Source organism: Bacteroidota bacterium, assembly GCA_036522515.1.
GTDB lineage: Bacteria > Bacteroidota > Ignavibacteria > UBA10030 > SZUA-254 > VBOC01.
Genome location: DATDFQ010000029.1, coordinates 1 through 54236, shown reverse-complemented (window position 1 = coordinate 54236; position 54236 = coordinate 1). Strand labels below are relative to the sequence as shown.

The following is a 54236-nucleotide window of genomic DNA, read 5'->3' as shown; positions in this document are numbered from 1 at the left end:
TATAATATCGTATCTATAGCAGGATGGCACAATCCTATATCTCCAAATCCAAGTACCTCGAGGGGCTCCAGTGTCACAAGCTGATCTGGTTCCGCTACAACGCCAAGGATCAGATCCCTCCGATCGACGCTTCCACGCAAGCGATCTTTGACCAGGGCCACCTCGTCGGATCCTACGCGAAGAAACTCTTTCCGGACGGAATCGAGATCAAGGCGAAGCCCTGGCAGTTCGACATGATCGAGAAACTTTCGATGTCGGCTCTCGCCCGCAGGGTGCCCCTCTTCGAAGCCGGTCTCGCGTACCAGGGCGCCTTCGCCCGCTTCGATATCCTGAATCCCGCCGGGGAGGACGAGTGGGACCTCGTCGAAGTGAAGAGCTCGACCGAAGTCAAGGAGGTCAATTACAACGATGTCTCGATACAGTACTATATTTGTGCCGGAGCGGGGCTCAAGATTCGCAAGTGCGTCGTGTATTACATCAACAACCAATACGTCCGCAAGGGAGAGATCGACCCCAAACAACTGTTTGCTTCTTCCGATGTAACTGCGGAAGCGCTGGCCCGGCAGGCGGATGTGCCGCGAAATCTCGCCGAGATCCGGGCGGTGATCGGTCAGAAGGCACAGCCCGACATCCCGATCGGCCCCTGGTGCGACGACCCGTATGAGTGTATTCTCAAAGACCATTGCTGGGGTTTTCTCCCCGAGCATAGCGTCTTCACACTGAATCGATCCCGCAAGGGATTCGAATGGTTCAACGCCGGAATCCTGAAGCTCAAGGATATCCCTATCGACGCGAGCCTGACACCGCCTCAACAGATTCAAATGCAGGCGCTCCTCTCCGGGAAAACCCATGTGGATCGCGCGGAGATCAAATCGTTCCTCGATACGCTCCGCTACCCCCTCTATTTTCTGGACTTCGAGACGATCAATACCGCGATCCCTCTGTACGACGGTCTTCGCCCGTACCAGAAACTCCCGTTTCAGTACTCTCTTCACGTCCAAAAGTCACCGGGGGACCCTCCGGTGCATTATGGATTTCTTGCCGACGGTGCATCGGACCCGCGTCCGACGATCCTGGGCAACCTGAAGAATCTTCTGGGTGAGACCGGATCCATCGTCGCATACAATTCGTCGTTCGAGAAGGGGGTGCTTCGGGAGGCTTCCGAAGTATTTACCGAATTTGCTCCATGGTATGCGGCTCTGGAGGAACGTATTGTCGACCTTTTGATCCCGTTCCGGACGTTCTCCTACTACAACCCGGAGCAGGAGGGCTCCGCCTCCCTCAAGGCCGTCCTCCCGAGTCTCACCGGGAAAGGCTACGAGGGAATGCCGATCGCTGATGGGGGTGCAGCTTCAAGGGAATATCTGCGGGTCACATACACGGCTGTCGCCGATGGCGACCGTGCATCGATCCGGAAGCAGCTCGAGGATTACTGCGGGTACGATACGATTGCGATGATCTCGGTTCTGAACGAGCTGGGCAAGTTGGTGAACGCGACCTGAAGGTCGCGCCTACCGACCATGATGCGGTATCGGTAGCCGCAAGCTTCAGCTTGCGGGATTCAGATCTGCACGATGACAATGGACACTATCATCACCATAAACGACCGGCTGGAGATTCCGTACTCGGAATTGAGCTTCAGATTTGCGCGGAGCGGGGGGCACGGCGGTCAGAACGTGAACAAGGTCGAAACGAAGGTCGAGCTGCTGTTCGATGTGGGGCGCTCGCCGAGCCTTTCCGAGGCTCAGCGCCGGCACATCATGACAAGGTTACAATCCCGTATAGACTCTGACGGGGTATTGAAGATCGTGGAACAGGATTCCCGCAGCCAGTGGCGAAACCGCGTGGAGGCGATGGAACGGTTCAAGGAATTGATCGGCGCAGCACTGAAACCGGTGAAGAAGAGAGTTCCCACGAAGATTCCCAGGCAGGACAGAGAGAAACGTCTCGAAGCGAAGAAACGGCGGGGAAGGCTGAAGCAACTTCGGAAATACGTAGAATAGAATTTAACGCAGCCTAAAGGCTGCGGCTACCAACCTCCTTCTCCATCCCTTTGAGCTTCTCCAGGAACTCCTCCGCTTCCCTCCCTTTTAATCCCTTCGTTTCGAGGTATTCAGCCGTCAGGCAGGAGGTATCGACCTTTCCCAGAAGCACATCAAGCTCCAGCCGGGAGAATCTTCCTGCTTTCAGGACGTAATCCTCGAACGCTTCCCATGCCACGGGCACGATTTTCTTCGTGATCTCAGCTACCGCCTCACCGTAAATCCGGATTTCATACTGCGCGTGCGCATCCATCCGGAGATGAAGAAAGTGGAACAGGTTGTGAAGATCGATCTTCCAGTACCACTCCGTATAGAGTGAAAGGGGAAGATGGATCCGTGCGAGCTCCCGCGCGATATCGTCCTCAAGCATCTTCGAATACTGCCCGTACGTTTTACCCTGGGCGGAAACGAGAATCTCGAGCACCTTCTCGCGAAGCTCCGCCGGGACCTCGTCGCCGCGTCCCTGCTTGTTCCGCCGGCTCTGCCGGTGGATCGCAACCGGCTCCGGAATATAGAACTCATCCTTCATCACTGAATACCGGCCGGAATACTCGTTGACATTCGCGGTCCTGTGCCTGATCCACTGGCGCGCCACAAAGATCGGAAGCTTGATGTGGAATTTCAGCTCGACCATCTCGAAGGGAGTGGTGTGCATGTGGCGCATCAGGTACCGGATCAATCCCCGGTCTTCGTTGACGCTCTTCGTCCCCTTCCCGTAGGAGACGCGGGCCGCCTGCACGATCGATTCGTCTCCGCCCATATAGTCGACGAGGCGGACAAAGCCCGCGTTGAGGCATTTGAACTCCTTGTCCATGATCTGTTCAGCGAGCGGATTGGTTACATGACCCATCTGTTGTGCCGGTGCGAAGTGTGATGATGAATGTACGTATATCATGAGAAAAAGTCCACGACTCTTTCTTCAGTTGTGTCGTGTTTTCATCTTTTACCGTCATCCCGGCATGTTTCAGGTCGGGATCTTTCTAAAAGAGTTGGAAGATGCTGACCTAAAGCATGTCAGCATGACGAGGTGGGGAGATAGACGGCCAAAAAGAGGCACCGCCCTTCCATAGGGTTCGTTGTATTTCCATCCAAGTTTCGCTATCTTTTCGTCATGATTAAGGTGGCGGTCGGCATTATCCTCCAGAACGGATCGACATCCCATTCCCGCCGCGTACTCCTCTGCCAGCGGACTCAAACCGCCAGATATGCGCTCAAGTGGGAGTTCCCGGGGGGCAAACTCGAGAATAACGAGCCCCTAGAAGAGTGCCTGCGGCGGGAGCTGCGCGAGGAACTGGGCATCGCCGCTGAGATCGGAACCCTTTTCCATCACCAGCAGGCGGTCTACCCCGACAGCGGCTCCTATCACGTCTTTTACTATCTCGTCAAGGGCTTCTCCGGAGAGATTGTCAACAAAGTCTTCGCGCGGTGGCAGTGGGTTCCACTGACGGAGCTCGAGCAGTATGACATTCTCGAGGGCAACCGGGACGTAGTCCGAAAATTGGCCGATCACTTTGGCCCCGCGTAGCCCAAAAAGCGTTTCCCCGGTCCGGCGTCGAATCTTGCAATGGTACCGTCGGAACGGCCGGAGTTTTCTCTGGCGGCGCACGACCGACCCCTACACGATCCTCGTCTCGGAAATCATGCTGCAGCAGACGCAGGCTGCCCGTGTCGAGGAAAAACTGCCGGGATTTTTGAAGTACTATCCGACGCTCGGCGCGCTCGCAAAGTCCACTACGGGAGATGTGATTCGCGCATGGCGCGGGATGGGTTATAACAATCGGGCCGTCCGCCTCCGCGATCTTGCGCGTGAAGTCGTCGATGATCACCGGGGCCGGTTGCCGGAGGATCCTGAACAACTCGACCTGCTTCCGGGAATCGGCCGGTATACGGCTCACGCGGTGGCCTGTTTTGCATTCCGAAAGAGTGTTCCTGTCGTGGATGTGAATATACACCGCCTGTTCTCACGTCTCTTCTGGCGGATGAAGGATTCGTCGGAGCGGAAAGACCCGGAGGCCGTCTGGGACCTCGCAGGGCGAATCATACCCCGGGATGCCTGGTCCTGGAACCAGTCGGTTATGGAGCTCGGATCGACAATCTGCACTGCGGGAAAGCCCGGATGCGCCCGCTGCCCTGTGAGGGAGTATTGCTCATCCGCCCATCTGGAAGTAGCACCTCTCCGGCGGGCAAAAGTTCATGTGGGAAAGCCCGAGCCGTCGTACAATGGAATTCCACGGCGGCTCTGGCGGGGCAGAATGGTCGAGGCGTTGCGCAATACAAACGGGGGGCGGTCAATGTCCCTCCATGAACTGGGAAAAGCAATTAAACCCGATTTCGCTCCGCAGGAAGTTGGCTGGTTGACAGAACTGGTCGACCGGCTCACGGAAGACGGAATCGTTCTGGCCGTCCGGTCACCGGGCAATTTGAGAGTCTCACTGTCGAACGAATGAAAAAGCGCCCCACTAAATCTTCCCCCGACGAACTTCGGGGAATGTTCGCAACACGGCGATCTGCGATCCGGAGCCGGCTTGCCGATTTCGCGAACGTACCCCGGCACGAGTATTTCTACGAACTCGTCTATTGCCTCCTCACTCCCCAATCGAGCGCGGTGAATGCGGGAAGAGCGGTGCTGGCGCTTCGGGAATCCGACCTTCAAAACCGTGCGTTCGACCCGGAGCCGCTTCTCCACCGGGAAGACTATTATATCCGCTTTCACAAGACCAAGGCGAAAAGCCTTCTCGAGATCAGAGAGAAGTACGGGATCGTGGCACAGCATCTCTCGAACGGGAGTACGAGCGTCGAACTCCGGGAATGGCTCGTGAAGAATGTGCGGGGCATGGGATGGAAAGAGGCTTCGCATTTTTTGCGGAACGTGGGGCACCGTGATTTGGCGATCCTCGACCGGCATATCCTGAAAAACCTCGTCCGATTCGGGGTGATCCGCCGCATTCCCGTCAGTCTCACGCCCAAGAGATACAAGGCGATAGAGAAACGGTTCCTGGCCTTTGCGCGCGACATCGAAATCTCAATGGATGAATTGGATCTCCTTTTCTGGAGCATGGAAACGGGAGAAATATTAAAATGACAACGGACCATCGATGAATGCGCTCGTGATCGGATCGGGAAGGATGGGCAGCGCTCTCGCACACGACCTTGCCAGGTCCGGGGGCGTGGAGCGGGTGATACTCGCCGACATCAACCTGGAGCGCGCGAGAGAGGTTGCCGGGAGAATCGGCAAGAATGTCGAACCCGTTCAGCTCGACACACGGTCGCCCGACCGGGTCGTCGAAACGATGAAACGAGTCGCGGTCGCCGTCGGAGCGACGAGCTACGGGCACAATGTCGGCCTTACCGAAGCCGCAATCCGGGCCGGCATCCATTTCTGCGACCTCGGCGGAAATATGGATGTGGTCTATCGACAGATGGCGCTCGATAAGGAAGCGAAGGCTGCCGGCGTGTGCATCATCCCGAATTGCGGTCTTGCACCCGGAATGGCGTGCGTCATCGCAGCCGGGGGCGCGGCCCGTTTCAGCTCCGTCGACGAGATCCATATACGAGTCGGAGGGTTGCCCCTTCACCCCCGTCCCCCGCTCAACTACCAGCTCGTCTTCTCCCCCGAGGGGTTGATCAACGAGTATATCGAGCCGGCGGAGGTCCTCCGGGACGGGCAACTCAAGAGCGTCGACTCGATGCTCGACCTCGAAGAGTTGGAGTTTCCGGCGCCGTTCGGCAAGCTGGAAGCGTTCAACACCTCGGGCGGCATCTCAACGCTGACCAGGATGTTTGCCGGGAAGGCGAAGCATCTCGATTACAAGACCATCCGGTACACGGGGCATTGCGAAAAGTTCAAGCTGCTTCTCGACCTCGGGTTTGCGAGTTCGGAGCCGATCATGGCGGGGCCCAATTTCCGGACAGCCCGCGAGATGTTCGAAGAGATGCTCCGGCGCAGGCTTCCCTCCAACGGTCCGGATGTGGTCCTCACGCGCGTGACGATCAAGGGATCGATGGGCAAGGAGCGGAAGGCACTTGCGTATGAGATGGTAGATTATTATGATGAAAAGGAGAAAATGACGTCGATGATGCGGACGACCGCATTCCCGACTTCGATCATCGCGCAAATGGCGGCCGGAGGGACAATCACGGCGCGGGGCGTTCAGCCGCCCGAACAGTGCGTACCGCTCGAGCCCTTTCTCAAAGAGCTGAGAGCGCGGAATATCGTGATCGCAGAGTCCCTTTCCTGATGAAGAGCCACAGTTGATTGTTGAACTTTTGACGAGAAGTCGCCGGAGCAACCTATGAAACGCCCGTTATCAGTCACCATCGTTACGAAAGACCCCGCGACTCAGCGCGAAATTCATAACCGCTTTGATGTCGAGACGTCGTTTCCGCGTCTGAGGTTGTGTGTGATCTTCCTCAGGGCGTTCTTCTCGACGCTTGGATGAAGAGGACCGCAGCCTGAAGGCTGCGGCTACCGCCTGTCATCCTGAGCGCAGCGAAGGATCTGGCGAGTCGAACTAGAAGATCCTTCGGTCGCTACGCTCCCTCAGGATGACAAACAAATTAAAGACCAACAACACGAATAACCCGAGTTAAAGTCTATGGCAGACACCAGCTCATTCGACATCGTCTCGATCGTCGACCTGCAGGAAGTCGACAATGCCCTTAACCAGGCGCGCAAGGAAATCATTCAACGGTACGACTTCAAGGGCTCCAAGTCCTCCCTCGAGCTCAAACCGAAGGAGTTTGAGATCGTCCTGATCTCCGACGACGATTTCAGGATGAAGGCGGTGGTCGACATCCTTCAGTCGAAATTCGTGAAACGCGGCGTCCCCCTCAAGGCGTTGACGTACGGGGAGATCGAGCCCGCGGCCGGTGGGACCGTCAGGCGGGTGATCAAGCTGCAAAACGGGATCGAAAAAGAAAACGCAAAGTTGATCCTCAAGATGATCAAGGATTCGAAATTGAAGGTCCAGGCGCAGATCATGGATGCGCAGGTGCGCGTGAGCGGTAAAAGCAAGGACGACCTCCAGGCGATCATGGCGCTTGTACGCGCGGCAAACCTCTCGTTCGCCGTCCAGTTTCAGAATTACCGGTAGCGATGCCGACCTGCCGGCGGCTGTGCCTCCTTCTTCTCCTGATCGTCCCTCTTCTCTCCCGGGCCCAGGAATCGGTCCCCGTGATTTTCAATCAGGCGCCCGCCCGGAATACGAGGATCGCAGCCATCACCACCGGCCAGACACTCTATTGCTCCGTCGGCGATCTTGCGAGGGCGTTCGAGCTCAGGTCCATCTTTAACGCGGAGACGGGACGCCTCGAACTGAGCGCAAAGCAATTTACGATCGTCCTGACCCCCGACAACCCCTTCATCACGATCCTCGACGAAAAGCGCAACGCAAACCTGCTGCAACTTCAAAAGAACGTCCTCCAGCCCGCGGGCGCGTTCTATGTGCCGATCGCCGAGTTCATCCCGGTCTTCGACGACATCATGCGTGAGAATGTGACCTTCAACCCATCTCGCCGGGAAATCGACGTCGGCCGGCTTGTGAGGATTTCACCCTTCGACATCTCCTCGGTCTCATTCGAACAGAAATCGAACGGGGATCTCATCCGGCTCCAGTGTTCGAAGAGGCTTCCGAACGCCGAAACCTGGTGCAAACCGATCGGCAGCGACACGTGGGTTTATGTGACCCTTGCCGACGGGCGGGCGGACGTCGCCTCCATCGAAGGCTTCCGGCCGAACGGGATTCTTAAGAAGGTGCTCGTGTTTCAATCTCCGACCTCTGTCCAGCTGACGTTCAAGCTGAAGGGAGAAATAAAGAGCGCCGAGCTGATCCCCGCGGAGGGGAGCGACGACCTTCTGATCGCCCTCCACCGCCCGACCGAAGAGGAGATCGCAGCGCGGAAGACACGGGACGTCGGGGGTAATCTCCAGCGCGAGCGGAACCGCTGGAAGCTCGACGTGCTCGTCATCGATGCCGGGCACGGAGGGGAAGACCCCGGCGCGCTCGGGGTGAGCCGCGTGAAGGAAAAGGATATCACGCTGGCAGTCGCGCTGAAACTCGGGCGTCTCATCGAGCGGAACCTGCGGGATGTACGCGTGGTCTACACCCGCACGACGGATCATTTTGTCGAGCTGGACCGGAGGGGGCAGATCGCGAACCAGGCGGGCGGGAAGCTCTTCATCAGCATCCATTGCAACTCGATGGCCCGAAAGCCAAGTCCGACGAACGGGTTCGAGATCTACCTGCTCCGGCCCGGAAAAACCGAGAATGCGCTCCGGATCGCCGAGCGCGAAAACGCGGTGGTCAAGTACGAACAGGGATACGAGCAGAGATATCAGAAGCTGACCGAGGAGAATTTCATTCTGCTCACGATGGCCCAGAGCGCCTACGTCAAGTACAGCGAGCAGTTTGCGGATATCCTTCACCACGAGATGGGGAAGGGAACAGGCCTCGACAATAACGGCGTCAAGCAGGCGGGCTTCTACGTCCTTGTGGGCGCTTCGATGCCGAACGTGCTGGTCGAAACCGCGTACCTCTCCAACAGGCACGACGAAAAGATCCTGAACAGCGACAAGGGGCAGCAGCGCATCGCGGAGTCGATCTTCAACGCCGTCAAGCGGTACAAGCGCGAGTATGAAAAGTCTCTGGAAGAGGGGAAGGACCCCGGGGCGGATCCCCAATAAGAGACCCCCATGCTGAAGAATTACCGCATATCGACCAAGCTCCTCTTCACGATCCTCCCCCTCCTTTTTCTCGCAGTGGGCACGAGCGCCTTCCTCAATAATCTCTACCAGGAACGCGACATGCTCGAGCAGGCGCAGGCCTCCGCGCAGACCTACGCCGAACTGATCCGCAAATCGCTCGTCGAACAGATGGTGACCCGCGAACGGATCGACGACGAATATCTTCAGCGGCTCAGCAGCGGGGGCGACCTGGACAGCCTTCATATTTGCTTCATGACCGACAGCCTCCACCTCCGGGAGATGTATCAGTCGGAAGAGCGCACCGAGCGCTTGCGGAAGAGAGAGATGCAGGCCCGGGCGCACTCTCAGGAGGAGGTCTGCGGCATCAACGAGACCGTCTACCGCCGCGAGGGCGACTCGTTCAGCGCCCTCGTCCCGTTCAAAGCGGTGGCCCGCTGCCAGCAATGTCATGCCGTGCAGCAGGGCCACGTGCTGGGCGTCGCGGCGATGAATATATCTCTCACGCGGATCACACAATCGATTCAGAGAAACTGGATCCGCTCCTTCGGGGTGTTCCTCGCTTTCACGGTTGTCGGAATCATCCTCAGCCTCCTTATCTACCGCCTCTTGATCGCACGGAGACTGAAGACGCTTGTCGAGGCCACAAAATCGATCGGAAGCGGCAATCTTGAGCGAAGCCTGTCGGACAACACCTCGAGCGACGAGCTGGGCGAATTGAGCACCGCATTCGATACCATGCGGCTGCGCTTGAAGAAAACCCAGGACGATCTGATTCACTCGGAGCGATTATCGACCATCGGGCAGATGGCGAGTTCGATCGTGCACGATTTCCGGACTCCGATGAGCACGATCAACCTCGCGATCGAATCGCTGGAGCACGGCAAGGGGTTCACACCCGAGAAGACACAGCTCTGGTACCGGATGATTCATGACGCCATCCGGAAAATGGTCACCATGGCGCAGGAATTGCTGGATTTCTCGCGCGGCGAGACTCATCTGAACAAGTCTGACACGCCGGTGGGGGATTTCGTCACACTGCTCGTCGACAGCGTGAAGGTGAACCTTGAACACGCCCGGGTCCGGCTGCACGTCAGGAACAATTGCTCCGGCAACGCCACGTTCGATGCGGAAAGACTCCACCGGGCTCTGGTGAATATCATCAACAACGCCCAGGATGCGATGCCGCAAGGGGGAGAGTTGCACCTGACCGTCGATCGTCACGACGGCACGATCAGGTTCACGATCACCGATAGCGGCAACGGCATCCCGCCCGAGATTCGCGACAGGATGTTTGAAGCGTTTGTGACCGCGGGAAAAAAGAAGGGGACGGGTCTCGGCCTGGCGATCACAAAACGGATCGTCGATCAGCACGGGGGGACTATAGAGGTTCAGAGCGAACCGGGGAAGGGCACCACCTTCGTGGTGTCGATACCGGGATGAAGATTATTCCAATCTCAGGAAAGGTTCTTCCATGACCCGACTGATCCTGTCGATACTGGCCGCATTCATCATTACCGCGGCGTTGTCAACCGGTGTCGATTTTGCGTTGGAAGCGGCCAAGATCTTTCCGCCGTACGGCGAACCCTTCACCGATACGGGGCTGGTGCTCCTGGCGAGCGCCTATCGCGCCGTGTTTCAAATATTCGGCGCCTATGTGGCAGCGATGATCGCGAGAGACAACGCGAAGAAATCTGTCTGGATCATCGGAATTCTTGGAACAATTTTCTGGCTTGCAGGTACGATTCTCAAGCCTCAGGCGGGACCGATCTGGTATGGAATACTCGGCGCTGCGCTGTCGCTTCCGACGACATTAACGGGGGGAAAGCTGTATGAAATTCGAACGAAGCGAACTTCGACGGCAGCGCCCAATTCGCGGGAGATTACCTCATAACTGCCATCTTTTTCACTTGTACATTTCTCCCTGCTATTAACCTGTAGAAGTACACACCGCTTGGCAATCCCGACGCGTTAAACGTCACCCGATAATGACCGGGCGACTGCACGTCACTCACCAGCATCCCGGCCTGTCTTCCGAGCAGATCATAAATGATCAGAGAGACCCGCGATCTCTCGCCGATCTCGTAGCCGATAAGAGTCGAAGGGTTGAACGGATTCGGATAATTTTGACCCAGGGCGAAATCCAAAGGCTTCAGAGTTTCATCGACTCCGGAAACACCCGCGAGCAGATTGTCATACCAAACATCGTCGATTGGAAAATTGAGGCTCCTCAACAACGGGCGCAAATCCTTGTCGAACGCATAGGACAACGCCGCTCCCATCAGAGTCGCGCGGAACGAGTCGGCCGCGGCCGTACTCTCCTGAGGAGCATACGCTTCCGACATCGACGTGTCAAACCGGCCCAGGAAACTCGTCAGGCGCTTCAGCGGTCCCCGGTAGCCGACTCCGAGCGATTCCGCCTGGGCACAGAATTCGTATGCGATCGTCATGAACGTTCCATAAGTTTCATCCGCCGGAGTCGCAGGATTGTTCCAGCTCGCAAATTTCCGGCCGCCTCCCAGATAATCCTCATATCCCTTCCGGACAACTCCAATCGATGAAATCAAACTCTGCTTGATATCGAACACGAGGTCGTTGCTCAATCCGTAAGCTTCGTATCCGTTCACGATCTCAAACCCGCAGCTGTGCTGAAATATCTGAGCCATGCTTTCCGAATAGATCGCGTTTGCGTTGCCGTCTATCTTCCCCCCGAAGAAATAGTTGCCGGGAAAGTTCAGAGTGAAATTGTGCCCCATCTCGTGAAAGAGGGAGGAATAATCCGGCGCCCCCGAGAGCATAGCATCCCCTGCTCCCAGGGCCACCGGGGTGGAGTACCAAATTGAGTATGCCCCTCCGGCGGATGGATCCCGTAGAACGTCCTGGTGGAAATCTCCGTCCGGAAGAAAGACATTGTCATTTATCAGGTCCATCTCAATGCTCGCAGCCGCTGATAAGACATACTCAAGCGACGGCCTTGGAATGGTTACGAAGAAACTGTCCCCGAAAAACGTAAGCGCGCTCGAGAAGCCATAGCCTTCCATCCGGCTCACGAGAGTCACCTGACTTGATGGAACATGCACTTCCGTCAGGCCGGGGAGCGCGACGGGGATGATCACCGGTGGAACAAATCGGGCCAGGCATTGGGCTGAGTCCGTGTTTCCCGTGGAATAGTGCGCAACAACCGTGACGATATGGTTGGCAGATCTCACCGCGTACGTGTGCACCTGGGGAAAAAATCCGGATGTCACCGTCCCGTCTCCCCATTTCCAGGTGAACGGCGTGCGTGGTCCCTGCAGATCGACTCCATTTACCCGTACCTGGCCTGTGACCGTGTCCACCGACTCCACCGAAACCGAGAGCGTATGAAGGGCGCCAAACAGATAGGGGCTATAATTGAACGAGGCGGGTTGACACCGTCCGGAAGATTGCCAGAGCAAGAGGAGGATGAAAACCGCACCCGCCGTGCCGACCCACCGTTTCAATCGCCGGTCCTGGGGCTGGAACAGAGGGCGATCAGATCGTGCAGTTGTGCGGATGCGAGACACATGCATGTGTCTGCGGCCCCATAGTAGATCTTGACTTCCTGATTCTTTTCAAGAATCATCCCTGTGGGGAACACGACGTTGTTCCTGTATCCTTCCGTCGTCTCGTAGAGGGCTTCCGGAGCGAGAAGCGGCTTCTTGCTCATGCCGACCACCTTCCGGGGATCAGCCAGATCCAGCAACATCACGCCCGCGGAATACCTCTTCTTCCATGTGAGCTCGAATCCGTCTCTCCCCCGCGTCGCGTCAAAGTCGCTCGCGTGAAAAACGGTCAGCCAGCCTTTCGAGGTCTTGACCGGCGGCGGTCCGGCGCCGAGCTTCTGATTTGAGAAGGGGACGTCCTCGACACCCAGGAGAAGTTCAGGATTTCCCCAGTAGACCAGATCGGGCGAATCGGATATCCAGATGTCGAACCGCTCCGGATATCCGGGCCTCCCGTAAATGGGAAACGGGCGCTCGAGCCGAACATACTTTCCACCGATCTTTTCCGGGAAGAGGACAAAATTCCTGTTATCCGGAGCGGCTACGGAAAGAACCTCGAACTTTTCAAAGTCGTCCGTCACGGCAATTCCTCCCCGTACCCCGTGCCGGGTATCCATCCCAAAGGTCATGTAACAGCGACCGTCGATGACCGTAAGTCTGGGGTCGTAGGTGTTGATGAACTCTCCTTTTTCCGCCCCGAAGGAACTATCAAAGCACGGCTTCGGCTCAACCTCCCACTCGATGCCGTCTTCGCTATGGGCCAACCCGAGCGAAACTCCCTCCCGGACGGTGTATTCGTCCGTCCGGATATCATTTCGGAAGACCATGACGTAGCGGCCCTTGAATCTGGTTACGCCGGCGTTGAGCACGAGGTCGGATTTGTACGGTACGTCGGCCGCTTTGAGGATCGGATTACTGGCGCATCGCGTGATGACCGGACTTGAGGTGAGCCGCCCGACCTGCGGTTCTTCGAAGAATTTCATCGCTGACCCCTTTTCTTTCCGCTCAGGTTGCGTTCCCGCCGCTCGGGCTCTTCGCTCCTCTGGACAGCTTCCAGAAGAAATAGGCGGGGGCCCCGCTGAGGACGATGACAACGCCGATGCCGGACTCCAGGGGCGCCCGGAAAAGTGTGTTGCCGACAACCGTGGCTGAGAGGAGAATGAAGAGGATCGGCGTGACCGGATATCCCCATACTTTATAAGGGCGGGGTGCATCCGGAAACTTCTTACGAAGGACGAAGATGCAATAGATGGCGATGCCAAGGAAGAGCCAATCCATGAAGACGACATAATTCATGATCTGCGCGAAGGTATCGCTGACGAGGACTATGACGGAAGCCCAGACGGCCTGCAATCCCAGTGAAACTGCGGGGGTCTTGTATTTGGGGTGGACCTTCGACAACGACTGAAAAAAGAGTCCGTCGTGGGACATCGCATAGTAGACACGGGGGGACACCATGATGATGGCGTTCGTTATCCCGAAAGAGGAGAGCATGACGAGCACCGAGACCATCGCTCCCCCCATCCGGCCCACGAGTTTTACCATGGTGTCCGAGGCGACAAACTTGGATGCCGCCATAGAGCCGACAGAGAGGACATTCACATACACGTAGTTCGTAAGGACATAAATGAGAACAACGATAATCGTTCCGATCAAAAGTGCAAGAGGGAGATTTCTTCTGGGGTTCTTGATCTCGCCGGCGACAAATCCGACGTTATACCAGCCGCCGTAGGTAAAAAGCGCAGAGACAAGGGCAAGGAGAAAGGTGCTCACAAAGGTCAGATCGACAGGAGCGTTGCCGCCGGTGAGCGGAAGAAAATTTTCGGTGTTCGCCGGGCTGAGTATCAGCCCTACTGCAATCAGCGCAAACAGCGCAATGATTTTGAACGCGGTGAAAAGGTTGAGGACGATGCTGCCGGGTTTGATCCCGATATAATTCACATACGTCAGGGTCAGGATCGTGAGTATCGCGATCGCCTTGATGAGCGCGGGCGCCATCGGAACAAAAAAACTGAGATACGTCACAAACGTAATCGCGACGAAGGCGATGGATCCCGAGGCAATCACCAGAAAAATTGTCCACCCGTACAGAAATGCGGCCAGGTTCCCCAGTCCCTCCTTCAAAAAAACGTAATGGCCCCCCGCACGAGGCATCAGAGCGCCCAATTCGCTATACGAAAGGGCGCCCGTAAACATCATCAACCCGCCCACCAGCCATATCAGGAGAACGAGACTTCCGCTATTCGGGAGGAGGGTCGCAGCGATCACCGCGGGAGCGATAAAAATGCCGCTTCCAATCGTATTTCCGACGACCACCATTACGGTGTCCCAGAGACCGAGCTCGCGCTTAAATTCGGTCTCCGTGGAGGTGAAATTATCGAGGATGTTTTGCCTTGATAATCCTGTCGAAGTCGTCTTCATGCCCTCGCCGGAAGCCTGGTTCATATCATTCACCCCCATTCTGATAGTCTTTCAGAATCCCATTTCTGAGCTCGAGCTGCCTTCTCGTCGCTCTCTCCGTCTCGACGACCGATGAATGTATGATCTTTCGCGTGCCAACCGGCAGGCGAAAGACTTTTTCCTTACCGAGCCTTGATACTTTTAATTCCAGGATGTCCCCCGGTTTCATCGTCCTCTCGACGTCGCGAAGCACCTGTTCGGAGGCAAGATCCCGCCCGTCTATGCTCAGGACATGATCGCCCTCGCGCAAGCCGGCTCCATATGCGCTTCCTGTTTTCAGAGGCCCCAGCACCTCGACTTTCCCTGTCAGCGTCCAACTGGGCTTCGTAGCGGTTGTCCACCATAACTTGCATCCGAGGTCGGTAGTGCTAACGCTGTCCACCCGCCATTTCAGGCCCGCGGCCGATAGAAGTGAATCATACGGAAATGACTTGGCCTTTTCGATATACTCGGTGAAAAATGGCCTGATATCCTTCTGGGCAACGGCGCTGCATATCATGCCGATCTGTTTTTCCCCCATCCCGCTCTCCCCTTCCCCGAACCAGACGTTCATGAACCGCATCACGTCGTCGAGTGAACGCCGGTTATCCGTGACGTCTCTTATTTTCAGGTCTATCATCCATCCCGGAAGGAGCCATACGCTCAATCCCTGCTGGACCTTGGGATTCCACACGTTCCAGCTGATATCTTCCCAGCTCAGCCAGCGATGCGCGGGGTTGTTTTCATATAAATCAATGATCTGAGCCAAATCTTTGTAAAAGTCCTCCTTCGTGATAAGTCCGCTCCTGGTAAGCACAACATCGGCGTAGTAAGCCGTGATGCCTTCGGAGAACCATACGGTCCGGGTGTGCACCGGTTTGGAATAATCGTAGACGTCGAACACCTTCGGATGAATCCGTTTTGCGTTCCACACATGGAAGAATTCGTGGGAGGTCGCCACTTTCAGCCAGGAATCATTCTTAAAGAATTCGGCCACCGGAGCGGAGATGGTCGTCGCATTGAGGTGTTCCAACCCGCCGGCGCCCCGCACGGCGGCATGATAGATTATCAGATACCGGTCTATCGGAGAGCCGCCCATGAGCTTGAATTCGGCCCCGACTATCGTTTGCAGCATGCCCGCAAGCTTGTCCATGTCGACGCTGTCGCTTCCCGCCAGAACCACCCCGACCCTGGTGGCATCGACCTGGAAATCTTTCCGTAGAAAATGACCCAGCTGGACGGGGCTGTCCACGAGGACATCGAAATCCGGAACAGTGTATCCATTCCCCTCCGGACCGGGTTTCATCGGCGTCGCAACCGCCCAATCCGCCGGAAAGTTGAATCTCACCGACTGTTCCACATTTCTCATGCCTCTTACTTGCGGAAATAGGGCCGCCCCGTTAAACCACCCGCAGACCGAGTCGAGGTAGGCCTGTGCAAATCCCAGGTTGGCGGCGGGGTCAATCGCCCTCACCCGATATTTAAGAATAACGACCCCCGCATTTTCCGATTCGATTACCCACCGGTTGACCGACACCTTCGTAACTGCCAGTCGGTGGAGTTTCCCGTCTTGAGCGGTCAGGCCTTCGACAAACTGGCCGTAGTTCCAGATCGTCGCATAACCCGGGGTCCATGCCGCCCAGTCCAATTCAGTTTTCTTCGACGGATGGCGAGTGAGACGACATTCCACCTCAAACACCTTCGGGCCGGGCTTCGGGACAGAAACAGTGAACTGAATCCGCGCGGTCTCCTTGCTCAACGCCATTGTGGCACAGACCCCGGCGAGGAGTGACAACCCCAGTTCACGTCCATGACCGGAGAAAATACGACGGAGAGATCCGAAGAGCCCCGCGCGTCCCCTTCCTGGAATGTTCATTTCTGCCCCGGCTCGTTAGTGAGATCGTGCTGAAGGCTCTTATACGCCCCGTCAAACACACCATCATCGACCGGGAAATCCCAGTGACGGAAATCATCACGCAGGTCTTTATGAGCCAACGCGCTGAAGAGCGCGGCGGTCAACGTCGACCGCGAGATGCGCAAATCAGCCGAGTCGTTTGCAACGCGCGAGTCGAGGACGGAAAGCGTCTCATTTTGAGGCCGCATGAGGCGGTAGAACTCTTTGAAGAAACCCCAGCCATGCGCGGCCCGCATTTCCAGAAACATTCCGTCTACGATATCCGGGTTTATCGCATGCAGGTCCGGTTTTAACTTGTACTTTTCCCATTGATCGATAAATCGCTTCCTGGTTTTCTCCCAATCCTTCCGTATGTCGGCCATGGCCTCTTTGGGAATTTCCCCGCTCACAGAATCGGACATGAACTGCTCATAGACAAACATCGCGGGCAGGGACGCCCAGGCTTCATAAAAAAGAATATTGAAAGGCAGAGGTCCCGGCGGCAACCCAACCGTCAGGGGATACAACTGTCTGAACCTTGCCGACGCGTTGCAGAAGTCGTGGCCCAGCTCGTGGAAATAGACAAACCAGGCCGGTTGTTTCCCCCACATTGCGGGCCCGAGATAGATCGGACTCCCTTCGATGGCAGCACCGCCATAGAAGGGATTGAAAATGTAACTCACAGAATCTCCGCAGAGCGGAACGATTCCTGAAAGCTCCTTCTCCAGCCGATAGGCCTCATCGGCGACGAGAATCAGCTTGTTGTCCCTGAGAACCGGCTCGAACGAGGAGGGGTACGTAAATGCAGACCGGTTACCCTTCGCGCTGCTCAGGCCGACAAGCGAGTCGCGGCGGACCTCAAAAGAAGCGAACCCCGAGTCCGGTGCCGCATCAACATAGTTCTTCCCATAGAACACGCGCGCGGACCATTCCAGCGACGACCAGGAGGAGCCCTCAAGCGAGAATCGAACCCACAATTTGTTCTGTGTCAGCTTCCAATCGAACACTCTGGAGGTCTCGCGCGGTGTTTCCGATCCTTCATGGTAGAGATACGTGTTCATACTGAACCAGGGGGAACCGTCCCAATGAGACAAATCGAACCTGATGATTTGCCGGGATGGGAGTTTCCGGCGGTCCATACCTCGTGCAATCCGGGGATCCGGACGCAAGACAAACTCGAACGCGCATGAATCTCCCGCCCGGTGAGGAATTTCCGCGGCGGTCTGCAATTCAAGCGTGAGAAGGGCTCCGCTTTGGCCGATCGATTCGGCGACGACATCCACCCAGGGAGGGAGGGCCGGTGACACATCTCCACGGGTATCCTTCATTAGTTGCGCGTCGCAAACTTCCCACATCAGGGAAAACAGAACTGCGGCTGCGGCGAGGGCTCTCATTCCAACTCACTCAATTCCAGCTTCAGCGAGCGGATCGCGTTGTTCCGGAAGATTCCCCGGAGGATGCGTTCGGCATCATCGCAGGACAACGATCCGATGCCGACTTTCTCGCTCAGAACTTCCACAACGGCTCTCCTGGCCATCAACCAGTGGCCGTGAACGCACTCCGCCCTGTGGGCATCTCCGCCCCACATCAGTTTGTTGTTGGGGACCAGATCGAGCCAGGAATGAAGAAACTGCTTCGTAAGCGTGAATGAGATCCACGGCAACCAGCAGAAATCCAGGAAGACGTTGGGGAAGGCCTTGGCAAGAACTCCGGTCTCATCGGCGAAAGGATATCCCCCGTGAAAGAGCATGAACCGGCATGCGGGGTACCGGAGGAAGACCCGGTTTAATCCCGCCGGGTTGGAATCATTCAACCTCACGGTATTCCAGGCGAGAAGACCGGTGTGGATCTGGATTGGCAGGTCCAATGCTATCGCTTTCCGGACAACAACGTGGAACATGAAATCCTCGACCGTTTTTTGCCTGCGCGGGTCAGGCTCAGCGCGTTGCCCAAATGCCCGTCTCGCATCGGCTTCAGAAACTTCCTCGTAGTCAAACCCCCTGTAGTAAGGAGTGACCGTCTTGAGCGCCACGGCGCCGTTGGTCTTAAACCCTTCAAGCTTTGAACCGACGAAACCCAGATAATCGTCGAAGTCCGTTATCAGGATGCCGTCCATCGAGCGTATCCTTTCCCCTCCGGCTTGAGAAGCCCCATACAGCAGGTAGTCGAATTTTATGGAGGGCAGGAAGAGGGAGGGATTCATGTTGAAACCATCCACGTCGTTTATCGCTTTTTCTATGTGCGTCTGTTCTTTGAGTATCCTTTCGGGCCACAGGGGGTCCTCATAGGCCTTCTTGATCGCCTCGTTAAGACCCCTCCAATTCGTATCGTCAATCGTCTTGATGTCGGTTTTGTAGACGGATCGAAGCCCCTCGACAATTCCTCTGTAGTAACCGGTGTTGACCACATTTGGGAGGTATCTTCTTACAATTTCCCATTTCCGCTCTTCATCGTTCTCCCCGGGATCCCACCCTGAGGGCGGCATCCCTGACGAAACAAGATCCGACCACAAGTAGAACGTGTTCCGGATGATGTCGAACAAATCCGCCTTTGGATATTGTTTGGCGGGAGTCCGTTCCATGTGCTCGTGCGTGTCGAGCAGCGGGAGCGCATCCGCCGCGCTATAGAGTCTCTTTTCTACGTCGTTCATCTGAGTTTTGATTGCACTACCGCTCTGAATCCGTGGAAGGGCATGGGGGGCCCGGGGCGGCACACGCGTGCGATTTGCCGGCCCTCACGGGGTTCTTTGCGGAGCACTCGCGGCTGAAGAGAGATCTGTCCGCCTGGAATGAGGAACCGATCTGCGCACCGGAGGGTTGCGTCAGGAGCCCACCTTGACGACGACTTTAATGGTCTCTTGATGAGAGTCCCTGCAGAGCTTGAGCCCGCGTTCAAGATCCGTGAGAGGTAAAGAGTGCGTAATCATCTCGTTCACTTTGAGCCTGCCCGATGCGACGAGCCCCTCCCCAAATCTAATAAGACGTCTGGAGATGTCAAAACCGGGTTCAAATCCGCGCATCGTGTAATTCTCGTTGCTGAGCCTCCTGATATTCACAGGCTGATCCTCGGTTGGGTGCCCGAACACCTGATAAATCCCGCCGCGCCTCAGAAGAGAGAGTCCCAGGTCGATGGCGTTTCCCTTTTTCCAGCGATGGTTTCCCATCGCATCAATGACAAAATCAACCTGTCCGAGGGTCTTTCTCATCTCTTCGAAGGCTGTTTGCTGGTCCTTCCCCAACAGGTTGAAAACGAAGTCTGCGCCCAGCTCCGACGACTTCCGCAACCTGAAATCAAAGACGTCGACCGCGCCGACAACCGCCGCCCCGAACAGTTTTGCTTCCTGCATGAGCAAGAGCCCCGTCGGCCCCTGTCCGAACACGACAACCACGTCGCCAATTTGCATACCGTTGTTATACATGCACCGGAGGGTGCCTCCGACCACCTCCATGACGGGCGCCGCCTTCTCGTCGAACGTATCGCTGAGTTTGACCGAAGCGAGCTTGTTAATCTTTACGGCGTTATACTCGCCGAATGCCCCGCTCATTTTCACCCAAAACGAGACCCGGTCGCCGAGACTCCACCCGTCGACTTCTTTCCCGATTTCAACGATCGATCCCGAGCATTCATGGCCGAGAACATGCGGATAGGGAGGGCAGGCCTCGGCCGGAAACGTGCCCTGCCAGATATGCACGTCGGTGGCGTTGCAAATCGAAGAATACCCCACCTTCAGAATGACTTCATCGGGGGCGCAGGACGGATCGGGCACGTCCTTGATGTGCAATTCTCCCGGCGATTCAATAATTGCTGCCTTCATTTTTCCGTCCATTCATGTGATTTTGGCTGGTGGGCCTTCACATACTCGAGTGCGTCCCGGAATGTCTCGACCAGAATGTCCGGGGGCACGTGGGGTTCCAAACAGATGTATCCATCGTAGCCGCCGGCCGAAAGCGCTTTGAGAAGGTTCTCAATATTGACGGCTCCCTCGCCCAAGGGGCAGCAAACATAATCTCCCGATTTGTCTTTCCATAAAAAATCATCCGGCGGAACCGGATGAATCCGGGGATCATACTTCATTCCGTTCTTTAAGTGCACATAGCCGATCCGCTCTTTGATCAGATGGTACGCGTACGGATACGCTTCCTCCCCCGCGAAGTAGAAATTGCACGGATCATAGGTAAGCTTGAACAGGGGCGAGCCGACGGCTTTGGCGATATCCAACACCGCCAGAGCCCGTCTTGTCGGATCGGTTCCGGTGACGTCAAACTCGTTCTCCAGGGTGATCCCGATCCCGGCTTTCTCAGCGTCTTCAAGACAGGGAGCGATGTTCGTTTTGTATCGCTGAACCGCCTCCTCCGGGGACCTTGAGGGATTCGCCCCAAAGTAGGTGTTGACCGAAGAGGCCCCCAGCCGCTTTGCGGCGAAGATGCTTTGACTGATGAGCTCCTGGCGCTCTTTTACATCGCCCGGAAGATTCATTTGCGTCCAGGTCGATACCACCACAGCCCGGAGATCCCGGCTCGAGAGTTCCTTCTCGACGAGCGAGAGCTCCTCCAGCTTGAAATTATGCGGCAACCAGAGCTCGAGATTCTTCACCTCAAGTTGATCCGCAACATCGAGGAGCTCCTTGAGGGGTCTGTGAGGAAACTCGGTTCCAGAAATCGCTATCCGGTCTGTCATTGCTTTACGTTCTCGTGTCCCCGTCTCTCTTCGTCTTTATAGGGAGAGAGTAATTTGAAATTGTTCCCGATATCCAAAGTCCTTCATTTGCACCGCGGCAAAACTAAAGCCCACAACCGAGCCCCCCACTGAAGCGTGAACGCTCGCCCCGACGGTCAAACCGTAGATATCGGTATGAAATCTGTACCCCATCATTGCCGAATAGAGATTGAGGTAGGTATATTCACCCGCCAGGTTGTATGTTTCACCGTTGTCGTTGAAGTATTCCAGGTTTCCAAGAACCGTCGCCCGGTGAAATTCGTTTTTCAGGAAATCGTATCCTGCCCCGGCCGAGAAGGAGGTCGGCAGGGAGACCGGTCTCGGGACCAGACCAACCTGCACCGTGGAGGTCTGCCAGTCGGGATATAATTGCTGGAGGGATTGGAGCTGGGCGCCTGAAATCTGTTTGTTCGCCCCGAAGTCCTTGATGACCATGCCGAGATGGAGCCGGTCGTTGTCATAAGCGAGCCCCAGATCGAAGGCCCATCCGTCGCTCACCAGGTCCCAGATTTGCTCATTGACATATTTCGCCGTTATTCCTGCGCTCACCCAATCCGTGATGCGCCTTGCATAGGAAGCGCTCAGGGCAAGGTCCCCGGCTGTGAAGGACCTCCCTGTCCCCTGCGGCTGATCCACCGTCGTTTCGTCCATTTGACCGAGGGCGACAATGTTCGCGCTGAAGCCGGCGAAATTGTTGTCTCCGAGGGGAAGAGAGACCGCAAGAAAATCCTGCTTGATGGAGGCGAACCAGGAATTGTAAAAGAAGAGGGCGCTCCGCTGTTCGTCTTTCGTTATGCCCGCAACATTCCAGAAGACGGCCTCGGGGCCGCTGACGGTGGCTGTCCCTGCGCCTGCTAGGGCCGTCTCGTGTGCTCCCACACCGATTTTCAGGAACTGGAAGCCCGATGTGCCGGCGTTGCTGCTGATCTGGCCCAGCGCCGGTGAAGCGATCGAAAGGAGCGTTGCCAGGGATATGGTGATGGTTCGAGCGCGCATCATCGGATCACCGCAAACCGGCCGGTCGTGGTGCCAAACGGCGAGGTGACATAGTAGACGTACACTCCCGTGGCGATTTTCTGATTGTTTCGAGTCTGGAAATTCCAATAGGCGGTGCCGGCCGACTGGTTTGTAAAGCCGCCCGGATAAGGACTGGAATGTTCTATCGTTTGCAGCAGATCCCCCGCCACGGTATAGATCCTGATCGTACATTCGCTGGGGAGGTTGATAAACTCGATTTTCTGATAATCATTGTCGAGATCCCAGGGAGCGCGCACGAGGTAGGGGTTTGGAACGACCTTGACAACAGAGAGATCGGTTTGATAGTTAACCTTGCTTCCATTCACCGTAAAAGTCACCACGTCCCCCGAATGCGGAGACGAGTAGCCGGAAAAAGCGACGAAAAGAGAATCCCCCGCCTGTATCGTGTGATGCACGTCCTGCACGAATATGAATCCGCCCGGAAGATAGAATTTGAAGCCGTTGGCCGAGGGATCCGGATTGCGTTTGAAACCCGGAGGGCTGTTCGACCACGTCCAGGAGGTATCACCGGTCTGGGGATCGACGGCGGGGGTGCCGACATAATTAGCGACCCCGTAGTCATACCCGAGGGTCCTCAGCGAAAATCCGAGCTGTACCCCCGCCGTCATATCGTAGACGTTCACAATCAGCGGGGTCACAAAATATATCAAGTAGGTGTGCGCCAGGAAGAAGGATGCGAGAGGCGGCTGACGGATGATCGCCGTCTGCGCGGTAAAATAGTCGCCGGTGAAGTCGGTGGCGGCTGTCAACACCGTTTGAGGCCTGGGCGACCTAAAGGATGCGGATTCGATGTCATTTCCCACCAGGACCGGTCCGGTAAACTTGAGCTCCATTCCATTGAAGAAATCCGAGGCGACCGTCGCGGGGGGCTCCGTAATCGGAAAATTCATCGTCGTCGCGACGGTGTCTCCCGTCGAAGCATCCACGACATAGATATTCGGGCCCTGAACTGCCGAAGCCAGATCGATCCGAATATCGGGGGGGCTTCCAAATTCAAGTTTGTAGGGCCCGCTCTTCACTTTGTCAACCACGAGGAAATCTGCGGCCACGGTCAGCCGCAAGCTCCCTGAGTCCCTTGAACTCACGTGATAGTTGCTCAAACCGGGCGTGGTATAATTAGAAGCGGGTGGTTGGGGAACCGCGGCGTTGAAATTCACTCCGAAGATCATGCCTGTCTCCAACGGGGCAACGACCTCATAAGCGATATCACCGTAATGGCCGGGAGGATATTCTCCCCTGGCATACGCAGTGACGCTATAGAATACATTCTTGCCGTCCGTGAGCCCCCGGTCTATGTAGGAATGCGCCAGCCCCGAGTTCCTGCCGATCGGTCTTCCCAGGTCATCGCGATCGACCAGATCCCAGTCGCCCAGAAGCTGGAACGTGCCGTTCACCCCGGACGTACTCTTATAGAGCCGATAGCCCTCGAAGTTATGCGGATCTGTGTTGGGCAACGCAGTGACCGGTTCTACGCTTTGTTCGCTGGAAGCATCCCACGTTACGACCATCTTCCCGTCCTCGGGGAGCAGCGTCAGGTGTGGAAGGCTGGGCGGTTGAGGAAAGAGGAAGTCGTGATGGTAAATGTAAACCGCGTTGGAAGCGACTTTCCTGAGCTGGTTGGGATAGACAGCCGCGGTGCCCTTGAGGGACGCGTCGAAATACCAGTCGGGCTCCGCGAAACATACGGCCATGATGAATTGGACCGAGTCCCCGTAGGCGAGTGTAAACGGACCGTTGCTCATCAACATTCGTTTATCCCCCGGCTCGCCGTCGACGGTATCCCTTTGGCCCGACGCCAGGAGATCGTACCATTGTTCGTCGTTATTGGGGCTGAGTTCGCTCGACCACCGGACGTAGGAATGCAATACCCCCTCGCCGGTTGCGGTGTCTTTGACGGGCCCGTCAAGAAACTGCACGCCCACCAAACCGGGAGGGTACGGCAACGTCAGTTCATAGGCTGAAAGTTGGGCCGCGCTGTAGAGAAAACCAAAGTTCAGATCAGGAAACGCGCCGCAGAAGTCATTCGTCGGATCGCCGATATCGGCATCGATCGCAGTCCCGATGTACGCGTTTTGCCAGGTTTTATGGTCCGGACGGATATTCTTTATCGTGTATTTGAAAAATACAATGTCCTGAACGTCGCGAAAACTGCTGCTCCAGGAATACGTTTGTGTGGTGACGAGCGCGCCCAGAGGAAGCGCTCCTGCGAATTTATGCGACGGGTCGAGGTCGTTACACTGGCTCCACGAATCCATCTGCGAGATCGCTTTCGCAGTACCGTCCGAATTATATCCAAAAGGCCAGGGGGGAAGATTGGGATCGGGATAATCGCTGCTGAGGTAAACCCTCTTCGTAGGGTCCGAATACCCGGGTTCGTTTGGCGGCGCGCCGGGAACCATCTCTGTCTGAATATTTGTGGGATTGTAGCCGATCGCAACCGATTTGACGCTGTCGACCAGCGCTCCGACCCAGACTCCTCCGCCAAAAATATATCCGCACTTTGTCCCTTGCGGCCACCTGGTGCCTCCGGGAACATTGTACGCCGGATCATATCCAAACCGGCCGTCGTTCGTGATCGGCATTTCGTAGCGTCCGTAGATGTACTTCAGGGTGTAGATGTCGATTTGATCCGTAACGGGCTTCTTCTTCGCGCCACCGGAAGCTTCCCGGGACGCCGGAAGAATGGAAGCGATAGCGAGGAGCATTAGCCCCCGGGAAAGCGCGATGTTCAGACGGGCGACCCGGCTCTTGCGGGGATTTTCACCGCCCGGTTTTCTCTCTTGAGGGTTCATTCCAGACTCAATTCGATTCCAAAGAGCGCCCTTCTGGGTAGGGCGTAATTCGGCATGAAACCAAGCATATCCTGCTGGAGCCTTTGGTAGGCGGCAAACCTTTCCTGTGGTGAGAGGATCCCGTCATGATTTGAATCCGCCACTTTTGAATAGAGGGGGCTCGTTGACGGATATGACTCCGGAGAGATGGCGCCGGGCGTGATCAGGTACATCGGACTGTCCGCATTTCCGGATCCCTTGAAAACGGCGAACGGTGTATTCAGGTTGAACACGTTGTAGATGTTTGCGAAGATTCCGATCTTGATTCCGCTCCAGCCGAGAAAGTCCTTGTGGATTCTCATGTCAAAACTGGCCGTGGCCGGGAAGCTCGCGGAGTTGTACTGATCGCTCGTCAGGGTCATGAAAAAAGACGTGAGCGGCGTGTAGGGCGTGCCGCTCTGATAGTTACCCGTCAGATTGATTCCAAACCCGGAAAGCACTTTGCTTCCGAACAAGTCCGGACCTTCCCCGATAGGGACGTTGAAGTCGAGCACCAGATTGACCACATGTCGCCGGTCAAAAGCCATCGGCCTCAAATCCTCCGGATAGAGCGGCTGATAGCCGAGAGACTTCGCAAATGTCGCTGCGGTGATGGGATAGCGGGAGAGTTCCGAGACGTCTGACGAGGTGCCGTTGGCGTACGACAGAGTGTAGTTGAGAGTTCCCGAGACCCAGTCGCCGTACCTCTTCCTCAACGACAGTTCCGCGCCGTAGGAATTTCCGTATTCCTTGTTCTGATCCTGAAAGAACCATCTCAGGTTCGGACCCAGGACTTCCCGGTACCCCTCAAGATAAAACATACTCTTGTTAAATGCGGTGGCATCGAACGCCAGGTCGTCCCTCAACAGCCAGGAGAGCCCCAGTTCGTAAGAGGTGGTCCTCTGGGCGGCGATGTTCGGATTCCCCTGGTTCACGTCGGCCTGGTTGAAATTGTTCCAGAGGTGGCTGAACATGCTCGTCATGGAGGGGCGCGAAAAGAATTGTCCGTAGTTAAACCGCAAGACAATGCGGTCTGTGATCGGGAATGCAATGCCGACCCGCGGGCTCAATTGAGACTCCGGTTCCGAAAAGGCTCTCGCTTGAAGAAATGGATCCGCCTGGGAAGGATCGATCGGGTTTATCCTATACTCCGTCCGGGCGTTGTAGTGATCGTAGCGCAGGCCCAGATTGATGTACATCCCCTGATAGCGCAACTGGTACTGCACATAGGCGGCGGTTGTGATCGGAGTATACCCGGTCCCGAGATCGTTGCCGTCCGTCACCGAGAGTCCGGACCCGCCCGGTGATTTCTCGTAGAAGTCGATCACCGGATAGCTTACCCCGACGCCGTTAAACGTCCCCATGCCGCCTATCACGAACCTGTTGACCCGTTGTTGAACAATTTCGAACCCCGCTTTCAATTCATGGTCAGTCGAAAACTGCGTCGTCAGATCGAAGCGCGCCGATAATTGTCTGTTCTTATCGTGTTCGTAGAAATCGTTGTCGCCGGCATAGACAAAATTCTGGAAATAATCCGCATCGATGGTGTTCAGGATTCCGCCGGGGACCCCGTACGGGTTGTTCACCGAGACGGAGTCTCCGCTCCGCACCGCGAGCACATCCGCCGGTCCCTGGCTGTCCCTCCATTGCCACTTCGAATAAGTGCCGGGGTTCCCGGGAATGTGATAATCGGTATTCAGGAAGGGCGTCCGAAACTTGAAATCCTGCGTCCAGGGCGTTGAAATTCCGATTTGATTGCCCGACCACTGGCTTCTGTCCAACTCACCCTGAATATGATCATAGTCGAGGTAGCCGACCGTCAGCGTGTAAAACGCCTTATCACTCACCGTGTGATCCAGGGAGGCCGCAACATATCTCGCCTTGTCAAATGTCGCTCCCAACCGGTCCAGCTGGTTGGGGTCGGAACCGAACTGCCAGTAGGGGCTGTAATTCTGCGACTGATTCCTGTCGAGCGAGCCCAACAGATGCAGCTCGATGCTGCTCCCGACCGGAACCTTCAGCTTCGCGTTCAGCTTGTAGTTCTGTGCGCCGGCGTGAGGCGCCCTCCCGAGGTTCGTCCCATCCGGAGCGATGACCTCCCTTCTCGTATGGAGATCCTGTGTATTCAGGTAACCGGTCAGGAAAAAGTGCACCGGTTCGATGAGCGGTCCCCCGAAGGTTGCGTCCCAGATGTTCTGGTTGTTGTAGAGCTGCGTTGAGGTCAGGGGTTTGTCGGTCATGTACCGGAGTGAGCCGCCCAGCCTGGGCCCCCCGTCCTTTGTGGTCACATTCATGATCCCGCCCAGCGCATTTCCGTACTCGGCAGAAAAGCCGCCGGTCTGCACGGACACGTCCTGAACGGCATCCTTATTGATGTCTATCATCAGGGTGTTGTTGATGGGATTGGTCACCGGTATTCCGTCGACGATGTACTGTACCTCGGTCGCCCTCGCCCCCCGCACGTAAAACTGCCCGTTGAATGTGGAGACTCCGGGAAGCGTGCTCAGCGTCGACTGAATCGATTCGGTGGGCCGGTTCTTAATGTCCTGCGCCGAGACCGTTACCTGGGAGGCGGAGACATCCTGCCGAATGAGGGGAACCCTTGCGACTTCGACAAGCGTCACCGGTATATCGACGGCGCTTTCTTCAAGGTCGACGTTGATCTCCGACGCATTGTCCTGAACAACCGTCACATTCTTCACCTCGATCCCCGAATAGCCGACATAACTCACCTTGACCGAGTAGACGTTCGGAGGGACTTTGAGGATGACGTATTCTCCCTTGACGTCCGTGAGCGCTCCCAGGTTTGTCCCCTCCACGCGGACGATCGCTCCGACAAGGGGCTCGTGCGATTTCTTGTCCCTCACGAGGCCTCTTATTCTTCCGTAGATGTCGGCGTAGGCAGTATCGCCCAGCGAGACCGCCAATGAGGCAAACAGGAGGATGAGAGTCCAACGTTTCGTCTTAGATCCCATTCGTGTGCTTTTTCGGAGAGATCCCATGGGTTGTGAAAAATGGACTTTGTGGGCGGAGGGAGAGCACCGCCCACATCGTCCGTTCCCCGGAGGCACCGGGAGTTGCCGGCCGGGGAATGTTACTTAATCAGGAGTGATTTCCTCACCGCCGAATAAGGTCCGGCCTGTACCCTGACCATATAGAGCCCGGAGGGATATGCCGATCCGTCCCACGTCGCCCGGTAGGTACCGGCGCCCATCGTTTTGTCGACGAGCGTTTCAACGGACCTGCCAAGGAAATCGTATATCTGAATTTTTACATCGAGCTGTTTCGGCAGGGTAAATGTTATCACAGTGCTGGGATTGAAAGGATTTGGATAGTTCTGACTCACCTCGAACGTCCGGGGTTTGGCGCCCAACACTTCATGAACGCCGGTTGCAAACCCCGCGAACACCGTCTTTGAGTGCGCGTAGACTGAATCATCCGTGGGATAATTCGTAATCGCTTTCAGAGCGGTATAGATATCCCCCCCGGTGATCGCGTCTATGGCTCCCGCCTGTGAACTGGCGATATTCTGATACCAGAACTTGCGTGTGCTGTCCGGTGAGTTGTAGCTCATGCCATCTATCAGGATCGGCTTGACCAGGGCTCCCAGAGCGTCTCCGGCCGTCGTATCCGTCGGCAACAGGATTGTCGCCGGAAAGGAATTCCACATGCTCATCGTCCAGCTCAAATTCGTCCCGACTTTGCTGATAAGGAATCCCGTCATGATCTGGGGATTCAGGTCGAACGCATCTCCCGAGAAGGAAGAATAGGCGGCCTGAGCCTGTGACACCTCGGACGCCGCCGCCGCCTGCAGGTTCGGATCCGTGGATTGAGATCCCAGGTAGGCCGTCAGGAGGTTGAGGTATGCGTTGCCCAGAAGGGCCTTGAAGGTCTGCTGATGGTTTATCGCCCAGAGCAATCCGTGGTTGTAATCGTACGTCGTGTCGAACCACGCCTGAGTCGAACCCGCAATCGGTCTCGCCGTGCCGGGCTGAGTCTGGAACATTATTCTGTAGCCCGCCTTGAGTTCCGATACGGTCTGAAACACCGCGCCCTGAAGCATCGCCCAATAATTCGGGGTCGGAGTCCAGTCGCCGCCCGGTATATACGTCGTGAACGTGTTGTACGGCTTCCCGTTATACGTGAATACGGGGTACTCGGTAAACGGGTTGTAGGTGACGGTATACTTGATGTTCTCACTGATGGGCCCGATCGAGGAGCTGACGATCCCGACGACATTATCCAGTGTTCCGATAATATTGAGCGAATCTGCCGTCGGTTTGTAAGGATGTGGAATCTTCAATTTGCTCGAGACGCCTTGAATTGTGTCAAGGGGTGTCACCGCGCCCGGATTGAAAGAATAGAGCCCCACGCTGTCAACCTGGTCTCCCGGATTATAGGGATCCGTCCAGATATAGCCGGTGAGCCAATAGCCGTTCACATCAAACGAAATATCGGACAAGCCGAGACCTATCAGGCTCATTTTATACTCAAGCGCCGAATCCCCGACCACGCGTGCCGGCGTCGTGGCGGTGAACCGGAAGCTCTGATTGGCATCGTTCCAGAGTCCGAAGACCTCCATCATCCAGGTCCCGATGCCCGCCCAATCATTGAAGGTGAGGTTGGTCTCCGAGCCGACCCGTCCGCCTCCTTGTTGCCCCGTGCCGAAATTGTCGTCGAAATCGATGAAGAACGTATTTCCCGCGTGAATCGCAGGGCGGCTGCTCACAGGTCCGACGAAGTTAATCCGGACGGTCAGGCTGTCCCCATCCTGATAAAAACAAAGTGATTTATAAGCCGCCCATCCCGGAAGGGCCGCCCTGGTTGGATTGGATGGCTGCGGAATGCACGACTCCTGCGCCCGGCCGATTGTGACCGACATGCACAGGGATGCCAAGACGAACAACATATATCGCTTTTCCATGCTGCTTGACCCTTTCGTGGTTTATTCGGTTGATGAATAACGCGTGAAAATTTCTCTGAGTACCGCAGCGCGTTGCAATATGCATGCCACAGACCGCGTTCCGAAAATGTCGTGATTCCCGTTCATATCTCATACGCACCCGGACCGCAGCGCCGGCGATTTCAAAATGAATTTCACTCTTCCAAAAATGAAATTGCCGTGAGGGGAAGCGCGTGTACTTGACATCGTCGCACACCCGCCTTATATTGAAGAGAGCCAGCCAACATTTCATCCGGTACCCTGATCGAACTTTCGTTCCCCTTTTGTGAAAAGAACCGGTAGAGCTATCGCACGCGAGTACCAGTTGGAGGATGCGGGAATCGAGCTGCACATTCCCGGCGGCGAATCGTATGCAACCACCGTATGGGACGCCGATTTTTTCAAGCGGGTGCACGCCCCCGCGCTTCCGGAGGCTCTTGAAGGATTCCTCAGGCAGCTGAACCACTGGTTGCCATCCCGTCACATCGCACTCTATGTGTTGCAACGAGGCCATCTTTCCTTGTTGATCTCGTGCGATGAGGCGGTCCGGTGCGGTTATATTGAGAAGATTCAATACCTGCAACTGCAGGAGGAGTTTCAGAAGGATATCGTCTTCGATTCGGGCCTCGCAATGGAACGTTTTTTTCGAGTTCCGCCGGGCGGGCACGTGACGTTCGCGCCGTTGAGGCTCGAGAACGTCGTCAAGGGAGTCGCGGTCTTTGTTCAGGAGGAGGAGGGCCGGCCTTCTCCGCATGCCATTGATTCGTTGAGCCCGAGCATGACAAGCATCGCCGCGCTTCTCTCCTCGGTGGACTTGCTCGACAGGGAGCAACGGCGCCTCTCCCTTCTGAGCGTCATAAGCAAGATATCCGAACGCGTTGAAATGCTGGTTGAGGAGGGGCGGCTGTATAAGGATATCGTCAATCTCATCCAGAAGTACTTCGGCTATGACCACGTCGCAATTTACACGCTGGAAAAGAACGAAGCGGCCCTGGTCCTGAGGGCAAAGGCGGGCAAATTCAACAAGATAATTCCCCGGGATCAGATTATTCCCCTGGGACAGGGGATCATCAGCTGGGTTGTCAAACACGACAAGACCCTCCTTTCGAACAACGTCCGCAACAACCCCTTTTTCCTGAATTGGACGCCGGACCTGATCACGACCGAGGCAGAACTCTGTGTTCCCGTTCATGTCGATAAACAAATCATCGGCGTCCTGAATATCGAGCACCGGGAATCTCTCTATTTCGACAAGGACGACACCGATTCAATGGAGCTTCTGGCCGACAGGATCGGGATCGCCATTTATAATTCCCGGCTCTACTCAAACCTGCAGAGGAGCAACGCGCATTTGCAGGAGATCGTTTCGTCGATGGGACAGGGTCTGATGGTGGTGAACCTCAAATCAAACATCGATTGGGTCAACGAAACCATGGAGAAGTGGGGTTACGGCGATCTCGTCGGATCCCCGTTCAGCGCCTTGTTCAAGACAGATCCCCAACGGCTCAAGAGCGATCTCATTCAGCGCACGCTCGCCGAAGGCACGATCCATCGCGAGGTCGTCAAGGGCCGTAACGACCGCTATATCGTCGTGATCACCGCACCCGTCCTGGACGGTGTGGGACAGCCGGCCCGGGTCCTTGCGGTCATCGACGATATCACCGCCTCTGTGCAAAGCCAGTCCGAGCTGCAGCGCGCGAAGCAGGAACTCGAGGCGGCACAGCGCCTGAACAGCCTCGGCGAGCTCGCGGCAAGTATCGCTCACGAGATCCGGAACCCGCTGAACGCGATGATCCAGGCTGTGGATATTCTCGAAATCGATCCGGAATTGCCCGGCTCACAGAAGCGGCTGCTGAACGTGCTGAAGGAAGAGAGCAAGAGCCTGAATGAGATTCTCAGTTCCTACCTTTCCCGGGCCCGCTTTAAAGAATCCTATTTTGACCTCTGGGACCTCGAGACAATCGTCAGGCAGGTTGTCTCTCTCCTGAGCATCGACGCCTCGCTGGCAGAGCGCATCAGGTTCATCGTCGACCTGCCGGGATCTCTTCCCCCGCTCAGGCTGGATGCTACTTCCATTAAGCAGCTGTTCCTCAACCTGTTTCTCAATGCGATCGATTCCATCGAGGGGCCGGGAGAAGTGAGAGTCGCCGCCGGCCAGGCGGGCCGGACAATTCGTGTCCAGGTCAGCGATACCGGCTGCGGCATCGCGGCCGGTGTTCTCCCAAAAATCTTCGACCCATTCTTCACGACAAAGGACCGGGGCACGGGGCTGGGACTCGCCGTGGTGAAAAGAATAGTGGAACGCCACGGGTGGGATATTGAAGTGCAAAGCAAACAGCTGGCGGGCACGCAGTTCACGTTGATCGTTCCGAGTAATGCGGGGGTGGCCTGATGGCGAGGATCCTCGTTGCGGACGACCATGAAAACACCTGCATCACGCTGGGAACCATCCTGAGGAATGACGGTCATGAAGTCAAGGCCGTCCGGTCGGGGCGCGCGGCCATACACCAGGTCGAGCACGGGACGTTCGACTTGGTGCTGACAGATTTGAAGCTTGGCGACATCGACGGGATCAGGGTGCTGGGCGTGATCCGCGAAATTTCGCCGGACACTCCTGTGGTGCTGATGACCGCGTTCGGTACGATCGATTCAACGGTCAAGGCGATGAAATTGGGGGCCACCGATTACCTGACCAAACCCATCCAGGGAAACCAGATACTGGCGGTGGTGAACAACATTCTTTCGAGTGCGAACAGATCGGTCCGCAAATCGGGGGACCTGCCGAAATGCGACGAGGACGATAAACTGCCGACCATGATCGGCCAACACCCCTCTATCCTTGCCGTGTCAAGAGTCATCAAAGAAATGTCCCGGGTGGATATCCCCGTGCTCATCCTCGGAGAAAGCGGCACGGGGAAGGAACTGGTCGCCAGATCCATCCACAAGCTGAGCCAGCGGTCGCAAAAGCCCTACGTGGCCATCAACTGTGCAACTCTGCCCGACAACCTGCAGGAGAGCGAGCTTTTTGGGCACGTGAAGGGGGCATTCACCGGAGCGGTGGACAACAAGGTCGGGCTGTTTGAAGAGGCAAACGGCGGCACGATCCTCCTCGATGAGATCGGTGAGATGAATCTGGGAACGCAGGCGAAACTGTTACGCGTGCTCGAGGATGGCGAGGTCCGCCGGGTTGGAGGGAGCGGAATCATTCATGTCGACACCCGGGTGTTATCGAGCACGAACGAGAACTTGTCGAACCTGATCAAAGCAAACAAGTTCCGGGAAGATCTCTACTTCAGGCTCAACGTCATAAGCATCCTGTTGCCGCCGTTGCGGGAGAGAATGAGCGACCTGCCGGAGCTGGTGATGCATTTCATCACGAAATTCGGATCGAAATACCATCGTAACGTCAAAGGGATAACAGCGCAAGCGCTGGAGAGATTGAAGACGTACGACTGGCCGGGCAATATCCGGGAGCTTGAGAACACTCTCAAGGGCGCCGTCATCCTCAGCAAATCGGACAGAATCGACATCGGGGACCTGGGACAGATCGAAAAAAACCATGTCGACCGGGGTGCGTCGCGTTCAATTGTTGACGCGGAGAGAAGGCTTATCCTGCAGACACTTGAAGAGACGAGCTGGAATAATAACCTGGCAGCAATAAAACTGGGGATGAGTCCCACCACCCTTTGGCGAAGGATGAAAAAGTTCGGATTGAAAGACCCGCGCTGAGCTCCCGCTTTTCCGGTTGGCGCCCGGCAGCGCCGGGCTAGGCAATCTCCGGCTCGAGGATACGCGCAGGCTCGACCGGGGCGGGGGCGGCTTTCTTCGAAGGCACTGCGTTCCACAGACTCAGCATGAGCACCGCCCCTATGACGGCGAATCCGATCATGCTCGGCCCCCAGGTTCCCCATCCCCACTTCTCAAGCATCCACCCCATCCCTGATCCGACCGCTGCGCCGCCGACGTATTGCATCCCGTCGAACATGCCCGTGGCGGTGGCAGCCGCGCGTTTCCCGCCGAAATCCATCGACGCGGTACCCGAAAGCATCGAGTGAACCATGCTGATCGCCAGCGAGTTCAGTACGAACGCCGCGATGATCCAGTTGAATCCCGGTGCAATCCAGACGACGGCAAGGCAGATGATCTGAAGGGTGTATCCGATAAACGCGACGGGGGGACGGCGGGACCGGAACAGCCAATCGGAGAGCATGCCGGCGGCAAACGCTCCGGCTATTCCCGCGGCGACAACGATGAAAGCGCCTGTCTGGAACACCGTCGAGTTCAGAGCGAGGTGCTGCGCCTCCTGCATGTAGCGCGGGAACCACTGCTCGAATCCGTGCCTCACGAAACCGGTGCAGAACTCCGCTCCCGCGATGGTGACCGTGATCGGATTCGTGAAGACCTTCTTGAAGAGATACTTAAGGCTGACTTTCTCCGTGTCGCCGCTTGACGCATCTTCGGTATCGAGGACCGGATGGCCCGCCTCTTCCGGCGCGTCACGAACGAACCGGTAGGTCAACAACCCCATCACCAGCATGATTGCGGAGGGGATGAAGAACACCCACTGCCATGGAAGGACCGCGACCGCGACACCGCCGACGACGAAAATGAGCGCCCGTCCTCCCTGAATCATCGACCCGAAGATCGCCGAAAATGTTCCCCTCTCGCGAATGTGAAACCAGCTGGAATTTACCTTGATGAGTGCGAGCGCACTGTAGGATTGAAAGTACGCGTTCAGCGCCCACGCCGTCGCAAAGTACCCAAGAAGGAGAGAGCCTGTTCCAAGCACGCCCAGATATGCGCCGAGCCCGAAAGCGACGTTGAAGACAACGGATCCAAACACTCCGATGAGCATGGCCCGGCGGCCCCCTATCTTATCGGCGATGAATCCGTTAAAAAGCGCTGAGAATCCGTAGACGGTCAATGCGGCTGTGATGATCGTCCCGACCTGAGCTTTGTCCCAGCCGAATGTGTCGGAGAGAGTTTTGTTCGCGAAAGAAAGATTGTACCTGCCCATGTACATTGCCGAGTAGGTCAATCCAAGGGTCAACCAGTTAAGCGCGCGCCGGCGCCGGAAGTCCGGGCTGTGAACCGGGCGGTTACGGGAGACCCGTGATTCGATTCGCATAAACATAGTTGTAATTGCTGAGACGGGACTGCGGAGAGACGAAGACAAAACGTGAAAAAGACCCCCCTAACTTACCAGTTCTCCCTTTCAAAGGCAAGTTATGAAATTGTTAACCTCGATATTGCGGTGTGGCTCGAATTAAGGGTTTTCGGGGGAAGAGCTGTGAACCAGGCGATCGAATTGTCCTATCAGACGTTCGTAAAGCCGAAGCTCTACGATTTGCCTGAGAAAGGGGTGGCGGCATCTGGTTCCAGGACGTAGATGACCCAGGGGGCGATCCTGGTCTCACTTATCCAATTGTATGGTTCAGTTTGCTTCCCCAGTGGCCTGTAGGTGCCGGCCGGCGCCAACCCCGCGAGTTTATATGTTTCGAGGTAGTCCTGATCCGTCCAGATGATGTCCTCAACCGGACGGCGGTCATCCACATCGAGCATCACAACAAATACTTTCTCTCCGGTTTTCGCCGTGCGGTTCCCCGGAAAATCCTTCGTGGAGAACGATGTCCATTCGTTGACATAGATCTCCGGCGAAGAAACCACACTTACGATACGCCCGCTTCGATTGAGCAATCGCTTCAGGGACTTGAACAGCAGAACCTTCCTCTCCATCGTGGGGACATTGTCGAAGGTGAATGCCGGCAATACCAAATCATAGGCGTTTGCCTCAAACCCGTCGAGGTTGCCATCTGTAACAAGGCGATACTCTCCGTCCGGGTCGCGTTTCCGGGCCAGTGTGAGCATCTGTTCTGAAATATCCGCGCCGACAACTTCAAAACCCAAGTGGCGCAAGAATCGTGTAGACCGGCCCGTCCCGCATCCGAAGTCGATTGCCTTCGAACCGCGTATGTGATTCTTAATGATGGCGGGCAGGTCCCTGTACGCCAGGAAGTATGTCCCGGCGAATTCAAGGCGATCGTACGCCTCGGCGCGCACCCTGTCCTCGTAGACATTAGAGAACTCCTGGTTCATTCCGAATAACTCTTCGGTAGAAGAAACACGTAGTCAATATCACTTCGTGAGGATCAGTTTTTTCGCCTCGGTGAACGCCCCCGCCTGCAGCCTGTAAAAGTAGACCCCGCTCGGCGCGTTGCGCGCATCCCACTGCACGCTGTACTCTCCCGGCTGCCGTTCATCGTCGACAAGGGTTGCCACCAATCGGCCAAGTACGTCGTAGATTTTCAATCGCGTGCGCACGGCAGCCTGCCCGCCTGCGGCTATGGAATAGCGAATAACGGTCGTCGGGTTGAAGGGATTGGGATAATTGTTAGCCAGGCTGTATTGCAGCGGTGCGGCGGGATGCTCCTTCACCGCGGTCACCTCCAGCCAAGTGTCGACAACCCTAAAATTATTCGCCCAGCCGCTTCCGTTCCAGGTCTGGAACAAAATCCCGGTGCTGCGTCCGATTGAATCGAATGTGTATGTGAAGAGGGCGCTGTTCACCCATGCGCTGCCGTTCCAGGTCTGGGGAAACTCGCTCGTGAGGTTTCCAAACGCATCGTAGGTGTATGTCTCCTGTGTGTAATTCTCCCATATGCTGTCTATCGACCACACCTGTGACAGAACATTGATTTCGTGCCCGCTCCCGTCATACGTGACGCTATCCTTTGAATCATTGGTCCATTTATTGAAAAAGAACACTTGAATCACGCGGGTGATCATATGCCCGCTCAGATCATAGGTAAAGATCAGATGATCCTCGCCCACCCATCCGGTGCCGTTCCAGGTCTGTGACGAATCATCCACCGGAAGACCGTTCGCGCCATACGAGATGAATTCCTGAAACTGGTTCACCCATGCGGTTCCGTTCCAGCTCTGTGTCAGATTGTTCGTCACATGCCCGTTCGGATCATAGGTGGAACTGAAAAGGACGATATTTACCCATGCGCTTCCGTTCCAGGTCTGCCCCGTTGCGGTTAACTGATTCCCGTTTGCGTCGTAGGTGAAGAGTAACAGAGAGAGATTTGCCCATGCGCTGTCGCTCCAGTGCTGATACGTGTGGCTTGTTTGGTGCCCGTTCACGTCGAAGGTGAAGAGCTCCTGATCGACGTTCACCCAGACGCTGTCGCCCCAGTTCTGAGTCGAATAGCCTGTGCGATGGCCCTGAAGATCGTATGTATATAAAATATCCGAAGAGTTTATCCATGCGCTCCCGCTCCAGGTCTGGAGGACGTAACTGACCGGCAGCCCGTTCACCCAGACGGTGCTGGTCCGCTGGTCGTTGACCCATACGCTTCCGCTATCATTCCAGACCTGATGCAAATGCGCGGTTTCATTTCCATCCGCATCATAGTCCGCGCTGTCTCGCCCGATGTTGGTCCAGACGGTGTCGGTCCACTGTTGACTGAGGAATATGCGGGCGGCGTTCGTGAGTGACTGAACGCGCTCCCGGTGAGCCGGTAGGTTCGCTGGGAGTCCGGTCTTCATCGGAGGAAGAAGATGCTGCCGGGAGGTGTTATCCTTGTTGAAAAATCCGGCGGGAGGTTTCGGAAAGAAATCCCGGATCTTACTCATTTCGCCGGAGAACGCTGGTTGAGAGCGGCCAGGGAGGGGGACTGCGACCAACACCCATGTCATGAAAAGGGTTACAATTCTCATATCGGTTCTCCTGAATGTGTGAATATGATTGGCGTAATCCTCCTTTTTATATCGAAGTCCAGATGTCGGGCTCCTTACTGCACCACCAGCACGGGGATCGACAAGCGGTGTCTGACTTTCGAAACCGTCGCACCGAGGATAAGATCCATCAGCCCGCGGTGGCGGTGGCCTCCCATGACGAGCAAATCTATATGGTGTTCCTCCGCAAGCCGGACAAGTTGCTCCGGCACCCGCCCGAACCCCAGCGCGGGAGTTGATTTGATACCCGCCTTTTCAAGTTGTTTGGCGATTCCTTCAAGTTGCTCCGCATCGTTTCTCGCCTCATCGTCATATGCATCCTTTCCGTATAACTGCCCGCTCACTCCTTCCACAATGTGGAAGAGAAAGAGCTCCGCCTTGTGCTGATGCGCGAGCGTTTGCGCGTGGGAGAGAACCTTCGCGTCGATCGCCCCGTAATCGACCGCGACTCCGATCCGCGAGTACTTTTGCTCCGTCAGCACGACAGGAGCCGCGGCGCGCGGCGCGGCCTTTTTCCTGCGCCACGACTCGGGAACTGAAAGGTAGACGAGCAGCAGGGCACATCCGATTGCAATCGGCACCACCGTGACCCAGATCCAGAACGCATTCGGACCCGCGTCGGCAATCCAGTCTGAAATCGCCCCGAACACAAGTTTGGTGTTCAGGCCGACGATGATGACGGCCGTGATCCAGGCGAGGATCTTAACCCAGGTCTTATTGGTAAATTCGCCCATTCTCCCCTTTTCGCTCGTCATCTGAATCAGGGGTATGACCGCAAACGGGAGCTGAAGGCTGAGGATTACCTGGCTCAGAATGAGCAGGCCGTACGATCCTTCCTCCCCGCGGGTGCCGATCACGACGACGGCCGGGACGATCGCGATGAGCCTTGTGATGAGGCGGCGCAGGATCGGCCGGATCTTAAACCTGAGAAATCCTTCCATCACGATCTGGCCGGCGAGCGTGCCTGTGAGCGTCGAACTCTGGCCGGATGAAATCAGGGCAACCGCAAAGAGCGTGCTCGCGAGGGTTGTTCCCAGCAAGGGTGTGAGAAGCTGATGCGCCTGTTGTATCTGGGTGACGACGACCCCGTTCTTGAAGAACACCGCGGCCGAAACCATCAAAATCGCGGCATTCACAAAGAGCGCCGCATTAAGCGCAACGGCGGTATCGATGAGATTGTACTTGCAGGCGGTCCGCTTGCCTTCGGGCGTTTGACCGACATCGCGGGTTTGAACAAGGGCCGAGTGAAGATAAAGATTGTGCGGCATCACCGTGGCGCCGAGGATGCCGATCGCCACAAACAGGCTGTCGGCGCTCAGGCGGGGCACGAGGCCGGCCGCAGCCTCAGACCAAACGGGATGGGAAAGAAACATCTCAATGGAAAAGCAGATGCCGATGGTCGTGATCAGGATCAGGATGAAGGCTTCCATCTTCCTGATGCCGAGATTCTGGATCACGAGGAACAACATCGTATCGAATCCGGTGATAATCACGCCGTAGAGGAGGGGCACCTTGAAGAGAAGGTTCAGGCCGATCGCGGTGCCGAGAACCTCGGCGAGGTCGCAGGCGGCGATCGCGATTTCGCATAAGACCCAGAGCGCGAATGCGATCGGAGCGGGATACCGGTCGCGGCACGACTGGGCGAGATCCCGCCCCGTTACGATGCCCATCCTCGCGGAGAGCGTCTGGAGGAGGATCGCCATCAGGTTCGACATCAGCAACACCCAGACGAGCTGATATCCGAACCTCGCTCCTCCCTCGAGGTCTGTGGCCCAGTTGCCGGGGTCCATATACCCTACGCTGACCAGATAAGCCGGGCCCGCGAACGCAAACATCTTCCGGACGACTCCGAAGTGGGAAGGGACCGGAACCGACCGGTGAACCTCGGAGAGAGAAACGCTCGATTTGTCAGGGGTGAAGTGCATTACAACCTGGTCGCCGCCTCCCTAATGGACACCGCCCATAAGTTTCCGAATCGGCTTGACAAGAAATGCGAGGATGAGCGCTGCCACACCGGTCGTTCCAAAAATCGTGAGAAAGAGGGTCGGCAGCGGCATCGTTTCAAAGAGCCCGGCCACCTGGCCGCCGATATAATTACCCAGAGCAATCGTGAGGAACCAGATTCCCATCATCTGGCCCGCGATTCGCTGGGGCGCGAGCTTGGTCACGGTACTGAGTCCGACCGGACTGAGGCAGAGTTCCCCGACCGTGTGACAGAGGTAGACCGCCACGAGCCACATCGGGCTGACGCGCGCCTGCTCCGGGCCGGAGAGGTGAGCCCCCCATGAGAGAATGAGATAGCCGAGGCCGACAAAAAAGAGTCCGAGGGCAAACTTTGCAGGGCTCGAAGGCTCCCGCTTGCCGAGCTTGACCCAGATGGCGGCAAAGACTCCCGCAAAGATAACGAGGAAGAGCGAGTTCACCGACTGCAACCAGCTTGATGGGAACGCGAAACCTAAAAAGTGATTGTCCGTCAGGCGGTCCGCGAAGAGATTGAGTGTCGAACCGGCCTGCTCAAATGCGGACCAGAAGAGCACGGTGAACAGAAAGAGAATCGCGACGACAGCAATACGCTTCCGTTCGACGCTCGTCCACTCTCCCTTGACGAAGACCCAGACGAAGTATAGAACCGGCATCAGGAGTATGACCGTTCCCAATGTCTTGCTCAGGCCGGATACCGTAATATTGAGGACCCCGGACATGTTCAGAACCAGAATCAGCGCGATCACGCCAATCAACCCCCCGGCCGCCTTCATGAATTGTAGCTTGTGCCGCGCGTGGTTCTCCGTTTGATGGCTGCCCGGCGGATGCAATCCGGCCTGGCCGAGATACTTCCCGCCCCGCACATACTGAATGAGCCCGAGCGTCATCCCGATACCCGCCGCAGCGAACCCGTAGTGCCAGTCGACCTTTTGCCCCAGATAACCGCAAACGATGGGGGAGATCAGGGCGCCCAGATTTATGCCCACATAGAAGATGGAGAATCCGGCATCACGGCGGGAATCGGTCTCGGAGTAGAGCGCTCCCACCATCGTGCTGATATTCGGTTTGAGAAGTCCCGTTCCGAGGACGATGAGCACGAGGCCCTGGAAGAAAAACCAGTTGCCGTGAAACGCCATGCTGAAATGGCCGAGGGCGATGATAATGCCGCCGAAGAGAACCGCCTTTCGTTGCCCGAGAAACCTGTCGGCAATCCATCCGCCGGGGAGGCCTGTCATGTAGACCATCGCCGTGTACATTCCGTAGATCGAGCCGGCGGTCGGAACGTCAAACTGCAAACCGCCCTTCGTCGCATCCGCAGTCATGTAGAGGATGAGGAGAGCGCGCATGCCATAGTAACTGAACCGTTCCCACATCTCGGTGGCAAAGAGCGTCGCGAGTCCCCGGGGATGGCCGAGAAATGTTTTTTCGCTCGGCGCGATCCCGGCGGCAGCCCGGCTTTCGTCACTCATGGTCTAAACTCTTCCCGGTGTACTTCAATAGTAGCCTAATTATCGTCTTTTAAAGTACTTAAAGGAGTTATGAGAAGCAAGGTTTGTTGTTCATCCGTCTTTTTTTCCGTATCTTGAGTCGCTTTCCGGTTCCAAATTTCAGCTCACTTTTACGATTCCCGAAGGCTCCCGCACATGCTTTCTCGAAATAGCGTCAAGAATGTAAAGTTGCTTGCCTGGGTGGACGAGATCTCGTTCCTCTGCCGTCCTTCGGCGATCCATTGGTGCGATGGCTCCGAGGCAGAATCGGAGGAGCTCTCCAATAAACTCGTCGAGTCGGGGACCTTCATCCGGCTGAACGAGAAGAAACGGCCCAACAGTTTTCTCGCACGTTCGGACAAGAGCGACGTCGCGAGGGTGGAGGACCGGACCTTCATTTGCAGCGTCAGAAAAGACGACGCCGGGCCGACGAACAACTGGGTGAACCCGAAAGAGATGAAGGCGTCTCTGAGCAAGCTCTTCGCCGGTTGCATGCGCGGGCGGACGATGTATGTCATCCCCTTCAGCATGGGACCGCTCGGATCGAACATCTCCTACATCGGGGTGCAAATTACGGATTCTCCCTACGTGGTGGTCAGCACAAAAATCATGACGCGGATGGGGACGAAAGTTCTCGAGGCGCTCGGCGACGGCGACTTTGTCCCGTGCCTCCATTCCGTCGGAATGCCGCTCTCACCGGGAGAAAAGGACGTTCCGTGGCCCTCGAATAAGGAACACAAGTACATCGTCCACTTTCCGGAAGAGCGGACGATCTGGTCGTTCGGCAGCGGCTACGGCGGCAACGCCCTCCTCGGCAAAAAATGCTTCGCCCTGAGGATCGCTTCCACGATGGCCAGAGACGAGGGATGGCTCGCCGAGCACATGCTGATCCTCGGCGTCGAGTCTCCCCAGGGAGAAAAAACGTATGTGGCCGCGGCGTTTCCAAGCGCCTGCGGGAAAACAAATTTTGCGATGCTCATACCGCCGAAGGCATTTGACGGCTGGAAGGTGACGACCGTGGGGGACGACATCGCCTGGATCAAGCCGGGCGAGGACGGCAGACTTTACGCGATAAACCCCGAAGCCGGATATTTCGGCGTGGCCCCGGGAATGTCAGACAAGACGAACCCCAACGCCATGAAGTGCATTCGGGCGAACACTATTTTCACGAACGTGGCGCTGACCCCCGACGGAGACGTCTGGTGGGAGGGGATGACCGAGACCCCGCCGCCCAGGCTCGTAGACTGGCAGGGGGAAGAATGGACCCCCGGCTCGGGCCGTCCGGCCGCGCATCCGAACGCCCGGTTCACAGCTCCGGCCACTCAAAACCCCATCGTAGATTCCGCCTGGGAGGACCCGAAAGGGGTTCCCATCGGCGCATTCGTCTTCGGCGGAAGGAGAAGCGGAGTCCAGCCCCTCGTTCTTCAATCCGCGAATTGGAATTTCGGCGTCTATGCCGCAGCCACCATGGGCTCCGAGACCACTGCGGCCGCGGCCGGAGACCTTGGGAAAGTCCGAAGGGATCCGATGGCGATGCTCCCATTCTGCGGCTACCACATGGCCGACTACTTCAACCACTGGCTCCAGTTCGGACGAAACCTGCCGAACCCGCCCCGGATCTTTACCGTGAACTGGTTCCGAAAAGACGAGAACGGAAAGTTCCTGTGGCCGGGCTTCTCCGAAAACATGCGGATCCTCAAATGGATCGTCGACCGCGCCCGCGGTCACGGGTACGGGATCGAAAGCCCGCTTGGGTGGATGCCGAGATACGAGGATATCTGCTGGAACGGGCTCGAAGAGTTCTCCAGGGAGAAGTTCAACCTCGCCATGTCGGTGAACAGCGAAGACTGGAAGAAGGAGCTCCTCTCGCACGAGGAGTTTTTCTCAAGACTCTATGACAAGCTCCCGAAAGAGTTCATCTTCATGCGTGAATTGACTCTCTCCAGCCTCTGGCGGTCTCCCGTCCACTGGGAACTCGCTTCCGAACGATAGATTCCCACCATGAAGGCGGCACGCTTCCACACATTCGGCGGTCCGGAAGTTCTCCGATATGAAGACGCTCCGGCGCCAACGGCGGGGCCGCGCGACGCACTCATTCAGATGAAGGCTGCCGCGCTCAACCACCTCGATCTCTGGGTGACGAACGGCGCGCGCGAACGGAACATTCCCCTCCCGCACATCCCCGGCTCCGACGGCTCCGGTGTGATTCTCGAGGCGGGAAGCGACGTGGACTGGCTCAAACCGGGAGACCGGGTGCTGATTTGTCCCGGACTTTCATGCGGCCATTGCCAGATGTGCCTCAGCGGGCGCGATAATATTTGCCCCTCATATCGCGTGCTCGGGGTGCGGGAAGACGGCACGTACGCCGAGGTCGTGAAAGTCCCGGCGGTGAACTGCGTGCCCATTCCGGAGGGACTGGATTTCAACGAGGCGGCCGCCATACCGGTTGTTTTTCTGACCGCATGGCATATGCTCGTCACGCTCACCGCGATCAGGCCGGGCGAGACGGTGCTCGTTCATGGCGCCGGAAGCGGAGTCGGCTCCGCCGCCATTCAGGTCGCGGCGCTCTTCGGACCGCGGATTATCGCCACGGCCGGATCTGACGAAAAACTGCGGAGAGGGAAAGAGCTCGGAGCGCACGAACTGATCAACTATCGCAACGTCGATTTCGCCGAGGAGGTCCGGCGGATGACGAACAAGAAGGGCGTCGATATTGTCTTCGAGCATATCGGCGGCGAGGTGTTTGAAAAGAGTATCACCGTGCTTGCGAAGGGGGGCCGGCTCGTCACCTGCGGCGCGACCGGAGAGTTTACCGCAAAGCTCGATATCCGCTACGTCTACGCCCGCCACCAGACGATCTTCGGCTCGTGGATGGGGACGAAGGGTGAATTGATCGAAGTCCTGAAGCTCTTCGAGGGAGGAAAGGACAAACGCCGGCTCCATCCCGTTATCGATCAAGTCTTTCCGCTTGCCAAGGCCGCCGACGCCCAGCGGCGCATGCAGGAGAGAGCCAATAGCGGGAAGATCATATTAGAAATCTGACCCTTGGCGCCCGGTAATGTTTCAGTTTGACGGATTCTCTCTCCACCTCGTCATGCTGACATGCTTCTGGTCAGCATCTTGCAACGCATTTAGGAAGATCCCGACCTAAAACATGTCGGGATGACGAGATAACACGAATATGCGACACGAGCGAATATTGACTCATTGATCTGCCGCGATGGTCTCCTTCTCCGATATCGAATCCGCATACAAGGTCCTGCGTCCCGTCGTCCACAAGACACCGCTTCTCTCTTCGCGCACGTTCAACGACATCTCAGGCAACGAAGTTTACTTCAAAGCCGAGAATTTCCAGCGGGTGGGGGCGTTCAAGTTCAGGGGGGCATACAACAAGATCGCATCGCTGACCGCCGAGCAGAAACGGGCGGGCGTCATCGCCCACTCGTCGGGCAATCATGCACAGGGTGTTGCGCTTGCGTGCAAACTCTTCGGCGTGAAAGCCGTCATCGTGATGCCGCACGATTCCGTCCCCGGAAAAGTCGAGGCGACAAAATCCTACGGCGCCGAGATTGTCTTCTGCGGCAACACAACAGACGACCGGGAGCGCACCACCGACGAACTCATCAAGAAATCAGGCTACACGCTCGTCCATCCGTTCAACGACCCGACGCTCATCGCGGGGCAGGGAACCGCGGCCCTCGAGATTTTTCAGGACATCAAGGAGCTCGATTACCTGGTTGTTCCGGTCGGGGGCGGGGGATTGATCTCCGGATGCTCGATCGCGGCGAAAGCGCTCTTCCCGGGGGTCCGGGTTATCGGAGTGGAGACGAAGGGAGCCGACGATTGTTACCGCTCGTTCCACTCCCGGAAGCTCGTAAAACTTCCGTCCGTCAAGACGATCGCCGACGGGATGCGCACGCTCTCCGTCGGGGAGCTCAATTTCGAGATTATCCTCAAGAATGTGGACGATATGATCACAATCGAGGACGAGGATATCCCCCCGATGATGAGATTCTTCGCCCAGAGGATGAAAATCGTCGTTGAGCCGACCGGGGCGGTCGCACCCGCGGCGGTCATGAAGAGGGCGATCGGGGCGACCGGAAAGAGGGTCTGTGCGATAGTCAGCGGAGGGAACGTGGAGCCGGAGATGTTGAAGCAAGTACTCTGAACCGGCGTGTCATCCTGAGGGAGCGGAGCGACCGAAGGATCTATGCGATTGAGGCCGGAGATCCTTCGCTGCGCTCAGGATGACAATCTGAGTTGACATTTTTTTGCCGAATTACTAAATTTACCTACCTGTTTCTTAACCCTCACCGTAAATCAAAATCATATAAAGGGGACCGCCATGTACCTCATCCGAGATGTAATGCACTGCAAGCCGGGCCAGGTCAAGCCGATGGTCGATAAGTTCAAGGACCTGGCAAAGCTTATGACAAAAATGGGATACGTTTCGTCCATGCGGGTGTCAACAGACCTTTCCGCGGAACGCTACTGGACAGTGGTGGCGGAATCTGAAGTCAAGAACCTCGACGATTTCGGCAAGCAGGCACAAGAGGCGATGACGGATCCAAAATTCCAGAAGATCATGAAGAACTACCACGAGCTCATCGACACAGGACGGCGGGAGATTTTCAGAATCGAAGGATAGTAGGCTGTCCGTGTCATCCTGAGCGGCACGTAGTAACGCGAAGGATCTCCTATCCCGAGGGCGGGAGATCCTTCGCGGAGTTTACACTGAGCGAAGCGGACGTGCTCAGGATGACATTAGGCCTTCTTTAGCGCCTGATGGAAGTCCGCGATCAGGTCTTCCACCCCCTCCACACCAACCGATATCCGGATCATTCCGGGCGTCACACCGTGACTCTTCAGCTCGGCTGCGCTCATGTTGATATGGGAGGAATAGACCGGGATGCTGACCAGAGTTTCAACTCCGCCGAGCGACATCGCGTTGACGGCAACCTTCAGATTGTCGCAGACCCGCACAGCCGCCTTCACTCCACCCTTCACCTCGACCGTCACCATGCCCCCGAACCCCGACATCTGCTTTTTCGCCAGCGTGTGCTGCGGATGGGAGCGCAGTCCCGGATAGAGGACGCGTGAAACTTTCGGGTGTTTCTCCAGAGCGCGCGCAAGCTGCATCGCGTTATCGGTCTGGCGGTTGACCCGGAGGTCGAACGTCTTCAGGCTCCGTTCGAGGAGGAATGCGGCAAACGGATCGGCGCATCCGCCGAGATGCTTGGCCAACCCCTTCACTTTGGCGATGAACCCTCGCCTGCCGACGACCACACCGCCCATGAGATCGGCGTGCCCGCCGAGATATTTCGTGGTACTTTCCACGATCACGTCCGCACCGTACTCGAACGGCCGCTGATTGACAATACTGGCAAACGTATTGTCGATCATGACGGTGATCTTTGTCCGGAATTCTTTCTCAGCCCGGCGCGTCAGCCGAATGGCTTTTTCGAGATCGACCAGGCTCAGGGTGGGGTTCGTCGGGGTCTCTATATAGACGACTTTCGTCCTCGGAGTAATGAGGTAGAGCAAATCGTCGAGAGAGTTCGGCTCGACATAGCTGACTCCGATCTGAAAGGAAGGGAGCGTATCGCGGAAGAACCGGTAACTCCCTCCATAGAGTGCCGGAGTGCTGACCATTTCGTCACCGGACCGGCAAACAGCCATGATCGCCGTTGAAATCGCGGCCATACCCGATGAGAAGAGCGCCGCGGCCTCCGCCCCCTCCATCAGGGCGATCCGGTCTTCGGCTTCGTTCACGGTCGGATTGTGGTACCGGGTATAGACATACACAGTGGGATCCCCCTTCGCATACCGGATCGCGTCGCTGGAATTCTCAAACCGGTAGGTGCTCGTCTGATAGATCGGTGTCGTGACGGGCCCCTTGAATGCGTGGAGATGTTTTCCGTGGATCGCCCTGGTTGCCAGGGAGAGGCGTCCCGCTTTTGATGCTTTCATTGTCTGCCGTTTCATTTGGTGGAAATCAACGCGCGCAGGTTTGGGAGCGCCCGCCGTCGATGCTGAAACTTCCTCCGGTAATCCATCCTGCGCGATCCGAGGCGAGAAAGAGAATCAGGTCTGCAACTTCCTCGGGGGAACCGACGCGTCCGATCGGATGAGTCGTCTTGCTGTGCTCCAGGAATTTTCCGTACGCCTCTTCCGCCATTCCGCTCGTTCGGTGGAGGTTGGTGACGACCACCCCCGGATCGACCGCGTTCATCCGCACGCCCTTCGGACCCAGCTCGAGGGCCGCGCAATGCGTCAGTTGGTCGACGCCCGCTTTGCTGACGCAGTAGGAGAGAACGCCGGGAAACGCCCGGATACCGGTCACGCTCGAGAGATTGACGATGTTGCCCTTACGCTCTATTATAGAGGGGAGGGCAAGCTGAGTAAGCCGGAACAACGACCGGATATTGATATCGAACATCCGGTCCCACTCGTCGAGGGTCGTGGTCTCTATCGTCCCGCTTGCGATGATGCCTGCCGCGTTCACCAGCACGTCGATGCCGCCGAACCGTTCGAGAGTCCGGTTCACGATCCGGCGCCGGTCCTCTTCGTTCGTCACGTCGGCTGCGATCACTTCCACCTGTTCCGGCGGGAAGGATGCGGAAAGAGTTTTCAGTTCCTTTTCCCGTCGCGCGGCAAAGGAAACCTTCGCCCCGCGGGCCGCGGCCATCAGCGCTGTCGCCTTTCCGATGCCGCTCGAGGCGCCTGTGACGACAAAAACTTTGCCGGAAAAATCCTGATCCATTATCAGCCCTTCTGGGAGTGCGTGGTAGATATGATCCGGTTGGCTCTGCGAAATATTGCGGTGAACATCGGTTGGGTCAGTTTCCCGGTGAAGGTGTTTTGCTGGCTCGGATGGTACGACCCGATCAACGTCTGGCGGTCATTGAGTTTGTATTCCGCTCCATGACCGAAGGCGGGCCGCCGCGCAGAAGGGGTCAACCCGAGTTCCCGGAATGCATCGAAGGCCGTGTCGAAAGCGACCTTCCCGAGCGCCACGATCACGCGCACACGCGGAAGGAGGCGGATTTCTTTCAGCAAATATCCCCGGCAGTTTCGCAACTCCGATGGCAGAAGCTTGTTTTGTGGCGGAGCGCACCGCGCCGAGGCGGTGATGTAGCAATCGGTCAGGCGCATTCCGTCATCCCGGGAAATTGAGGCCGGCCGGTCCGCGAAACCCGCCTTATGGAGCGTCGCATAGAGCCAGTCGCCGCTCCGGTCGCCGGTGAACATCCGCCCGGTCCGGTTCCCTCCGTGGGCCGCGGGGGCTAACCCGACGATGAGGAGCCGCGCATTCGGGTCTCCGATGCTCGGGACAGGTTTACCCCAATAGGTCGAATCCTTGAAGCGGGCCACCTTCTCATCGGCGACCGTCTCTCTCCACGCCACGAGCCGCGGGCAAATCCTGCACCGGACGACGGTACGCTGGAGGGCTTGTAGGGCGTTGGCAGCCATTGGGTTCTGGTGGGAGCTCCTTCGGTAGTGCCTCAGTCCGGTCCTATTTCTTCTGAACTCGTCATGCTGACATGCTTCAGGTCAGCATCTTCCAACGTTTTTAGAAAGATCCCGACCTAAAACATGTCGGGATGACGAGCTTGGGGGAAGCCGAGACGCTGCCGATTCCTAGTAGCGCGGAACTTTCCGGTCGACCTTTACGGACCAGGCGTCGATTCCTCCGGTCAGGTTCTTCACGTTCTTGAAGCCTTTCTCGTACAGGAACTCCACGGCTCTCTGGCTGCGGTTTCCGTGGTGGCAATAGACGATGATCTCCTGGTCGGAATCGAGTTCGGTGTAGCGTCTCGGAAGCTGCCCCAGCGGGATGAGGGTTCCTCCGATGTTGACGATTTCCTGTTCCGACGGCTCCCGCACATCGAGGATCATCGGGTGATCTCCCCTGTCGAGCCTCTCTTTCAACTGTTCCGGCGTGATTTGAAGAGCCGCCATGTCGTAGGTCCTTTCGATCGGGGGGTCGGACAGATACCCGAGGTTGTACTGCCGCACTTTTTTGAACCGGGGGGGCTGAACCGGCAGATCGGCCATCACGAAATCGACGAATTCCTGTTTCGACTTCACCTGAAGGGCCGGGTTGTGCCGCCTCTCGAACCCGATCGTGGAGTTCGGCTTCGGGCTCATCGCCTTCCCGCACGAAGAACCGGCGAAGTGCGTCGGATAGATCTCCACGGCGTCGTCGAGCCTCATCAATTTTCCCCAGATGCTGTCGTAGAGAAGCTCCCCGCTTCCGTCGAGATCCGGACGGCCGGTGTCTCCCACGAAGAGCGTGTCGCCGGTGAGCACGAGCCAGGGTTCTTTGCTGCGGGTCGTGTCGCTCACGAGGATACTGATGCTATCGGGGGTATGGCCGGGTGTGTGAAGGATCTTGAGAAGAATATTTCCGACCTTGATCTCCTCGCCATCCTTGATGCCCTTCACCGGGAATTTCGTGACGAGGGACTCATGGAAATAGATCTCGGCCCCGCTCGCTGCGGCAAGCCGTTTTGCGCCGGAGAGATGATCGGCCTGGGCGTGCGTCTCGATGATATGCGTGATCTGCATCCCGTGGCCGGCGGCGTACCGGAGGTAGGGATCGATCTCGTGCTGCGGATCGATCACGGCGCAAACTTGCTTCTGGGTGCAACCTATCAGGTAGGAAAGGCATCCTCCCTGTTCGTGACGGAATTGCTGAAAGATCAAGATCTACCCCGATTTTCCTTTCAGCCGCTGCAGCGCCCGGGAGAGCGCCTCCAGTTCGGCTTCTTCCCGCGTGAGGCCTTCCGTGCGCACGATGGTCGCACCGGGATCAATGTTCGATATATGGCAGTGGTACTGTTCACCGAATTTGTAAGAAGTGATGTTCACTTGAAGGCCTGCCAATTCCTTCTGTTCGACGCGATACTCCTCCGGACTCAACATGATTACGCTCTCCTCTCAGCGGGGGGACTGACAGCGTTCCCCGACTCGGTCGAAACCAGGAATTCAGGATTGGAGCATGGCTGCATAAATCCTTCCTCCTTTCGTAACGATGGTTGAGGGTGTCCAAACCAATTAATAAAGTAAGTTGTTCTGATAAATGCAAGGGACGAGCGTTGCAGGTGGTAGGTGAATTTCAACAACCCATCCGAACACCCGCAGCCTAAAGGCTGCGGCTACCGAGCCCGATGCATCGGTAGGCGCGACCTTCAGGTCGCGTAAGGAGAACCAGGAAGGCCGTTGCATTGACCGCCGTTTTTTTACTATATTAGGAATGTCATTTATGAGAAATTTTTTCGTCCTTTTCGCGCTCACCGCCGCGATCGCCTCTCAGGCGCGCTCCCAGGCGAACCCCTCCGACATGCAATTCCGTCTCGCGGAAAGCTATGAGCAGAGCGGGGATTTCGAGTCGGCCGTGAAGATCTATCAATCGATCTATGCGAAAGACTCGTCGAACATGGTGGTCTTCGAAGCCCTGCGGCGCGATTACATGCAGCTCAAGTGGTACGACAACGCGATCCCGCTCCTCGAGCGGATGATCAAAAAGATGCCCGATAACGTCACGCTGCTGTCGAGTCTCGCATCCGTTTACCTGCTCAGGTCGGACGAGCCCAAGGCCGATGCGATCTGGGAGCGTGCGATCAACGCGGACCCCAAACATGAGGTGACCTACCGGATGGTCGGGAGCTCGATGCTGCAAACCAGACAATTCGAGAGGGCGATAAAAGTTTACAGGCGCGGCCGTGTCGCGTGCGGAGATCCGGCCCTCTTCGCGTCGGACATCGCTTATCTTTACTCCATCACATTAAAGTATCCCGAGGCGACCGCGGAATATCTCGACATGGTCAGGCAAAATCCCGTGCAGCTCGGCTATGTGGAATCCCGCATCGCAACCTATACCGGCCGCCCGGAAGGGCTCGGCGCGGCAACGCTCACCGTCGAGAAGGCGGCAAAGGCGGAACCGGGAAACCTGGCCTTCCAGCAAATGCTCGCCTGGCTCTACATGGAGGGGAAGCATTACGACCAAGCATTCGAGGTCTATAAGGTCATCGACGAGAAGGCGCACGCGGAGGGACACGAGATGTTCGGTTTCGCCACCCGCGCGCTGAACGAGAAGGCCTACGCTGTCGCCGCAAAAGCGTTCACGGGCATCGTGGAGAAATTCCCGAAGTTCGATCAGATGGCGCTCGTGAAGTTCGGTTACGCGCATACGCAGGAGGAGATCCAATCCGAGAGCGATACGCTGAACCTGTTCGGCGGAGTCGATCCGTTCGGCGCGAAGGCGCCGCGCGAATCCGGGGGAAACCCGCTCTACGGCGGAGCGATCGCGGCGTACGAGCAGGTCATCAAGGAATTTCCAACGACGGAGATTGCCGCCCGTTCGATGCTGCGCATCGCGACCTTGAAGCAGGAGAAGTTGTTCGACCTTCCCGGCGCCAGGGCCGAACTCGAAAACCTCTCCTCCCGGTATGCGATGTTCCCCGGGGTCCTCGAGGAGGCCACGCTCCGGCTCGGGGACGTCTACCTGACACAGGGGGAGCTCGATAAGGCGGGAGCCGAGTACCGGATCCTCGCCGGTCAGGGGCTGATCGTCAACCCGCGGCAGGAGACCGCCGCGCTGCGCCTGGCGGAGCTTGATTATTTCCGGACAAAGTTTCAGGATGCGCTCGGCAAGCTCAAAGACCTCACCCGGAACGCCGGCTCCGACGTCACAAACGACGCGCTGAGCCTGCAGATCTTCATCCAGGACAACATTAAGGAGGATTCGCTCTCGTTGAGAGAATACGCGCAGGCGGATCTTCTCAAGCGCCGGCAAAAAATACCCGAGGCGCTCGCTGCATTTGAATCGATCGTGAAGTCCTATCCGAAATCGAATGCCGTCGACGAGGCGCTGATGAGCACCGGCGACCTGCTGACCCGGCTCGAACGCTATGCCGACGCCCTCGCCGTCTATAATCGCCTTCTAAAGGATTTTCCGGAGAGCATCGTGCTCGACAGGACGGTGATGAAGATCGCCGAGGTCTACCGGCTCGGACTGAAGGATCCGGCGAACGCGATTGCGACGTATCAGAAGCTGCTGGAACAGTATCCCAACTCAATTTACGCCGGGCGGGCGCGCAGCAGAATCCGGGAGCTGAGAGGAGATAACATATGAAACGGGTTCGCTGGCCGCTGCTTCTGCCCTTGTTTCTGCTGGCATCGATCGCCTGGGGACAGAAGATTCTCATCCCGATGGACCTGAAGCAAACCGACCACCTCAAGGCGTACGGCATCGCGTACTGGGCCCTCACGAAAAATATTGAGGTCGATTGGCTTCTGAACTACCGCGGAGGCTCGTTCATGCTCGACGGCGTCGAGGCGATCTCGCAGGAGTGCCGCGTGCGCGGGGTGCTCTTCGAACAGATCAGCGGCGCTCAGGCGAGCCAGATCTACTCCGAAGTTCAGGCGGAGAACAACAACATGGATGCGGTGCGCCTGGAAAAGGCGCCGAAGATCGCCGTCTACGTGACGCCCAATCTTCTGCCGTGGGACGACGCGGTCACGCTCGTGATGGAATACGCGGAAATTCCGTACGACAAGGTGTGGGATCCCGAAGTGCTGCAGGATAAGCTCCTCAAGTATGACTGGATCCATCTTCATCACGAGGATTTTACGGGGCAGTACGGGAAGTTCTACGCGAACTATTCGTCCCAGCCCTGGTACGTGGAACAACAGGTCCTCTACGAGAAAAAAGCCAGGGAGCTCGGATTCAGCAAGGTCTCCGAGGTGAAGAAAGCCGTCGTCCGGAAGATCAAGGAGTATATGGCGGCGGGAGGATTCATGTTCGCGATGTGCTCGGCGACCGATACGTATGATATTGCACTTGCCTCCCAAAATACCGACATTTGTGACGTCATGTACGACGGGGATCCCCCCGACCCCGATGCGCAGAAAAAACTCGACTTTTCACAGTGTTTGGCGTTCGAGAACTTCAAACTCGAGATGAACCCGCTCCGGTACGAGTATTCCGACATCGATATTCCGCCGAGCGACATGGTGGCGACGCTGAACCCTGAAACGGATTATTTCACGCTATTTGAATTCTCGGCGAAATACGATCCCGTCCCGACCATGCTGACCCAGGATCACGCGAACATCATCAAGGGTTTTCTCGGGCAGACGACCAATTTCAAGAAGAGCCTCATTAAGAAAAACGTGACGATACTTGCCGAGAAGGAAGGCACCGAGGAGGTGCGGTACATCCACGGGAACCTGGGACGGGGGACCTGGACGTTTTACGGAGGACACGATCCGGAGGACTACCAGCACGCCGTCGGCGATCCGCCCACGGACCTGCGATTGCACAAGAACTCGCCGGGCTACAGGTTGATCCTCAACAATATCCTGTTTCCGGCCGCAAAGAAGAAACAGCAAAAGACCTAGAAACTGTTTGTCGCTCAATCCGTTGCAGTCGTACGCCGGGACCCCGGCCCCCCTTCACTAACTTTTCACATCGATGCGGCTGGCCGTACTATCAGATATCCACTCAAATCTCCAGGGGCTCCAGAAGTCGCTTGAGATCGTCTCGCAAAAAAACGTCGACGCCGTCGTCTGCCTGGGCGATCTGATCGGATACGGGGCGAACCCCAACGAGTGCATCGAGCTCGTGCGGAAAACGACCGAACACATCCTGCTCGGCAATCACGACGAGGCTGCGATCGAGCTCTCCAAAACGGAGTACTTCAATCCGCTCGCGCGCACCGCCGCAGAGTGGACGAGCAAGGAGCTCACGAAGGAACATGTGGAGTTCATCCAGCGGCTTCCCTTCACTCTGGAGCTCGACGGCTCGCTCTTCGTTCATTCCTCGCCGTACGAGCCGGCTGAATGGCATTACATCCTCTCCCCCGCCGACGCGCAGTTCAACTTCTACTACTTCACACAGCCGGTTTGCTTCCT

At 56.8% G+C, this 54236-nt stretch carries 43 protein-coding genes; 20 read left to right on the top strand and 23 right to left on the bottom strand.

The features are described from left to right. Positions 1-23 precede the first annotated feature (23 nt). Positions 24-1502 carry a DUF2779 domain-containing protein gene (locus tag VI215_04850; protein ID HEY6191640.1) on the top strand — a complete coding sequence of 493 codons (1479 nt, stop codon included), beginning with the start codon at positions 24-26 and terminating at the stop codon, positions 1500-1502. Between the two features lie 78 nt (positions 1503-1580). Further along, complete coding sequence (gene arfB / locus VI215_04845; GenBank protein HEY6191639.1) at positions 1581-2003, top strand: alternative ribosome rescue aminoacyl-tRNA hydrolase ArfB; 423 nt, start codon at positions 1581-1583, stop codon at positions 2001-2003. Between the two features lie 13 nt (positions 2004-2016). On the opposite strand, the gene thyX is transcribed toward arfB, so the two are convergent. Beyond that, a complete protein-coding gene (gene thyX / locus VI215_04840) occupies positions 2017-2892 on the bottom strand; it encodes an FAD-dependent thymidylate synthase (GenBank protein ID HEY6191638.1) in 876 nt (291 codons plus the stop codon). A 270-nt stretch (positions 2893-3162) separates the two neighbouring features. Between thyX and VI215_04835 the strand changes: the two genes are divergently transcribed. From VI215_04835 to VI215_04795, 9 genes are all read left to right on the top strand, one after another. Then, positions 3163-3567 carry a (deoxy)nucleoside triphosphate pyrophosphohydrolase gene (locus tag VI215_04835; protein HEY6191637.1) on the top strand — a complete coding sequence of 135 codons (405 nt, stop codon included), beginning with the start codon at positions 3163-3165 and terminating at the stop codon, positions 3565-3567. A 34-nt stretch (positions 3568-3601) separates the two neighbouring features. Continuing rightward, positions 3602-4489 carry an A/G-specific adenine glycosylase gene (locus VI215_04830; protein ID HEY6191636.1) on the top strand — a complete coding sequence of 296 codons (888 nt, stop codon included), beginning with the start codon at positions 3602-3604 and terminating at the stop codon, positions 4487-4489. A 41-nt stretch (positions 4490-4530) separates the two neighbouring features. After that, the gene (locus tag VI215_04825) at positions 4531-5124 is read left to right on the top strand and encodes an N-glycosylase/DNA lyase (protein HEY6191635.1); all 594 of its coding nucleotides are present in this window, start codon (positions 4531-4533) and stop codon (positions 5122-5124) included. 13 nt (positions 5125-5137) lie between these two features. Then, a complete protein-coding gene (locus VI215_04820; GenBank protein HEY6191634.1) occupies positions 5138-6280 on the top strand; it encodes a saccharopine dehydrogenase C-terminal domain-containing protein in 1143 nt (380 codons plus the stop codon). Between the two features lie 54 nt (positions 6281-6334). Then, complete coding sequence (locus VI215_04815; protein ID HEY6191633.1) at positions 6335-6481, top strand: hypothetical protein; 147 nt, start codon at positions 6335-6337, stop codon at positions 6479-6481. Positions 6482-6637: 156 nt separating this feature from the next. Continuing rightward, positions 6638-7135 (top strand): YajQ family cyclic di-GMP-binding protein, encoded by a 498-nt coding sequence (locus tag VI215_04810; protein HEY6191632.1) that lies wholly within the window; start codon positions 6638-6640, stop codon positions 7133-7135. Between the two features lie 2 nt (positions 7136-7137). Further along, positions 7138-8724 carry an N-acetylmuramoyl-L-alanine amidase gene (locus VI215_04805; GenBank protein ID HEY6191631.1) on the top strand — a complete coding sequence of 529 codons (1587 nt, stop codon included), beginning with the start codon at positions 7138-7140 and terminating at the stop codon, positions 8722-8724. A gap of 9 nt (positions 8725-8733) precedes the next feature. Beyond that, positions 8734-10185: a HAMP domain-containing sensor histidine kinase gene (locus VI215_04800; GenBank protein HEY6191630.1), complete on the top strand. Its 1452-nt coding sequence runs from the start codon at positions 8734-8736 to the stop codon at positions 10183-10185. A gap of 31 nt (positions 10186-10216) precedes the next feature. Continuing rightward, the gene (locus VI215_04795; GenBank protein ID HEY6191629.1) at positions 10217-10636 is read left to right on the top strand and encodes a hypothetical protein; all 420 of its coding nucleotides are present in this window, start codon (positions 10217-10219) and stop codon (positions 10634-10636) included. Here the strand turns inward: VI215_04795 and VI215_04790 are convergent. The 12 genes from VI215_04790 to VI215_04735 form a co-directional block, all read right to left on the bottom strand. After that, positions 10626-12224, bottom strand: a complete 1599-nt coding sequence (locus VI215_04790) for a T9SS type A sorting domain-containing protein (GenBank protein HEY6191628.1) — start codon at positions 12222-12224, stop codon at positions 10626-10628. The two genes, VI215_04795 and VI215_04790, sit on opposite strands and share 11 nt — an antisense overlap. Then, on the bottom strand, positions 12221-13249 hold the full coding sequence (locus VI215_04785; protein HEY6191627.1) for a glycoside hydrolase family 130 protein: 1029 nt from the start codon (positions 13247-13249) through the stop codon (positions 12221-12223). Before VI215_04785 ends, VI215_04790 begins: the two co-directional genes overlap by 4 nt. Before the next feature lie 22 nt (positions 13250-13271). Further along, positions 13272-14711, bottom strand: a complete 1440-nt coding sequence (locus VI215_04780) for an amino acid permease (protein ID HEY6191626.1) — start codon at positions 14709-14711, stop codon at positions 13272-13274. A 1-nt stretch (position 14712) separates the two neighbouring features. Further along, positions 14713-16470 carry a PDZ domain-containing protein gene (locus VI215_04775; protein HEY6191625.1) on the bottom strand — a complete coding sequence of 586 codons (1758 nt, stop codon included), beginning with the start codon at positions 16468-16470 and terminating at the stop codon, positions 14713-14715. Between the two features lie 107 nt (positions 16471-16577). Next, positions 16578-17993: a hypothetical protein gene (locus VI215_04770; GenBank protein ID HEY6191624.1), complete on the bottom strand. Its 1416-nt coding sequence runs from the start codon at positions 17991-17993 to the stop codon at positions 16578-16580. Continuing rightward, a complete protein-coding gene (locus VI215_04765) occupies positions 17990-19249 on the bottom strand; it encodes an amidohydrolase family protein (protein ID HEY6191623.1) in 1260 nt (419 codons plus the stop codon). The genes VI215_04770 and VI215_04765 overlap by 4 nt, the downstream gene beginning before the upstream one ends. 171 nt (positions 19250-19420) lie before the next feature. After that, a complete protein-coding gene (locus VI215_04760; protein ID HEY6191622.1) occupies positions 19421-20413 on the bottom strand; it encodes a zinc-binding dehydrogenase in 993 nt (330 codons plus the stop codon). Continuing rightward, positions 20410-21276: a sugar phosphate isomerase/epimerase gene (locus VI215_04755; GenBank protein ID HEY6191621.1), complete on the bottom strand. Its 867-nt coding sequence runs from the start codon at positions 21274-21276 to the stop codon at positions 20410-20412. Before VI215_04755 ends, VI215_04760 begins: the two co-directional genes overlap by 4 nt. Positions 21277-21312: 36 nt before the next feature. Continuing rightward, positions 21313-22314, bottom strand: a complete 1002-nt coding sequence (locus VI215_04750) for a PorV/PorQ family protein (protein HEY6191620.1) — start codon at positions 22312-22314, stop codon at positions 21313-21315. Then, a complete protein-coding gene (locus VI215_04745; GenBank protein HEY6191619.1) occupies positions 22311-25145 on the bottom strand; it encodes a hypothetical protein in 2835 nt (944 codons plus the stop codon). Before VI215_04745 ends, VI215_04750 begins: the two co-directional genes overlap by 4 nt. After that, positions 25142-28138 (bottom strand): TonB-dependent receptor, encoded by a 2997-nt coding sequence (locus tag VI215_04740; protein HEY6191618.1) that lies wholly within the window; start codon positions 28136-28138, stop codon positions 25142-25144. The genes VI215_04745 and VI215_04740 overlap by 4 nt, the downstream gene beginning before the upstream one ends. 119 nt (positions 28139-28257) lie before the next feature. Further along, on the bottom strand, positions 28258-30072 hold the full coding sequence (locus tag VI215_04735; protein HEY6191617.1) for a T9SS type A sorting domain-containing protein: 1815 nt from the start codon (positions 30070-30072) through the stop codon (positions 28258-28260). A gap of 319 nt (positions 30073-30391) precedes the next feature. Here VI215_04735 and VI215_04730 point away from each other — a divergent pair, with 319 nt between their 5' ends. Continuing rightward, the gene (locus tag VI215_04730) at positions 30392-32497 is read left to right on the top strand and encodes an ATP-binding protein (protein HEY6191616.1); all 2106 of its coding nucleotides are present in this window, start codon (positions 30392-30394) and stop codon (positions 32495-32497) included. Then, positions 32497-33834: a sigma-54 dependent transcriptional regulator gene (locus VI215_04725; GenBank protein HEY6191615.1), complete on the top strand. Its 1338-nt coding sequence runs from the start codon at positions 32497-32499 to the stop codon at positions 33832-33834. Before VI215_04730 ends, VI215_04725 begins: the two co-directional genes overlap by 1 nt. A 37-nt stretch (positions 33835-33871) precedes the next feature. On the opposite strand, the gene VI215_04720 is transcribed toward VI215_04725, so the two are convergent. The 5 genes from VI215_04720 to VI215_04700 all read right to left on the bottom strand — a co-directional run bounded on the left by VI215_04720 (position 33872) and on the right by VI215_04700 (position 41297). Beyond that, positions 33872-35239, bottom strand: coding sequence for an MFS transporter (locus tag VI215_04720; GenBank protein ID HEY6191614.1), 1368 nt, complete (start codon positions 35237-35239; stop codon positions 33872-33874). A 206-nt stretch (positions 35240-35445) separates the two neighbouring features. After that, positions 35446-36201, bottom strand: coding sequence for a class I SAM-dependent methyltransferase (locus tag VI215_04715; GenBank protein ID HEY6191613.1), 756 nt, complete (start codon positions 36199-36201; stop codon positions 35446-35448). Between the two features lie 39 nt (positions 36202-36240). Then, complete coding sequence (locus VI215_04710) at positions 36241-37743, bottom strand: T9SS type A sorting domain-containing protein (protein HEY6191612.1); 1503 nt, start codon at positions 37741-37743, stop codon at positions 36241-36243. A gap of 158 nt (positions 37744-37901) precedes the next feature. Next, positions 37902-39770 carry an Nramp family divalent metal transporter gene (locus tag VI215_04705; GenBank protein HEY6191611.1) on the bottom strand — a complete coding sequence of 623 codons (1869 nt, stop codon included), beginning with the start codon at positions 39768-39770 and terminating at the stop codon, positions 37902-37904. A gap of 21 nt (positions 39771-39791) precedes the next feature. Continuing rightward, on the bottom strand, positions 39792-41297 hold the full coding sequence (locus tag VI215_04700; protein ID HEY6191610.1) for a peptide MFS transporter: 1506 nt from the start codon (positions 41295-41297) through the stop codon (positions 39792-39794). A 174-nt stretch (positions 41298-41471) separates the two neighbouring features. Between VI215_04700 and VI215_04695 the strand changes: the two genes are divergently transcribed. The 4 genes from VI215_04695 to VI215_04680 all read left to right on the top strand — a co-directional run bounded on the left by VI215_04695 (position 41472) and on the right by VI215_04680 (position 45963). After that, on the top strand, positions 41472-43307 hold the full coding sequence (locus VI215_04695) for a phosphoenolpyruvate carboxykinase (GTP) (GenBank protein ID HEY6191609.1): 1836 nt from the start codon (positions 41472-41474) through the stop codon (positions 43305-43307). 9 nt (positions 43308-43316) lie between these two features. Then, positions 43317-44357 carry a zinc-binding dehydrogenase gene (locus VI215_04690; GenBank protein ID HEY6191608.1) on the top strand — a complete coding sequence of 347 codons (1041 nt, stop codon included), beginning with the start codon at positions 43317-43319 and terminating at the stop codon, positions 44355-44357. Positions 44358-44535: 178 nt separating this feature from the next. Further along, complete coding sequence (locus VI215_04685; protein HEY6191607.1) at positions 44536-45483, top strand: threonine/serine dehydratase; 948 nt, start codon at positions 44536-44538, stop codon at positions 45481-45483. 177 nt (positions 45484-45660) lie between these two features. Beyond that, positions 45661-45963 carry a hypothetical protein gene (locus VI215_04680; GenBank protein ID HEY6191606.1) on the top strand — a complete coding sequence of 101 codons (303 nt, stop codon included), beginning with the start codon at positions 45661-45663 and terminating at the stop codon, positions 45961-45963. 116 nt (positions 45964-46079) lie between these two features. Here the strand turns inward: VI215_04680 and VI215_04675 are convergent, their stop codons facing one another. The 5 genes from VI215_04675 to VI215_04655 form a co-directional block, all read right to left on the bottom strand. Further along, on the bottom strand, positions 46080-47285 hold the full coding sequence (locus VI215_04675) for an aminotransferase class I/II-fold pyridoxal phosphate-dependent enzyme (GenBank protein HEY6191605.1): 1206 nt from the start codon (positions 47283-47285) through the stop codon (positions 46080-46082). 25 nt (positions 47286-47310) lie between these two features. After that, positions 47311-48078 (bottom strand): glucose 1-dehydrogenase, encoded by a 768-nt coding sequence (locus tag VI215_04670; GenBank protein HEY6191604.1) that lies wholly within the window; start codon positions 48076-48078, stop codon positions 47311-47313. Between the two features lie 2 nt (positions 48079-48080). Further along, entirely contained in the window at positions 48081-48788 is a 708-nt protein-coding gene (locus VI215_04665; protein ID HEY6191603.1) for a uracil-DNA glycosylase, read from the bottom strand. 168 nt (positions 48789-48956) lie between these two features. After that, a complete protein-coding gene (locus tag VI215_04660; GenBank protein ID HEY6191602.1) occupies positions 48957-50024 on the bottom strand; it encodes an MBL fold metallo-hydrolase in 1068 nt (355 codons plus the stop codon). A 3-nt stretch (positions 50025-50027) separates the two neighbouring features. Beyond that, entirely contained in the window at positions 50028-50243 is a 216-nt protein-coding gene (locus tag VI215_04655; GenBank protein HEY6191601.1) for a hypothetical protein, read from the bottom strand. Between the two features lie 340 nt (positions 50244-50583). On the opposite strand from VI215_04655, the gene VI215_04650 reads away from it, so the two are divergent. The 3 genes from VI215_04650 to VI215_04640 all read left to right on the top strand — a co-directional run. Then, the gene (locus VI215_04650) at positions 50584-52455 is read left to right on the top strand and encodes a tetratricopeptide repeat protein (protein ID HEY6191600.1); all 1872 of its coding nucleotides are present in this window, start codon (positions 50584-50586) and stop codon (positions 52453-52455) included. After that, a complete protein-coding gene (locus VI215_04645) occupies positions 52452-53723 on the top strand; it encodes an asparagine synthetase B (protein ID HEY6191599.1) in 1272 nt (423 codons plus the stop codon). Before VI215_04650 ends, VI215_04645 begins: the two co-directional genes overlap by 4 nt. A 73-nt stretch (positions 53724-53796) precedes the next feature. Continuing rightward, positions 53797-54236: metallophosphoesterase family protein (locus VI215_04640; GenBank protein HEY6191598.1), on the top strand; the 440-nt coding region annotated here is incomplete at its 3' end.

Excerpts from the sequence above, each read along its gene's own strand:
- VI215_04815 (HEY6191633.1), top strand. The coding sequence starts at position 6,335 with ATGAAACGCCCGTTATCAGTCACCATCGTTACGAAAGACCCCGCGACT.
- VI215_04825 (HEY6191635.1), top strand. The coding sequence starts at position 4,531 with ATGTTCGCAACACGGCGATCTGCGATCCGGAGCCGGCTTGCCGATTTC.
- thyX (HEY6191638.1), bottom strand. The coding sequence starts at position 2,892 with ATGGGTCATGTAACCAATCCGCTCGCTGAACAGATCATGGACAAGGAG.
- VI215_04710 (HEY6191612.1), bottom strand. The coding sequence starts at position 37,743 with ATGAGTAAGATCCGGGATTTCTTTCCGAAACCTCCCGCCGGATTTTTC.
- VI215_04725 (HEY6191615.1), top strand. The coding sequence starts at position 32,497 with ATGGCGAGGATCCTCGTTGCGGACGACCATGAAAACACCTGCATCACG.
- VI215_04655 (HEY6191601.1), bottom strand. The coding sequence starts at position 50,243 with ATGTTGAGTCCGGAGGAGTATCGCGTCGAACAGAAGGAATTGGCAGGC.
- VI215_04775 (HEY6191625.1), bottom strand. The coding sequence starts at position 16,470 with ATGGCGTTGAGCAAGGAGACCGCGCGGATTCAGTTCACTGTTTCTGTC.
- VI215_04785 (HEY6191627.1), bottom strand. The coding sequence starts at position 13,249 with ATGAAATTCTTCGAAGAACCGCAGGTCGGGCGGCTCACCTCAAGTCCG.
- VI215_04690 (HEY6191608.1), top strand. The coding sequence starts at position 43,317 with ATGAAGGCGGCACGCTTCCACACATTCGGCGGTCCGGAAGTTCTCCGA.
- VI215_04675 (HEY6191605.1), bottom strand. The coding sequence starts at position 47,285 with ATGAAAGCATCAAAAGCGGGACGCCTCTCCCTGGCAACCAGGGCGATC.
- VI215_04805 (HEY6191631.1), top strand. The coding sequence starts at position 7,138 with ATGCCGACCTGCCGGCGGCTGTGCCTCCTTCTTCTCCTGATCGTCCCT.
- VI215_04765 (HEY6191623.1), bottom strand. The coding sequence starts at position 19,249 with ATGAACGACGTAGAAAAGAGACTCTATAGCGCGGCGGATGCGCTCCCG.
- VI215_04715 (HEY6191613.1), bottom strand. The coding sequence starts at position 36,201 with ATGAACCAGGAGTTCTCTAATGTCTACGAGGACAGGGTGCGCGCCGAG.
- VI215_04680 (HEY6191606.1), top strand. The coding sequence starts at position 45,661 with ATGTACCTCATCCGAGATGTAATGCACTGCAAGCCGGGCCAGGTCAAG.
- VI215_04645 (HEY6191599.1), top strand. The coding sequence starts at position 52,452 with ATGAAACGGGTTCGCTGGCCGCTGCTTCTGCCCTTGTTTCTGCTGGCA.
- VI215_04735 (HEY6191617.1), bottom strand. The coding sequence starts at position 30,072 with ATGTTGTTCGTCTTGGCATCCCTGTGCATGTCGGTCACAATCGGCCGG.
- VI215_04700 (HEY6191610.1), bottom strand. The coding sequence starts at position 41,297 with ATGAGTGACGAAAGCCGGGCTGCCGCCGGGATCGCGCCGAGCGAAAAA.
- VI215_04850 (HEY6191640.1), top strand. The coding sequence starts at position 24 with ATGGCACAATCCTATATCTCCAAATCCAAGTACCTCGAGGGGCTCCAG.
- VI215_04740 (HEY6191618.1), bottom strand. The coding sequence starts at position 28,138 with ATGGGATCTAAGACGAAACGTTGGACTCTCATCCTCCTGTTTGCCTCA.
- VI215_04670 (HEY6191604.1), bottom strand. The coding sequence starts at position 48,078 with ATGGATCAGGATTTTTCCGGCAAAGTTTTTGTCGTCACAGGCGCCTCG.
- VI215_04665 (HEY6191603.1), bottom strand. The coding sequence starts at position 48,788 with ATGGCTGCCAACGCCCTACAAGCCCTCCAGCGTACCGTCGTCCGGTGC.
- VI215_04810 (HEY6191632.1), top strand. The coding sequence starts at position 6,638 with ATGGCAGACACCAGCTCATTCGACATCGTCTCGATCGTCGACCTGCAG.
- VI215_04650 (HEY6191600.1), top strand. The coding sequence starts at position 50,584 with ATGAGAAATTTTTTCGTCCTTTTCGCGCTCACCGCCGCGATCGCCTCT.
- VI215_04820 (HEY6191634.1), top strand. The coding sequence starts at position 5,138 with ATGAATGCGCTCGTGATCGGATCGGGAAGGATGGGCAGCGCTCTCGCA.
- VI215_04705 (HEY6191611.1), bottom strand. The coding sequence starts at position 39,770 with ATGCACTTCACCCCTGACAAATCGAGCGTTTCTCTCTCCGAGGTTCAC.
- VI215_04795 (HEY6191629.1), top strand. The coding sequence starts at position 10,217 with ATGACCCGACTGATCCTGTCGATACTGGCCGCATTCATCATTACCGCG.
- VI215_04695 (HEY6191609.1), top strand. The coding sequence starts at position 41,472 with ATGCTTTCTCGAAATAGCGTCAAGAATGTAAAGTTGCTTGCCTGGGTG.
- VI215_04780 (HEY6191626.1), bottom strand. The coding sequence starts at position 14,711 with ATGAACCAGGCTTCCGGCGAGGGCATGAAGACGACTTCGACAGGATTA.
- VI215_04720 (HEY6191614.1), bottom strand. The coding sequence starts at position 35,239 with ATGTTTATGCGAATCGAATCACGGGTCTCCCGTAACCGCCCGGTTCAC.
- VI215_04745 (HEY6191619.1), bottom strand. The coding sequence starts at position 25,145 with ATGAACCCTCAAGAGAGAAAACCGGGCGGTGAAAATCCCCGCAAGAGC.
- VI215_04685 (HEY6191607.1), top strand. The coding sequence starts at position 44,536 with ATGGTCTCCTTCTCCGATATCGAATCCGCATACAAGGTCCTGCGTCCC.
- VI215_04800 (HEY6191630.1), top strand. The coding sequence starts at position 8,734 with ATGCTGAAGAATTACCGCATATCGACCAAGCTCCTCTTCACGATCCTC.
- VI215_04750 (HEY6191620.1), bottom strand. The coding sequence starts at position 22,314 with ATGATGCGCGCTCGAACCATCACCATATCCCTGGCAACGCTCCTTTCG.
- VI215_04755 (HEY6191621.1), bottom strand. The coding sequence starts at position 21,276 with ATGACAGACCGGATAGCGATTTCTGGAACCGAGTTTCCTCACAGACCC.
- VI215_04760 (HEY6191622.1), bottom strand. The coding sequence starts at position 20,413 with ATGAAGGCAGCAATTATTGAATCGCCGGGAGAATTGCACATCAAGGAC.
- VI215_04770 (HEY6191624.1), bottom strand. The coding sequence starts at position 17,993 with ATGAGAGCCCTCGCCGCAGCCGCAGTTCTGTTTTCCCTGATGTGGGAA.
- arfB (HEY6191639.1), top strand. The coding sequence starts at position 1,581 with ATGGACACTATCATCACCATAAACGACCGGCTGGAGATTCCGTACTCG.